The organism is Duganella guangzhouensis (assembly GCF_009674535.1).
Classification (GTDB): Bacteria; Pseudomonadota; Gammaproteobacteria; order Burkholderiales; family Burkholderiaceae_D; genus Rugamonas; species Rugamonas guangzhouensis.
Window position 1 is genome coordinate 57,235 of sequence record NZ_WKJK01000002.1, and the last position, 54,676, is coordinate 111,910.

Consider the following 54,676-nt stretch of genomic DNA (forward strand, 5'->3'; position numbering starts at 1 on the left):
GCTGGAATCCGGGCGCCACTTATCTGTACACCAAAGGCGGCGACGGCGCCTCGCTGCACATCGGCGATCAGGCATGGTCGCAGCCGGCGGCCAAGGTCGCGGTGGTGGATACCGTGGGCGCCGGCGATGCCAGCATCGCGGCGCTGGCCTGGAGCATGATGCATCGCGCCGACGCGGCGCCGCTGCAGCATCTGCAGTTCTCGGTGGCTGCCGGTGCGGCGGCCTGTCTGGGCGCGGGCGCTTCGCCACCGTCACTGGCCGAGATCCAGCGGCTGGTGTAAATTGATGTAAATCGTTTAGAACCTGAGGCGGACGGCCTCCACGTCATACGGGTGTCATATACGCCCTTTAGGATGGCGGGCTTTGATACGTCCACTCTTCGGGTTCTCATGTACACACCTTTCGTTCCATCTCGCCTGCACCTGGCACTGGCCGCCGCCGGCCTGTGCGCCCTCCACTTCTCCGCTGTCGCCGCTGAAGCAGCAGCGGAAGCCGAGGATGTCGGCGCCGCGCTGTCCACGGTGGAAGTCAAAGCCATGGTGGAAAAGAAGAAGCTCAGCGACTCGGTCTGCAGTGGCACGCTGGGCTGCAAATCCGAACTGAATACGCCCTTCTCCACCAAGGCTGTCTCCAGCGAAGAAATCGAAGACCGTTTGGCCACCAGCATTTCCGAAGTGCTGAAGTACGACGCCTCGGTGACGGCGATTTCGCCACCGATCTCCACCCACCCGGCCACGATTCAGATGCGCGGCCTGCGCCTGGATGACCTGAACGGTTACAAGGTTAACGGCCTGGCCAATATCAACCGCGGCACCGAGATGCCGCTGGAGATGTTCGAGCAAGTCGAGGTGCTGAAAGGCCTGACCGGTTATATGTACGGCTTCGGTTCGCCGGGCGGCATCGTCAACTACGTCAGCAAGCGTCCGACCACCAGCAAGACCTTCAGCGCGGCCATGGGCTATCAGGAAGGTGGCGCCATCAAGGAACACATCGACATGGGCGGCCGCGTTGGCGACAACGAGGAATTCGGCTACCGCATCAACCTGCTGCATGAAGACGGCGATGTGAAGGAAGAAAGCGGCTCGATCAAGCGCAATGCCGCCGGCGCCAACTTCGACTGGCACGTCACCAAGGATCTGACGCTGACCTACGACGCCATCTACCAGCGTCGCCGCAGCGTGGGTGGCACCGACATCGTGATTTCGCCAAGCTACAAAATCCCGGCGCCTATCGCCGGTGACAGTGAGCTGAATAGCGTTGGCGCCGGCAGCGATGTGGAATACACGCTGTCGACCGTGGGCGCGGAATACCGCCTGTCGCCTGACTGGGCGGCCAACGTCTCGTACCGTACTTCGGACTCGACCCGCGTCTACAAGAAGGATCAGTACTACATCACCAACAACAACTTCGATTACAAAGACCGTGTAACGTCGGAGCTGCACGGCTACCACTTCGACCAGGTGCAGGCTTCGGTCAACGGCAGCTTCAACACCGCCGGCATCGGCCACGAGGTGGTGCTGGGCCTGATGTCGCAGAACCTAGAATCGACGTCGTCGGTCACCACGCCGAAGACCTATCTGGGCACCGGCAATCTGTACTCGCCGACCATCATCAACGTCTGGACCATCAACTACAGCGGCGGCACTTACCGCGACGAAGCCACGCGCCAGGAAGCGGTGTTTGCCAGCGATACGGTCAAGCTGAACGACAACTGGTCGGTGCTGGCCGGCCTGCGCTACAACCAGTTTGTGGATGCGGCCTTCTCGACCAAGGGCGTGAACACCGCCACCTATACCGCCAACAAAACCACGCCGACCGTGGCGCTGATGTACAAGCCAGCCGCCGACACCACGCTGTACGCCAGCTATGTGGAAGCGCTGGAGCAAGCGGCCAGCGCGCCGACGTCCACCGTTAACGCCAACCAGACCTTCGCGCCGATCAAGAGCAAACAGTCGGAAGTGGGCGTGAAGACCGAGCAAAGCTGGTGGAATGCCAGCGCCTCGCTGTTCCACATCGAACGCGGCGCGCAGTACACCAACGCCGCCAACGTCTATGTGATGGATGGCGAGACCAAGTACCAGGGCGTGGAGCTCAACTCGGTGGTGCAGGCGGCGAAGAACGTGTCGATCGAAGGCGGCGTGATGTTCCTGGACGCGACGCTGGAAAACGCGGCGGCCGGCTATAGCGGCAAGCGCGCGGTTGGCGCGCCACGCCGTCAGGCATCGGTGCAAGCCACCTGGCGCGAAGTGCTGCCTGGCCTGGCGCTGCACGTTGGCACCCAGTACCTGGGCCAACTGGCGATGGACGCGGCCAACGTGAACACGCTGCCGGCCTACACGCTGTTCGACGCGGGCTTCAACTATCGTCACCGCTACTTCGGCAAAATGGTCAGCGTGCGCGCGAATATCTCGAATCTGGCCAACCGCAAGTACTGGACCTACTACCAGGAGAATTACCTGAACATCGGCTCGCCGCGTACCGCGAGTGTGAATGTTCGCGTAGACTTCTAAGGTATGAAACCTCTACGCCTTGCGGCTGGCGCCGCGTTGTCCCTGCTGTTGTCGCATGCTTATGGCGAGCAGTTTTATCAAACCAAAACGCCGTACGCACCACAGCAGGACAGCGCCAGCTACGAGGCACCGCCGTCCGGCTACCGGGCGGTGTACACCCAACTACTGGCCCGCCACGGTTCGCGTGGGCTAAGCAGTTTCAAGACCGATCTGGCGCTGTATAACCTGTGGCAGCTGGCGGCCAAAGAGAATGCCCTGACGCCGCTGGGCCGCGCGCTGGGGCCGGACATCGAGCAGATGATGCAGGCGAATGCGCTGCTCGGCTACGGTGTGGCCGGCATCAGCAAACCGGGTTACGGCAACGAGAGCATGCAGGGCGTGCAGGAGCACATCCAACTCGCCCAGCGTCTCCACGCCCGCCTGCCGGAGCTGTTCCGCGACACGAAGACCAACGCGCGCATCGCCGTGGTCACCTCGGGCAAAGACCGCGCGGTGGACAGCGGCTACTTCTTCGCGCAATCGCTGGTGCAGCAGCAGCCATCGCTGCAACCGCTGGTCGACAGTAGCACCGACCGCTTCCTGCTCTACTTCCACAAGCTGAACGCCAAGGACGACCAACAGGTCACCGAAGCCAGCCTGGCCTACCAGCGCTGGGTCAAGAGCGACGAGCTGCAAGCCCGCGAGGCAGCCATCCACGCGCAGCCGCAGTTGAAGGCTGCCGCCCAGGCCACGCTGGCGCAGCTGTTTACACCCGCATTCATCGCCGCGCTGGATGCCGGCCAACGCAGCGCCAGCAACAGCGGCGCGCGCAGCTACACCAGCGCCGACGGCAAGTTCAACAACACCCTCACCGGCGACGGCAAAACGCACATCGCAAACGTCACCGACGCCGCGCTGGCGCTGTACGAGCTGTATGCCGCCGCCGCCGACCTGCAGGCCGAGTTGAAGGCCGACTTCACCCGTTACATCCAGCCGGAGCAGGCCCGCGTCTACGCCGAAGCCGAAGACGCCGTCGCCTTTTACGAGAAAGGTCCGGGCAGCGCGGAAAACGGCGACACCAACTGGCGCATGGCCGCCCCGCTGCTGAACGACTTCTTTGCCGAAGCCGATGCGGCCGCCGCCGGCAAGCAGACGCGCGTGGCCAAGCTGCGCTTCGCGCACGCCGAAATCGTGATCCCGTTTGCCGCCGCGCTGGGCCTGCAGGGCATGTCCGAACAACTGCCGCGCGCAGCGACTTACAGTTACCAGAGCAGCGCCTGGCGCGGCGCCGCCGTGGCGCCGATGGCCGCCAATATTCAGTGGGATCTGTACCGCAACGGCGCCGGCCGCACGCTGGTCCGCATGCTGTACAACGAACGCGAAAGCGACTTCAAACCGGCCTGCGAGCGCGCCAAAATCGCGCCCAACAGCCACTACTACGACTACCAACAGCTGAAACGTTGTTACAAATAAAATAAAGATTGTCAGATGGTCTATACCAAAAGGCGTTTCTGTTCGATTAGCAACAATTAATACAAAACTGCGCTCGTGTATGCCTTGAGGCAAATGGTAAACTGGGAAGGTCATTAGACGACTAGAGAGGTATTTCCCATGAACCAGATGTCGAGACGCCAGTTCCTTCGGGTGACTGGTGCGACCATCGCGGGTTCGAGTATTGCGCTGCTCGGTTTTGCGCCGGCTACAGCCTTGGCTGAAGTCCGGCAATACAAACTGGCGCGCAGCACTGAAACCCGCAACACTTGCCCGTACTGCTCCGTCGGTTGCGGCATTCTGATGTACGGCCTGGGCGACGGCGCCAAAAACGCCACCGCCAGCATCATCCACATTGAAGGCGACGCCGACCACCCGGTCAACCGCGGCACGCTGTGCCCGAAAGGCGCTTCGCTGATCGACTTCATCCACTCGCCTAACCGCTTGCTGGCGCCGCAGTACCGCGCCCCAGGTGCGAGCGACTGGAGCCCGATCTCGTGGGATGACGCGCTGAACCGCATCGCCAAACTGATGAAGGCTGACCGTGACGCCAACTTCGTCGAAAAAACCGAAGACGGCAAAACCGTCAACCGCTGGACCACCACCGGCATGCTGTGCGCTTCGGCGGCCAGCAATGAAGTCGGCTACTTAACCCATAAAACGATGCGTGCCACCGGCATGCTCCCATTCGACAACCAAGCACGTGTTTGACACGGTCCAACGGTGGCAGGTCTTGCCTCGACATTTGGACGTGGTGCGATGACGAATCACTGGGTAGACATCAAGAATGCTGATGTTATCCTGGTCATGGGCGGCAACGCAGCAGAAGCACACCCTTGCGGGTTTAAATGGGTCACGGAAGCCAAGGCGCATCGCGGCGCCAAGCTGATCGTGGTCGATCCACGCTTTACCCGAACGGCCTCGGTGGCGGACCATTACGTCCCTACCCGTACCGGCGCGGATATCGTGTTCCTGGGCGGCATCATCAACTACCTGCTCACCAACGACAAAATTCAGCACGAGTACGTCCGCAATTACACGGACATGCCTTTCATCGTCCGTGAAGACTTCGCCTTCAACGACGGCCTGTATTCCGGCTGGGACGACGAAAAGAACAAGTACACCGACAAGAGCAGCTGGAACTACGAGATGGGCGACGACGGCTATGCCAAGGTCGATCCGACACTCGAACACCCGCGCTGCGTGTACCAGCTGATGAAGAAGCACTATTCGCGCTACACGACGGAAATGGTGGAGAAAACCTGCGGCGTGCCGCCGGAGAAATTCCATCTGGTGGCGGAGGCATTGGCCTCGACCGCCGTGCCGGGCCGTGCCGCGACCATCCTGTACGCCCTGGGCTGGACCCAGCACTCGACCGGCGCGGAAACGCTGCGTACCGGCGCCATGGTGCAGCTGCTGCTCGGTAATATGGGCATCGCCGGCGGCGGCATGAACGCGCTGCGCGGCCACTCCAACATCCAGGGTCTGACCGACCTGGGCCTGCTGACCAATATGCTGCCGGGTTATCTGACCCTGCCAAGCGAGGCCGAGCAGGATTGGGATGCCTATGTCGCCAAGCGCGCGCTGAAACCGCTGCGTCCGAACCAGCTGAGCTACTACAGCAACTCGAAGAAATTCCTGGTCTCCTTCATGAAGGCCTGGTGGGGCGACGCCGCCACCGAGGAAAACAACTACGCCTTCGACTACCTGCCGAAGCTGGATAAACCTTACGACATGATGCAGGCTTTCGAGCTGATGAATCAGGGTAAGATGACCGGCTACATCTGCCAGGGCTTCAACATCCTGGCCTCCGGCCCGGACAAGCAGAAGATCACCGACTCGTTGTCCAAGCTGAAGTGGCTGGCCATCATGGACCCGCTGCAGACCGAGACTTCCGAGTTCTGGAAACCGCACGGCGACTTCCACAAGGTCGATCCGACGCAAATCCAGACCGAGGTGTTCAGCCTGCCGACCTCCTGCTTCGCCGAAGAGCGCGGTTCGCTGGTGTCGTCGTCGCGCGTGCTGCAATGGCACTGGCAAGGCGCCGAGCCGCCGGGTCAGGCGCGCAGCGATCTGGAGATCATGTCCGCGCTGTTCCTGCGCCTCAAAAAGGCATACCAGACCGAAGGCGGCAAGTTCCCCGATCCGATCCTGAATCTGACCTGGAACTACGCCCAGCCGCACTCGCCGACGCCGGAAGAGATCGCGATGGAATTCAACGGTAAAGCGCTGAAGGAAATCACCGATCCGAAAGATCCGACCAAGGTCATTCTGAAGAAGAATGAGCAGCTGGCCGGCTTCGCGCAACTGAAGGACGATGGCAGCACCGCCTGCGGTTGCTGGATCTTCGCCGGTTCGTGGACCGCGCAGGGCAACCAGATGGGCCGTCGCGACAACAGCGACCCGACCGGCATCGGCAACACGCTGAACTGGGCCTGGGCCTGGCCGGCCAACCGCCGCGTGCTGTACAACCGCGCCTCCTGCGACACCAAGGGCAAGCCATTCGATCCGACCCGCAAGCTGATCGCCTGGAACGGCACTTCGTGGGCCGGCGCCGACATCCCCGATTACAAGGTGGATGAACCACCGGAAAACGGCATGGGTCCCTTCATCATGCTGGCCGAGGGTGTGGCGCGCTTCTTCGCGCGTGACGCCATGGCCGAGGGTCCGTTCCCGGAACACTACGAGCCGTTCGAGTCGCCGGTGGGCCACAACCCGCTGCACCCGAACAACCCGAAAGCGTTCAACAACCCGGCCGGCCGCATGTTCCCGAATGACCGCAAAAAGCTGGGCAAGAAGGACGAGTATCCACACGCGGCCACCAGCTACCGCTTGACGGAGCACTTCCACTTCTGGACCAAGCACGCGCGCCTGAACGCCATTGTGCAGCCGGAGCAGTTCGTCGAAATCGGCGAAGCGCTGGCCAAGGAAGTGGGCGTGGTGCATGGCGACCGGGTCAAGGTGTCGTCCAAGCGTGGCTACATCATCGCGAAAGCGGTGGTGACCAAGCGTATCAAGCAACTGACCATCGACGGCAAACCGATGCATCACGTCGGCCTGCCGATCAACTTCGGCTTCAAGGGGCTCACCAAACCGGGCTACCTGGTCAACACGCTGACGCCTACCGTAGGCGATGGCAATTCACAGACACCGGAATCGAAATCGTTCCTGGTGAAAGTGGAAAAAGCATAAGCCCGAAGGAGAATCGATATGTCATTACAATCACTTGATATCAAACGCATGTCGGCCACCACGGTCACGCCTCCCCAGGCGCGCACCCCGGTGACCGGCACGGTGGCCAAGCTGATCGACGTCTCCAAATGCATCGGTTGCAAGGCATGCCAGACCGCCTGCATGGAGTGGAACGATCTGCGCGACGAGGTGGGTGAAACCACCGGCGTCTACGACAACCCGATCGACATGACGGCCCAGTCCTGGACCGTGATGCGCTTCTCGGAATACGAGAACACCAAGGGCGATCTGGAGTGGCTGATCCGCAAGGACGGCTGCATGCACTGCGAAGATCCGGGCTGTCTGAAAGCCTGTCCTTCGCCGGGCGCGATCGTTCAGTACACCAACGGCATTGTGGATTTCCATCAGGAGAACTGCATCGGCTGCGGTTACTGTGTGGCCGGCTGCCCGTTCGACGTGCCGCGCATTTCCAAGCAGGACAGCCGCGCCTACAAGTGCACGCTGTGCTCGGACCGCGTGGCGGTTGGCCAGGAACCAGCCTGCGTCAAAACCTGCCCTACCGGCGCCATCACCTTTGGCACCAAGGAGGACATGAAGACGCACGCCGAAGAGCGCATCGAAGACCTGAAGTCGCGCGGCTACGCCAACGCCGGCCTGTATGACCCGGCCGGTGTCGGCGGCACGCACGTGATGTATGTGCTGCACCACGCCGATCAGCCAACGCTGTACCATGGCTTGAAGAAGGACCCGAGCATCAGCGCCACGGTCGGTCTGTGGAAGGGTCTGACCAAGCCACTGGCATTGGCGGGCATCGCGATGACGGCGCTGGCGGGCTTCTTCCACTACTCGCGCATCGGCCCGAACGAGGTGTCGAAGGAAGAAGAAGCCGAAGCACTGGAAGAAGCTAAACGTATCAGGGAGGAAGCACCATGAGTTCGCCCAACCACGATAAAGACGGCAATCCGCTGATTCAGCGTTACACGCCCAACGAGCGTAGCAACCACTGGATCACGGCCATCTGCTTCATTCTGCTGGCGGTGTCCGGCCTCGCCATGTTCCATCCGGCGATGGCGTGGATGGCGATGTTCCTCGGCGGCGGTCAGTGGACCCGCATCCTGCACCCGTTCATCGGGCTGGTGATGTTTGCGTCCTTTGCCGGCCTGGTGTTCCGCTTCTGGCATCACAACCACATCGACGCCGCCGACAAGCAGTGGATGAAGCAAATCGGCGATGTGCTCAACAACCGCGAAGACAAGCTTCCGAAGATCGGCATGTACAACGCCGGCCAGAAGATGCTGTTCTTCGTGCTGATCGCCAGCATGTGCGGTCTGCTGTTGTCGGGCATTGTGATCTGGCGCGCCTACTTCGCGTTCTACTTCCCGATCGAAGTGGTGCGCTTTGCGGCGCTGCTACATGCGTTCAGCGCGTTTGTGCTGATCTGCTCCATCATCGTCCACATCTACGCGGCGTTCTGGGTCAAGGGCTCGATCGGCGCCATGGTGCGCGGCACGGTGACCTATGGCTGGGCGCGCAAGCACCATCCACGCTGGTTTGAGGAAGTCGTCAAGAAGCAACGCGATTAATTCAACCAGTTTCATAGCGACCCGGCGTACCATCAAAAGTGCCCGGGTCGCTTCTCTCTCTAAAGTAAGTCATTACCTGTTTGTAACTAGCCGTTCCGTTGAAAAAGGCGTAGCCTCCGCTTCATTGTTCAACAATGAAGCAAAAGAGGCCACCCATGCACATGTCCAGGCGCCAATTTCTTCGGGTTACCGGCACTGCCATCGCCGGATCGAGCATCGCCGCGCTCGGTTTCATGCCCGCCACCGCGCTCGCGGAAGTCCGTCAATACAAACTCAGCCGCACCACCGAAATCCGCAATACCTGTCCCTACTGCTCGGTAGGCTGCGGGCTGCTGATGTACGGCCTGGGTGACCACGCCAAGAACGCCATCTCCAGCATCATCCATATCGAGGGCGATCCGGACCACCCGGTCAATCGCGGCACGCTGTGCCCGAAAGGCGCCTCGCTGATCGACTTCATCCACTCGCCGCACCGGTTGAAGGAACCGGAATACCGCGCACCCGGCTCCAGCGAATGGCAGAAGATCTCGTGGGACGATGCAATGGACCGCATCAGCAAATTGATGAAGGCCGACCGCGACGCCAACTTCGTCCACCAGACCGCTGATGGCAAGACCGTCAACCGATGGCTGACCACCGGCATGCTAGCCGCGTCGGCCGCCAGCAATGAAGCCGGTTACCTGACCCACAAGGTGATGCGCAGCATGGGCATGCTGCCGTTCGATAACCAGGCGCGCGTCTGTCACGGCCCGACCGTGTCGGCGCTGTTGCCGACTTTCGGCCGTGGCGCCATGACCAATCACTGGGTCGACATCCGCAACGCCGACGTTATCCTGTGCATGGGCGGCAATGCGGCCGAGGCCCATCCCTGCGGCTTCAAATGGGTGGTCGAGGCCAAGGCGCACAACAAGGCCAAGCTGATCGTGGTCGATCCGCGTTTCACCCGCACCGCCTCGGTGGCCGACCATTACGTCGCCACCCGCACTGGCAGCGACATCGTGTTCCTCGGCGCGATCATCAACTATTTGCTGAGCACCGACCAGATCAACCATGATTATGTGAAGGCCAATACCGACATGGCCTTCCTGGTGCGCGACGACTTTTCGTTTGAGGACGGCCTGTATTCCGGCTACGACGAAAAAGCCGGCAATTACACCGACAAGGCCAGCTGGGATTACGAGATCGGCGCCGACGGTTACGCCAAGGTCGATCCGACGCTGCAGCATCCGCGCTGCGTCTACCAGCAGATGAAGAAGCACTACTCGCGCTACACCATCGAGCTGGTGGAGCGCAGCTGCGGCGTGCCGCGCGAGAAATTCCTGCTGGTGGCCGACGCGCTGGCCTCCACTGCCAAGCCGGGCCGCGCCGGCACCATTCTGTTCGCGCTGGGCTGGACCCACCATTCGAACGGCGCGCAGACCATCCGCACCGCCTGCATGGTGCAGCTGTTGTTGGGGAATATCGGCATTTCGGGCGGCGGCATGAACGCGCTGCGCGGCCACTCCAACATTCAGGGTCTGACCGACCTGGGCCTGCTGTCGAGCGCCCTGCCCGGTTATCTGACGCTGCCTTTCGAGTACGAGCAGGAGTACAGCAAGTACATGGAAGTGCGCACGCTGAAGCCATTGCGGCCAAATCAGCTGAGCTACTGGAGCAATTACCCGAAATTCCACGTCAGCTTCATGAAGGCATGGTGGGGCGACGCGGCGACCGCCGAGAATAACTGGGCCTACGATTACCTGCCCAAGCTGGACAAGCTGTACGACATGGTGCAGGCGATTGAGCTGATGCACAACGGTCAGATGAACGGCTATATCGCGCAGGGCTTCAACATCCTCGGCTCGGCGCCGGACAAGCACAAGACCAGCGAAGCCTTGTCCAAGCTGAAGTTCCTGGTGGTGATGGACCCGCTGAATGTCGAGACCTCCGAATTCTGGAAGCCGTCCGGCGAATTCAATGTGGTCGATTCGAGCAAGATCCAGACCGAAGTGTTCCGCCTGCCGACCACCTGCTTTGCAGAGGAAAACGGTTCGCTGGTCAGCTCTTCGCGCGTGCTGCAATGGCACTGGCAAGGCGCCGAGCCGCCGGGGAACACCCGCACCGACATCGACATCATGGCCGAGCTGCACCTGCGCATGAAGGCGCTGTATCAGGCGCAGCCTGGCGCTTACGCCGATCCTATCGTCAACCTGGCGTGGAACTACGCGCGGCCACACGCGCCGACGCCGGAAGAACTGGCGATGGAGTTCAATGGCCGCGTGCTGTCCACCGTGCAGGACCCGAAAGACCCGACCAAAACGCTGCTGAAAAAAGGCGAGCAGGTTTCCGGCTTCGCGCAGCTGCGCGACGACGGCAGCACCGCCAGCGGTTGCTGGATCTTCGCCGGCTGCTGGACCCAGGCCGGTAACCAGATGGCGCGCCGCGACAATAGCGATCCATCCGGCAGCGGCAACACGCTGAACTGGGCCTGGGCCTGGCCGGCCAATCGCCGCATTCTGTACAACCGCGCCTCGTGCGATGTGCATGGCAAGCCGACCGACCCGAAACGGCCGGTCATCAGCTGGAACGGCGCGGCGTGGAGCGGCATGGATACGCCGGACTTCAAGATCGACGAGCCGCCGGAAAACGGCATGGGCGCCTTCATCATGCTGGCGGAGGGCGTGGCGCGCTTCTTCGCGCGCGGCGCCTACAACGAGGGGCCATTCCCCGAGCATTACGAGCCGTTTGAAACGCCGATCGGCTACAACCCGCTGCATCCGAAGAATCCGCGCGCCACCAGCAATCCCGGCGCCCGCGTGTTCCCGAACGACCGCGCGCGGCTGGGCGTGGTGGCGGATTATCCGCATGTGGCGACCACTTATCGCCTGACCGAGCACTTCGGCTTCTGGACCAAGCATGCGCGCCTGAACGCGATTATTCAACCGGAGCAGTTCGTGGAAATCGGCGAGGACCTGGGCAAGGAAATCGGCGTGGTGCATGGCGACCGCGTGAAGGTGTCGTCCAAGCGCGGCCACATCGTGGCCAAGGCGGTGGTGACCAAGCGTATCAAGGCGCTCAAGATCGAGGGCAAGCCGGTGCACACGGTCGGCCTGCCGACTTCCTTCGGTTACACCGGCTCCACCAAGCCTGGTTATCTGGTCAACACGCTGTCGCCGGTGACGGCCGACGCCAACTCGCAAACACCGGAATACAAGTCGTTCCTGGTGAAAGTGGAAAAGGTATAAATCATGTCGATGCAATCTCTCGATATCAAACGCCTGTCGGCCACCACGGTGACGCCGGTGCAGGCACGCACCCCGGTCACCGGCACCGTCGCCAAACTGATCGACGTCTCCAAATGCATCGGCTGCAAGGCTTGTCAGACCGCCTGCATGGAGTGGAACGATCTGCGCGACGAGGTGGGGGAAACCACCGGCGTCTACGACAATCCTTTGGACCTGACGCCGCAGTCGTGGACTGTGATGCGCTTCTCGGAATACGAGAACACCAAGGGCGATCTGGAATGGCTGATCCGCAAGGACGGGTGCATGCACTGCGAAGATCCGGGCTGCCTGAAAGCCTGCCCTTCGCCGGGCGCGATCGTACAGTACACCAACGGCATTGTGGATTTCCACCAGGAGAACTGCATTGGTTGCGGCTACTGTGTGGCCGGCTGTCCGTTCGACGTGCCGCGCATCTCCAAACATGATAGCCGCGCCTACAAATGCACGCTGTGTTCGGACCGCGTGGCGGTAGGCCAGGAACCGGCCTGCGTGAAAACCTGCCCGACCGGCGCCATCACCTTCGGCACCAAGGAGGACATGAAGCTGCACGCCGAAGAACGGATCGAAGACCTGAAGTCGCGCGGCTTCGCGCAGGCGGGCCTGTACGACCCGGCCGGTGTCGGCGGCACCCACGTGATGTACGTGCTGCACCACGCCGACCAGCCGACGCTGTACCACGGCTTGCGCAAGGACCCGAGCATCAGCGCCACGGTCGGTTTGTGGAAAGGCTTGACCAAGCCGCTGGCCCTGGCCGGCATCGCCATGACGGCGCTGGCGGGCTTCTTCCACTACACGCGCATCGGGCCTAACGAGGTGTCGAAGGAAGAGGAAGCCGAGGCGCTGGCCGAGGCCAAACGCTTACAGGAGGAGTCGAAATGAGTTCGCCCCATCGTGATAAAGACGGCAATCCACTGATCCAGCGCTACACGCCGAATGAACGCAGCAACCACTGGGTGACGGCGATCTGCTTCGTGCTGCTGGCGGTGTCCGGCCTCGCCATGTTCCATCCGGCGATGTCGTGGATGGCGATGTTCCTTGGTGGCGGTCAGTGGACGCGCATCCTGCATCCCTTCCTCGGCGTGACCATGTTCGTGTCGTTCGCGATGCTGGCGCTGCGTTTTTGGCATCATAACCACATTGACAAGGCCGACCAGCAGTGGCTGCGCCAGATGGGCGATGTGCTCAACAACCGCGAGGACAAGCTGCCCAAGATCGGCATGTACAACGCCGGCCAGAAGCTGCTGTTCTTCGCGCTGATCGGCTTCATGTGCGGGCTGCTGTTGTCGGGCATCGTGATCTGGCGCGCCTACTTCGCGTTCTACTTCCCGATCGAGGTGATACGCGCGGCCGCGCTGCTGCACGCGTTTTGCGGTTTTGGCATTATTTGCGCCATCATCGTGCACATTTATGCGGCCTTCTGGGTCAAGGGTTCGATCGGCGCCATGGTGCGCGGCACGGTCAGCTACGGGTGGGCGCGCAAGCACCACCCGCGCTGGTTCGAAGAAGTTGTGCGCAAGCGCCACGACTAGACGACAAACACGCGCTGGGACTGCGGAAATGCTGGTTTGGGATTAAAATACGCCCTTTAGCCGGCAGCCATCCGCCACCGGCGATACGGGAGATATTTTGGTACAACGCTTGCTAGAACCTGGCGAAATCGAGTCGCTCGATCACACTGCCATACCACGCCTGCTGCTCCCGGATGCACGCAGTCTGTTCACCGCGCGCGCAGCCCGTCTGCGCCAGTTGGCGGACAATCAAATCAAGGGCATTCCGGTCGGCGCAACCATGCAGGGTTATCTGCTGATGATGGCCGCGCTGGTCGACGCTCAGGCGGCGGTGATCAAGTCACTGCCGGCCGACACCTTCGCCTTGCCGGATGCCGCCGGCATTCAGATGGCGATCGATCACCACATGCCGCCGCTGCCGGTCAGCGGCACGCGTCCGGCCACCTGGCGCCGTGTGTTCGCCGCGCTGCTCGATGAGCTGGACCCGCTGGCGGCCAGCCAGCCGCAATTGGCCGGCGTGCTGGCCGAGCTGCGTGCACTCGACAGCGCGCAACTGGAAGGCTGCGCCGACGCGGTGCTGGCCGAGCTGACCGAAGGCGTGCATCCGCTGCACGCGCCGTTCGTGGCCGCCGCCTTGCAAGTCATCTGGACCATGCGCGCCAGCCAGCTGGATGCACCGCATGTGCAGCCGCTGGTCACCAATACTTTGTGCCCGGTGTGCGGCTCGCATCCGGTGGCCAGCGTGATCCGCATCGGCGGACAGTCGCAGGGCTATCGCTATCTGCAATGCGCGTGCTGCGCCAGCGAATGGCATATGGTGCGGGTGAAATGCTCGTGCTGCGAGAGCAATTCGAGCATCGCTTATCAAAGCATCGAACCGGAAGGCGGCATGCCGGCGCCGACGGAGCCGATCAACAAAGCCAACGATCCAAGCAAGGTGGCGCGCGCCGAGACCTGCGACGAATGCCATACCTACCGCAAGATCTTCAACCAGGAGCACGACTACCACGTCGAGCCGCTGGCAGACGATCTGGCCAGCCTGGCGCTGGACCTGCTGGTCGGCGAAGCCGGCTACTCGCGCGCCAGCGGCAATCCACTGCTGTGGTTTAACGCGGAATGAGCGAGTCGTCCGCCGCCACCGCGTCGGGCGCGATTCGCCTCCCCGCCGTGCATCTGATCCTGTCGGACGCCGGCTGCGAGGCGTTGATCGCGCAGTACGGCCGCGTGCAGACGCTGGAGGCCGCGCGCGCATTGTTGGCCGAGCTGCGCGCGATGCTGCTGGCCGCCCGCGAAGGCGGCACCACAGGCGCAGTGGCGGCCGCGCCGGACACCAGCATTCCCGCCCTGCTGGCTATGCTGTCCGAGCGTCTGCGCGAACAAAACGCTTCGCCACTGAAACCGGTCTTCAATCTGACTGGCACCGTCCTGCACACCAATCTTGGCCGCGCCCTGCTGCCCGACGACGCCGTGCAAGCAGTGGTGGACGCGATGCGCTGGCCGATGAACCTGGAATGGGACATCGACACCGGCAAGCGCGGCGACCGCGATAACCTGATCGAAGACCTGCTGCTGGAACTGACCGGCGCCGAAGCCGCCACCATCGTCAACAACAACGCTGCCGCCGTGCTGCTGATGTTGAACACCGTGGCGCTGGGCAAAGAGGTAATCGTCTCGCGCGGCGAGCTGGTGGAAATTGGTGGTGCCTTCCGCATTCCCGATGTGATGACGCGCGCCGGCGCCGTGCTGCGCGAAGTCGGCGCCACCAACCGCACGCATTTGAAGGACTATGACGAAGCCGCCGGTCCACAAACCGCGCTGATGATGAAGGTCCATACCAGCAATTACGCCATCACCGGTTTCACCAAGAGCATCGAACTGGACGAACTGGCGCCACTGGCGAAGAAGCACAACATCCCGCTGGCGGTGGACCTGGGCAGCGGCACCCTGGTCGATCTTGAACAATATGGCCTGCCGCACGAAACCACGGTGCGCGAAACCATCGAAGGCGGCGCCGACCTGGTTACCTTCAGCGGCGACAAGCTGCTGGGTGGACCGCAGTGCGGCATCATCGTCGGCCGCAAGGACTTGATCGCGCAGATCAAAAAGAACCCGCTGAAGCGCGCCCTGCGCGTCGGCAAACTGACGCTGGCCGCGCTGGAGCCGGTACTGGCGCTGTACCGCGCCCCCGACCTGCTGCCCGAACGCCTGACCACACTCAAGCTGCTGACCCGCCACGCCGCCGACATGCGCGCGCAAGCGCAAGCCATTCTGCCGGCGCTGCAAGCCGCGCTGGGCGCCGGCTATGAAGTCAGCGACGAAGCGATGATGAGCCAGATCGGCAGCGGCGCGCTGCCGGTCGATCAACTGCCCAGCCACGGCCTGGTAGTGCGTCCCGCCGCGCAAGGCCGCATCAGCAACGCGCTAGGCGTGCTGGAACAGCGCCTGCGCGCGCTGCCGCTGCCAGTGATCGGCCGCGTCGCACAAGACGCGCTGTGGCTCGACCTGCGCTGCCTGCAAGACTACCAGCAGCAACGCTTCATCGACCAACTGACGCAACTGACAGCATGATCGTCGGCACCGCAGGCCACATCGACCACGGCAAGACCACGCTGACGCGCGCGCTGACCGGGGTCGATACCGATCGCCTCAAGGAAGAAAAGGCGCGCGGCATTTCAATCGAACTCGGTTACGCCTATACGCCGCTGCGCGCCGACGATCCGCACGGCGAAGTGCTGGGCGTGATCGACGTGCCGGGCCACGAAAAATTCATCCGCACCATGGCGGCCGGCGTCACCGGCATCGACGCCGCGCTGCTGGTGATCGCGGCCGACGACGGCATCATGCCGCAGACACTGGAACACTTGGCTATCCTGCGCCTGCTGGGCGTCAAGCGCGGCGCGGTGGCGTTGACCAAAATCGACCGCGCCGACAGCGAGCGGCTGCTGCAACTGGAACAGGATATTCAGGCTTTGCTGGCATCCACCGATTTCGCCAGCGCACGGATTTTCCGCACCAACGCCACCGCACCAGACGACGCCGGCGTGCGCGCCCTGCTGCATCATCTTGGCGAGCTGGCGGCCACGCTGCCGGCCAGCGACGAACGGCGTTTGTTCCGGCTGGGCGTGGACCGCGTGTTCACGCTGTCCGGGCAAGGCACCATCGTCACCGGCACCGCGCTGGCGGGCAGCGTGCGGGTGGGCGATACGCTGCAGCTGGCGCCTGGCGGGCAGCAGGTGCGCGTGCGCAGCATTCATGCGCAGAACCGTGCCGCCGAGGTGGGACGCACCGGCCAGCGGCTGGCGCTGAACCTGAGTGGCGCCGGCAAGGACGATATCGCGCGCGGCAGCTGGGTGGTGGCGCCTGCGCTGGCCGAGTGCTCGGAGCGCATCGACGTCGAGCTGACCTTGACGCCGGACTGCGGGCTGACGCTGAAACCGTGGTCGCCAGTACATGTGCATCTGGGCGCGTCGCACCACACCGCCAACGTGGTGCCGCTCGATGGCGAGCAGCTGACACCCGGCCACACCGCGCGCGTGCAACTGGTGCTGGACGCGCCGGTGCACGCGGTACCGGGTGACCGCTTCGTGATCCGCAACGCGCAGGCCACCGCCACGGTCGGCGGCGGCATGGTACTCGATCCCTTTGGGCCGGCGCGCAAGCGGCGTAGCCCGGCGCGACTGGCGTGGCTGGACGCGCTGGCCGATTACATCGCCACCGGCGACATCACCGCGCTGTTGGCGCGTGGGCCGCTGGGCTTGCGCGCCTCGACACTGGTGCGCTTGTCGCAGCTGCCCGCAAGCGAAATCGCGATGCCGGCGGGGACGGTCGAAGTGCCGCTGCACGGCGGCGACACGCTGCTGATCGCGGCGGCCGAGGTGCAATCGCTACAGGCCCGCGTGTTGGTCGCGCTGGCTGACTTCCACGAGCGCGCGCCGGACGATGCGGGACCGGAGCTGTGGCGCCTCAAGCGCATCGTCTCGCCGGAGATGGAAGACCGTTTGTGGAGCCGTCTGGTCGAGACACTATTGGCCGACGGCGCCATCCAGCAGCGCGGCCGCAGCCTGCACCTGCCCGGCCACAGCGTCGAACTGAGCGCCGAAGAACAGGCGGCCGCCACGCCGCTGCTGGCCTCACTGCTGGCCGGCGGCTTCGATCCGCCCTGGGTGCGCGACCTGATGCGCGAACACCATCTGCCCGAGGCCGAGGTGCGGCGCTTGCTGCTCAAAATGTCCAAAACGGGAGAGCTGAGCCAGGTGGTGAAGGATTTGTTTTATCATCCGCAGCAGCTGGATGAGCTGGCGCGGCTGGTGGCCACGCTGCCCGAGGTGCAGGCGGCCTCGTTCCGCGACGCCACCGGGCTGGGGCGCAAGCGCGCGATCCAGATCTTGGAATTCTTTGACCGGGTCGGCTATACTCGCCGGATTGGCAACATCCACCTGATACGACCGAACACCGTGTGGTCGTACAGCGCGCACTAACCACGGAAGGCATACTCATCCGGTGATGGGGCCGGGCTTCAAACCCGGTGGGGGGCGTCAGCCGCTCCCTCGTAAGTTCGACTCCTACTGCCTTCCGCCATTTCTCTTCATGCGCTGCTCATAGTCAGCTTGCAAGTTCTCCCAGAATGCGACACTCATCTGGAAGTGTGCCGCCAGTGCCTGTGCCAAGGCGGTGGTGACTGGTCCCTGTTCAGCGAGCAAAGCGATGATCTCATCATGTGGCACGTCTAATGCGGTGATCAGCTCTCGTTCAGACAAGCCTAACGGCACCATAAACTCTTCGCGCAACATCTCACCCGGGTGGATTTCTTGAAGTACGGTTCTCATCCGAGCCTCCTAATGATAATCAACTATCTCAACTTCGTAAGCGTCCCGGCCACGCCACCGGAAGCAAATCCGCCATTGGCCGTTAATCCGGATGCTGTGCTGTCCCACACGACTACCGTACAGGCGCTCAAGGTGATTGCCAGGTGGTTGGCGCAATTCGTTCAGACTACCGACAAGATGACGATAGGCCAGCCTGGCTGCGCGCACTTTGATCTTACGTAATCGCTTCCACCACTAAATCAATCGCCGCCTCGAAGCAGGCGGATTGTTCTTGCAGCAGTGACCACAGGCGGTTGTGCTCAGCGCCGCGCACGATGTGCAGTTGGCGTGAGGCGGCGTTGCGGGCGGACTCGACCAGGCGTTCGGAGATTTCCAGCGGGATTACAGCGTCGTGCTCGGCGTGGATGACCAGCAGTCGGCCTTCGAAGCGCGACAGGATGTCCCAGGCGTCGCTGTCGGCCCAGCTGCGCTCGCGGCGGATGATGGCGGAGAAATCCGGTCCGAACGGCACTTCGTACGCCGCCGGGGTGTACACGCCCGGCACCATCAGCACCAGCGCGTCGACCTGATGGCTCTGGGTGACGCGGATGGCGTTGTAGGCGCCCATGCTGGCGCCGATCACCGCCAGCGGCTGCGGCAGCGAGCGCGCAGCAGCCACCGCCTGCGCCTGCCGCGTACGGCTGGCCACCGACGATTGCGCCAGCGTGCCGCCGGTTTCGCCATGACCGATGGCGTCGAAGCAGACGCTACCCAGTCCGCGTTGCTGCAATGCGTCACGCAACAGGTGATGTCCACGGCGCGTGCTGGCGCCGGCGCCGTGCAAATAAAGGATGCGGTTGCTATCGCTGCCGACGTAGTGGTCGGCCTTCAGGCTGTGGCCGTCGAACGGCACATCAAAGTTGATAATTGCGCTCATGCCGCAGCGTAAACAAGCCGGTGCATTTTGTAAATACGGGCGGTTTTTGCACTTTTTTGGCAAACCAGTTGACGTTAAATTCACGCCAACCGATGCCATCTTCGCTCATCTTGCATTCAGCACCACACTCACACCTTAGTAGTTTCCACACGGCACATATTTTCAAACGGTGTTAAAATTACCCATCCGCAATAGATATTGCCATGAAATTAATCATACTCACCCCCATTTAATTATCCGAGGAACCATATGAATTTTGCCAAGATGAGAGTGGGTAGCCGCCTGGCCGTCGGCTTTGGCGCCTGTCTGCTACTGTTACTGGTGATTGCGGTCAGCAGCTCGCTGACGCTGCGCAGCATCACCCAAGACACCGATAATCTGCTGGAACAGCAGCTGCAGACCGAGCGGCTGGTGACGGAATGGCACGCCAGCATCCAGAGCAACGTCCAGCGCGCCCAGGCGTCCGCGCGCCTGAGCAATGTGGAAGACCGTAAATATTTCGATGACGGCATCACACAAGCCATCAAGCGCAATACCGAAGTGCAAAGACTGTTGACCGAACGCCTGGTCGATCCGGAAGCGAAGCAACTGTACGCCACGGCCCTGGCCAACCGCGACATCTACCAGGCCGCGCGCAAGCGCGTGCTGGATACGCGCGACAGCGGCGACGCCGAACTGACCGCCAAGCTGATCCGCGAAGTGTTCGTGCCGGCCTGCGAAACCTATCTGAACAGCATCGCCGCCGTCGCCAAGCGCCAGCGCACCGCCATCGACGAGATCGGCGCGGGCGTACACGAGCGCAGCATCGGCGGCATTTCGCTGGCCGCCGTGCTGGCAGTGATTTCGCTGGTCGCGGCCGTGCTGCTGGGCTGGCTGATTACGCGCTCGGTGCTGAAACAACTGGGCGGCGAGCCGAGCTACGCTGCCGGCATCACCGACCGCATCGCGGCCGGCGACCTGACCGTGCGGGTGGAACTGGCGGCCGGTGACCGCTCCAGCCTGCTGTACAGCATCGCCGCCATGCGCGACCGCCTGGCGTCCATCGTCGGCGAAGTGCGCGGCGCCACCGAGGCGGTGGCTACCGCTTCGGACGAAATCGCCAGCGGCAATCAGGATCTGTCCTCGCGCACCGAGCAACAAGCAGGCTCGCTGGAAGAGACTGCGTCGTCGATGGAAGAACTGACCGCCACCGTCAAGCAAAATACCGACTTCGCGCGCCAGGCCAATCAACTGGCCGCCAACGCCGCCGGCGTGGCCGAGCGCGGCGGTCAGGTAGTAGGCGGCGTGGTGACCACCATGGAAGCCATCAGCGCCTCCTCGCGCCAGATCGTCGACATCATCGGCGTGATTGACGGCATCGCCTTCCAGACCAACATTCTGGCCTTGAACGCTGCGGTGGAAGCGGCACGTGCAGGCGAACAGGGCCGTGGTTTCGCGGTGGTGGCGCAGGAAGTGCGCACGCTGGCGCAACGCTCGGCCAGCGCCGCCAAGGACATCAAGCAGTTGATCGGTGAATCGGTGGACCGCATCGCCAACGGCAGCATGCTGGTGGACGAGGCCGGCAAGACCATGGAAGAAGTGGTTGGCAGCATCCGCAATGTCAGCGAGATCATGGAACAGATCACCGCCGCCAGCGGCGAGCAGGAAGCCGGCATCGAGCAGATCAACCGCGCCATCATGGAAATGGATGGCGTGACGCAGCAGAATGCCGCGCTGGTCGAGCAAGCCGCCGCTGCGGCCGAATCGCTGCAGGGCCAGTCCAACCATCTGGCCGAGCTGGTCAGCGTGTTCACAGTGGATGGCACCGCGTCCGCCAGCGTGACGTCGATTGCGACCGGCCAGCGCCGCCCTGCCGCTGCCCGCGTTCCGGCGTTGACCAACGCCCGCCGCACCGGCTCGCACGGCTGATACCTCCCACGCGGCGCGCTCGTGCCGCGTGACTCCCCTGCCGCCCGACTGGCAAATCGCCCGGTCGCGGCGCGCACCAGCGCCAGCTGCCCGGCGCCCGCACGGGCCGCCGGCGCGGTGTTCCCCTCCCTGCTGCTGAATGTACAATGGCGAAAAAACCATTACTCACCAGGGAAAAACCGATAATGCACAAGATCGCTTTGCAAGCCGCCGCCATCGGCATTGCGTTCAGTTCACTCACCGCCACAGCCGCGCCGGCTCAGACCGCCGAGCAGCTGTATCAAGCCAACTGCGCAGTCTGCCATGGCGCCAAGCTGGAAGGCGCCATCGGACCGACGCTGGGCGAGCACGCCTGGCTGCACGGCGCGCCGACCAAGGCCAACCTCATCAAGATCATCAGCAAGGGCGTGCCGGAGAAGGACATGCCGGCCTGGTCGCCAGCACTGAGCGCGCCACAGATTGCGCTGCTGGCCGATTACATCGCCGCCAATGCCAACAAGAAGCTGGCGGCGGCGCCCGCCCCTGCCACCGCCGCCAAGCCGGCGAATACCGATTTGCTCAGCGGCTTCACGCTGCCCAAGGGCTTCCGCATCAGCGTGTACGCCGAAGGCGCGGCCACCGCGCGCAGCCTGGCGGTGTCGGACAGCGGCATCGTCTACGTCGGCTCGCGCAAAGCCGGCAAGATCTACGCGCTGGTGCCGCGCACCGACAAGCAGTCGGCCGAGGTGGTGACCGTGGCCGAGGGACTGGAAAATCCGATCGGCGTCACGCTGCTGAATGGCGCGCTGTACGTGGGTGAAATCAGCCGCGTGATCCGCTTCGACAATATCGACAAGCGCTATGCGCAAAAGCCTTCCTACGAAGTGGTGAAGGTCAGCCTGCCCAATGACAAATGGCACGGCGAGAAAGTCATCAAGGCCGGGCCGGAGGGCAAGCTGTACATCCCGGTCGGCGCGCCGTGTAATATCTGCGATACCGACGACACCAAGAGCGCCAAGATCTACCGCATGAATGCCGATGGCAGCCAGTTGGAAGAAATCGCGCGCGGCGTGCGCAACACGGTGGGTTTCTCCTTCCATCCATCGACCAAACAACTGTGGTTCACCGACAATGGCCGCGACGAGCTGGGCGACAACACGCCATCCTGCGAGCTGAACGTGCTGACCAAGTTCGGCCAGCACTTCGGCTTCCCTTACTGTCACGGTGGCGTGGTGCCGGACCCGCAGTTTGGCAAGGGTCGCTCGTGCGATGAGTTTGTCGAACCGGTGGCCAAGCTGGGGCCGCACGTGGCGCCGCTGGGGTTGAGCTTCTACACCGGCAAGCAGTTCCCTGAAACGTATCGCAACAATATCTTCGTGGCCGAGCATGGCTCGTGGAACCGATCGACCAAGATCGGCTACACGGTGCGCTTCATTACGCTGTACGGCAACAAGCTGGTCAGCGATACCGCCTTTATCGACGGCTTCCTGCGCGGCGACGAAGTGGTCGGCCGGCCGGTCGACGTGGCCACGCTGGCCGATGGCTCGCTGCTGGTGTCCGACGACTACGGCGGCCGTATCTATCGCGTGACTTACGACGGCAAGTAATCGTCGGCCAGTACCTGCTCAAAGCTCCATAGGCGAGTTTTGGGCAGGTCGGTCAACCCGGCCTCGCGGCCGGCGATGTCGACCGCATCCGCCCATATCTCTTCGTCGAGCTCAAGATCGTTCAGCACTCCCCGCAAGCTCGGCAAAGCCCACCGGCCTGAGCGCAGCAGCGCCACCTGCTCTAGCGCCCAAGCGGCCACGTCGTCTTCGTATGCGACAGTCACGGCAAAAAGCCCTCTCGCAGCGCCTGCTCCAGCGGCCATGGACACTCGTCGGGCAGCGCGAAGCAGCCCAAGTCTCCAGTGGTCCTCACCAAGGCTTCCAGCCAGGCATCCTCCAGAAAATCCTCGTCATCGACCAGATGACGCAAGCTGGGCACCGACTTCAGCATGTTGTTAGTCTTCTCGCGTTGCAACTCGATCCCACGCTGAGCGAATTCGGTTCGGTGATCCTTAAGCACATGCCAACGCGCCAGTTGCGCCAGCAAGATGCCGCAGCGTTCATTCAATTCGTACTCAAACCAGAAGCCAACGCTCTCGATCTCCGTCGCCAGATTCTCGGTATCCAGTTGAGAAAGCTCACCAGCTCGCAGCCTGGATGCCTGCTCGTTCGCCCATGCGGCAACGTCCTGCTCATATTTGGTCATCATCATCCCCGTTTGGTAAAAACCCCGTTGTTAAAACCAACTCCAGCGACCACGGACTGCAATCCGGCAGCCCCTGGCATTCAGCCTCCCTGACGGCCAGGATCACCGCATCGCGCCACACGGCATCGGCCAATTCGCTATCCAGCGTTGCACGCAAGCTGGGGACCTTCAGCAACAATTTCTCTATATCGATGCGTTGGATGCGGATCGTGGTCAGCCAGCTGGAACCACGGTGCGTCGGTTGCCACTGCCATTTGATCAGGTGCTCCACCAGAATCGCCAAGCGGTGGCGTAGTTCCCGTTTTTCGCTCTTGGCCACATCCTGGATCTCCTCCGCAATGTTTTCCACATCGAGCAGCGACCACTGGCCCGCGCGCAGCAAGCGTGCTTGCTGCGCCGCCCAGACCATGACGTCATCGTCGTAGAGATTGCCCATAGCGTCCTCCTCCGCGATTAGACCGAGGAACGGCTGAGGAAGTTCACTTCAAGTGAAAAAGAACGGTCGCGATGCGCTCAGCGACGGAGCCGGTGAGCAGAACGGCGGCGGTCCAGTAGGCTTGCGCGGCCATCTGCTCCAGCGCCGGAGCGGCACGGCCGAACATCTCGCGCGAATAAAACAATGCGATCAGCGCGGACTATCCGGTTGCGTATTCGGAATACTCACTGGCCCGATGAGCGCTGATGCCGTGCTCCTGCTCCAGGAACAAAGTATGCGCTGCAGGATGCAGCTGGAATTCCGGCCGCGTGTCCGGGCCGGTCAGATGGAGATTTCCAGCCAGGCCAGAAGTCGATGCATGGAATGGCAGCGCGTTGGCCAGCGTGGCAGGGAACGCCGGCTCTTGCGTCTGATCCGGCTCACTCCACAGCTGACGAATCCGATCAAACGTCGGCCGCGACACTTCCAGCCAGACCCCGACCGAGTACGACTCGCCCCACTCTTCCACAGACAGCGGCAGCAAGCCCCTCACGAAATAGCGATGGCTGGCGTCATCGTCGCCCCAGATCGCGCACAGATCATTGTTGGCCTGCGTCCGCTGCTCGCGCTCTTCTCGCGGCACCAGCAAAAAATCATCCGGACGCTTAAAGCTCAGCTCAATATCGCTGATCGAATGCTGCTCACCGCAGCTGGAACATATCGCAAGTTCTGTCATAAATTCAATTTAGTTTGCCTGCCCGATCCAGAGGCGATTGCCATCTGGATCTTCAATGCGGAACTCCGTCATGCCGTAAAAGGTTATTTCCAGCTCCGGCAGGGGCAAGCCGTTATCGCGTGCGCGGCGGTGGAACTCCTGCAGGTTTTCCGGGTACAGGTACAGCACCGCAATCCGGGGTATGCCCGGATGATGGTTGATAGACTGGTCCAGCATGAGCTGCACCTCGCCACAGCGCAGCATCGCCCAGCCCCATTCATCGTTGCGGCTCTCCACCACGAAACCGAGCTTTTCGTAAAACACCACACTGGCCGGCATGCTGGCAACCGGCTGCATGGGAACCAGACGACTGAGACTCATGTCACCTCCTCAGGACTGCGGATCGAACTGGAACTCGCGCAGCTCCTGCTCGCAGCGACAGGCTTGCGCGATGCGCGCAGCCCATGCGATGGCATCGTCACGCGTCGGCAGCTCAAGCACGGTGAAACCGCCATTCAGCGGCGGCGCCCACGGATAGCCGCCTTCAGCGAACGCGCCGTCAGCAGCGACCAGCACTGGCGCCACACTTTCGTTGATGCCGCCGGCGAACACATACACGCCCGCCGCCTTCGCCTCCTCGATCACGGCGTGGGCGTCGCGCCCCGCCGCCAGCAACTCGTCACCAGTAACGAGCATTGCCGCGCTGGGGAAGGAAATCAGATACTTGGCCATGTCGCTCCTTTTGGCTTAACCTGCGGTCCGCTCTAGCTTGAGTGCATCATAAGCTTTGCCGTCGATGATATCACCGTCCTCCGGAACGCCGCGTTGCCAATCCGCTTGGGTGAAGGCCGGCGCAATCAGCTCCGGCTCCAGCACTTGGCCGGCGCAATGAATATCGATCACGTAACCGCGATCTTTGTGTCTGAGTACTTCGAATTCCGTACAAGGGAATCGCCGAGACTGGTTTAACTCGGGATCGTCGGAGATGGGTTCGAAGTCATACAGATACTGCCCGCTGAGATACAGCACCCGGCCATCCGCTAGCTCGATGAAGTAGTGCGAGCCTTCGTCTTCAAACTCCTCCACGCCGAACGCGCGTGTTGCGCGATATGTTTCCCGCACGAGCTGGCCCTGGCTCTCCAGATCCGCAATGTGTTCGGCCATCGTCTGCACGCGCCGGCGTGGCTTGGCGCCGCGCCGATTAAAGAGAGATAGCCCGGCAACCAAGGCACACAACATCACCGCCGCCGGCGCAAACTTGCCCCACCAAGGCCAAGGCCCGTGCGCGAAGGCGGAATCAATTGCTCCGACAGTGAGCAGCATAGAACCAAATACGAACAAAGCGGCAAGCAGAACCCTCATTGCGCGAGTCCTCGATTCATTAGGATGTTGTTCTCAACGGTTAGCATGCTCGCCAAAGGGGAGTTTTTCCAGCTGTGAGGCCAGCGCCAGGAGATCAGGAAGCTGCGCGCCCAGCACGCGTCGACGTGCGCTGCCGTACTCGCCACATGGCACAACGTCCTCTCCTCCCAAGGACTTACATTTCGCCCCCAATCAGCAGCACTCATTGGCAAGATCAGCGACCATGCCCAAGTTCGCTCCGATTTCACCTGGCGTATTTCCCTGCACGGCGACCAGCAGGTAGTTCACCTTCTCGCTTCGGAACTGATTCAAAGGCAGAATGGTCCCGGGCTTCTGTATCGCCGCCAGCAATTCGGGGCGGACGAACTCCGAGAACCTGTTCTGGAGCGCGTTGGTCTTTTTAAGCCATCCAAACATTTCAGATACTCGCATTTAAAGTGAGATATTTGCGCGTAGCACCACCGACAATCCCAGGCTAAGCACAAACGCTACGCAAACGAAGAAACACTGCAATGCCCAACCTTCGGGGACTTTCGCAAGGGGTCGACTCGGCACGCTCAAGAATGACGCAACCAAACTCACAATCGGCTTCACGGGGCGATCATCTTTGACGCCTAGATTGGCGATGAAGCCGAAGATCAATGTCGCCAAGATCGCGGCGAGAAACGCAGGTATAAACCAAGCATCGGGCAATAAAAACACCCAGCTCATTCCAGCGGCAATCGCACTGAGAATCCAGAGTACCAAGCCGTTCATTTCATAGCCCAACGTGGTTGTTCGGCGACGACTGCATAATACGCGAGCTTCTTCATAGTTCTACCTTTCACACTTAGGCATACCAAGCCCCTGATTTAAAACGGTGTGGGATTTCTTGACCAAAAGGATCATCAAAACCTAGAGCTTCAAGTTCAACAAACCAGCGCTCACGAAGGGACTCGGGAAGCTCAGAGCCGCACCAAGGGCAAAATGCAATACTGATCGAGCTAGACCCGCCATCATGAATCCATAGCCCATACTCTCGGAACTTCTCCGAGTAGGAAACGAGCGCGTCAGGGCACGCCTCGGGTTCCGAATGAACTTCGCATGAGAAGCTCGCATGGTAATCCATCGAAGTACAGCAATGCTTCATTGTGTGGTCTCACTTGATTGCTCAGCGGTGCGCGCGAGCGTGCGAAGCCTGCTGTGGCGCATCCACTGAAGCTGAAGATTAGGGCTGCGTTTGTATGGCAACGACTGTGAATTCACTATCACCAACCTCAATACATTTGCGCCAAACGTGTTTGATGTTTTCCACCGCGATGAAATCACCTCGATATGCCTTCGATACCAATTCTTTGTAAAGCGGAGGCGTAAGCCCTGGCAGCGCCCCTACAGGAATATTTGAGCACCACGATGAAATGAAACCCTTGAAATTGCTGTGAGTTCCTTGTGTCACGCGGCTAGCCCCTTTGTAAGAAACGATGTATGTGTAGAGCGGCACCATTCCCTCCTAATATGAAAAGTGGCGGACTGCAAGGTTAGAGATCAGAGCCATTCTCCTGTTAACGCCATGCTACCAATGAAAACCGTTTGAACCATACAAAATAGGCTTACGATCTGCAAAAGATGCCAACGTTTCGGACCAGGGAAGTAAACGAAAGCATAGGCGATCGAAGCAAGCGAAATGATGTGCAGAAGAAGATAAGGCGTAGCAGCCCAAGCGTGGGATGCTTGCGTCATCTGCCAATAGGCTAAAGCTCCGATGTAGAGCAACGCTGCGAACATCCCATGCAACGAGAAGAGCAGGCGAACCCAAAGTCGAGACTCATCATCTCCTTTGGAAAAATACACAATACTAACTGCCAACATAATGAGTGGAGAAAGGAAAAGTCCCATACCATGCTCTGGCTTCTGCGATCAGACGGATGCGTTTCGCACATCGTGTGCAGCACTTGGTTGAGCGTTCGGACGCTCGGCAAAAATAGCGACAGCAATTGTGATGAAGGTAGCCAATCTCAGAACGTATAAGGCAGAGAAAATCCAGAACAGATCAGTCCTATCTCTTGCGGAATTACTGTCAATGGCAAACGTATACTGCTGCACTACCGAGAGGACTATCTCAAGAAGTAAGCAAGCGAAACCTACGGTTGCCCAACGGGCGGCACGCGGATACAACGCCCTCCGCGAAAACGATAGCACCAATCCGGCAATAGCCACGGCCAGGAACGGCAAATTTGGTATTGCCAAGCCGAGTAACAGTGGTGCGCTGCTGTTCATTTCTTATCCTTGTTAAAAATTTTTCTTGGCAAAGTGATCCGATACACACCGTACGTGTTGATGACTTGGTAGGCAACTGAGGCGACGCCTTACTACTCCGATCTGTACACATACCGCGATACCAACTTACCCTCTCGTGAATAACCGAACGCGAACGCATGCAAGAAGAAGTTGTAACGCACCCATTTCTTGCACTCACCGTTATTCTTCGGAGGATTGGCTTGGTCACCGTTCCACCAAAGATGTTCACCACACTCCAGCACCTCGTCCGGCAGTCCGAGTTTTTCTAAAACAATTTGTTCGCTCTGCCCTAATTCAGCATTATCGTACGTAGACTGAGCGCGGGCTTCGCGCAACATGTACTGCCCACAACTACCGAGGGCAAGTACAAGAACACAAACGAGCAGAGCTTTGACGATTCGCATTGGCTTGCCTAGTGACGTTGGGCCGCAGATCGAGGCTTGCCGAGGGCTGCTGGATTGAACGACCGGTTATACACTAAGGGCACCGTTGGTGTACATGCGCAGATTGTCGGCGTCTATTTCACGCACAGTATCCGTGATCAGCTTCTCGATCCCCGCCGCTCCATCTGATGATGTCGGCAAAACCGAGTGATCTAACTCTGGATCGAGCACCCAAGTGACGAATGCGCGATCAAGGAACACATACGAACGATACTGCTTCGTAGCCACCAAATAACAAACGTGAATAATGTACTGTTGGCCGTGAGCGAAGTGCGATTCTTGCTTCAAGTGGGCAAACATCACGCCAGGCTCCGTCTCCTCAATTATTTTTTCGATCTCAACCAGCACGGTCGCTCCTAAATACTAATTCGGTTGCGTCGAAAGCATCCGTTGAGATGCCTGGTTAGCCTTCGCCGCAGCACGGCACTTAGCCAGGTTGGCTTCAAATTTTGGGAAGAATGTCTCAGGCTCACAGAGCGAGCCAGGCGGCGAAATTCGACATTGGCCCACGATGAGAAAATCGGAGACCGCTTCAGTACAAGATGGGAACTTATCCAAATCAGCCCAATGACCATTCAAGAAGGTCTTGACCCGCTCGATCCCGGAAGCGAAGTAAGCGCGATCTTTTGTAGCCACGGCAGCTTCCATCTTCGGTAGTTCAGTGGAGAGAAATTCGTCTGAGGCGATGACGAAGTCGCTCGGTCCAGCGTAAGCGTTGGCACTGAGTGAAGTCAAAGCAAGTAACAGTAGGAGCAATTTCATGGTTAGCGATGGGTTAAGCAGCGTCGTCAGGCGTCGTCTTGAATTCTTGGTGAGATTGCATTTGGCGATAGTAAGCAGAGTTCCTGAACAATCCTGTATAGAGTTCCGTTTTTCGCTTACCGGCTCCGATGTGAATTTCCTTACCATCGATCTCGACAACGACGCCCGATGCTGTTTCCTATTCATCCCAGTCGCTGTCGTACGTCACTGACGTAATTTCACGGCCTGTGACGACGTAATATGGCACCCCAAAGATACGGCGAACGAACCGAACCTGAGTCGTCCCCACAATTATTTTGCAGCTAAGGCCTAAACCAACGACGAAGTAAGCAATGAGCGCAATGATGAAGAATTTCATGCTCAGAAACGGCGGCCCAAGCATGAAGCCGCCCGGGAAGAACACAATCAGCAGTATCCAGAACATCGCTACCCCATCCCGAGCAGTATGGCTAAATAAAGTGGACTCGGACATAAATCTAACGGGCACCATAACCAACGGCTGGAGCGCTCAGCGCGTAAGCCGTCCGGTTGATTAGTTTGTTTGAGCTTACCATCGCGGCTGCTCCGGCTTGGCCTGCATGCATGCGGCAGGAAGCTCTTTCTCGATTTGCGCTAGTCTCTCCTCGTACCGAGGGCCCAAAACGCGAAGTTCGCCGTTTGTTCGCTCAATGAGGATCGGGACATTCCCAACGAGCGCCGCTGAGAGGTTTGTCGCATCGGCGATGAACTCTTTTGAGTTATAGAAGAACACCCACCCATATGGGAGCGCTTGCGTTTTCTCTGGCCAGATCGAAGCCTCATCATCCGATACGGCTCGGACCCAGGCTTCAGCAACTTGTCGTGCCATCGCAAAATTCATCGAAGATCTCTGCGTTCAAGGTGACTGGCTGCCGGAACGCGCAGCGTGGAGGCAGTCCAGTTCACCGCTAGGTTGAGCTGCTTACCGCTTTTGTTTAATTGGACCGACATAGTCTATATAGCGGCTACCTGGGCCATCGCGAAAGAATAGGTTGCAACCCTTATCGTACGTAATTTCAAGCACGACCCGAACCGAGCCAGTCTTAGTTTCAACAGCCTTCTTGATTGCGAAGAAGACCGCTTGCTTGGCCTTGATATCGGCAGTCTTCTCTTTTTCGATAGTCATGGGCATGCGCACAATATAATTACTTTTGCAGCCAAGCCCAATGTCCAAATCCCTCGCGGGGATGAACACCTCAAACTGCCCATAATTAAAGTTCTTCGAGTTTTCATCTAGCCGTTCGCGGCGGATCTCCAGTGCATTAGGTAGAAGAGTGTTTTCAGAGGAAAGCGCTACCTCAAAGTGACGAAACTTCGTTCCGTTTCTCGTTATCGTGTGAATCTCCGACGCGCTAGCAACAGCAAGCAGCGGCGCCATAATCGCAGCAAGGGCAACATATTTGAGTAGTCGCATAGTGATGGCCCAACGTACCAAATTAACCAGCGCACTTTGGCGCGTCTGGGTTGAATGCTTGGTTGGGCGAATTAATAGCCGCAAATTCCTTAGCAGCACCCAACACCTTTACCAATGCCTGTCGATTCTTCGGCGACTTTAACTCACCAGGCAAACGGCTTAGCCAATGCTGGTTCGGGCCGGTCTTTAGGCCACTGGCCTCCGAAAGTTGCCGGGAGGTGGGCAGAGCAGTTTGCGACAAGACTTCGATGTAATGCTCAAGTTGGGCTCCGGAGCTAAACAAAAGTTCGAAACTTTCAAACTCAACGTGCAGCACAGGAAAGCCTTTGTGCGGGACCGCCAACGGTGCTGGCGGTGTGTACACTCCAGGACTTCCTGCGACTGGCAGGTGCACCCAAAATGCACCGGGAACATTATGCCAATCAGCTCTATAGGTGAAGTGAAATTTAGCTCTCATTTCTCAAACGGCCCAACTTTGACAGTCAGCGGCGCCGTCGGGCGTCCGCTGGACTGGTAGGCTCGTGAGCGCGATGTTCTGCATTTGTAGAGCCTCAATATTCAAGTGGCCATTCACAGAGGTCTGCATATTTAAACACCTCATCAACGAAATTGGCTCTAACAAACTGGAATGGCGGAACTGTCTGCAGCCAATTGACGTCATTCAACTCCCTGTCAAGGGCGTATCCGAACCGAGTCCAAACAAACGCGCCTTCGACACAGTGCTGTTCAGCCAGCAAAACTGTACAGTTAAGGTCCATATCGTCGGGACATATCAGGAGCGGGACAGTGACAAGTTGTTCAATATTAAAGGATAAGAGACGCTCCCATGCAAGGGAAAGTTCTGCTTTGTTATGAAGCCATGAGTGTGCCGGTGCTAGCCCCGCAATATCCGGATCATTCGCGAATTCTGAAATTACAATTTCAAGCGACCGCCCACCAATCCTTAATTCTGGATGCTCCGCCAACGCATATTTGCACTTTCCCATCTCAGCCGAAATTATCATGAACTCAGCCCCCCCAATGTGAATGCGCAGCGGCAGCCAAAGGCTGTCCGCTGGAGCTGTAAGTTCGCAAATATAACGAGTTCAAGATCACTTTAGTCCGTATGCACATCGAGACGTTCAATTTCGAAATCCACCACTTCACAGTAGAGCATGTCGTTGAAATTGATTATGAAACCGCATGCTTGAACTAATCCTTCTTCGGAATCAATTACGCGGCCTCGGCCACGATAGGCATAGGGACCAGTCCGTTCGATGCTTTCGACAGACAGCTCTTCCTTCAATTCTTCCGGCCAATCCGACAAGAAAGCAGCGCGAACATTTCCATTTAAAATCGACAACCGATTGGAAATACGGTCACCTTCCTTTGCATTGAACATGTGCCCGAACACGATAATCTCACCGAGCGAGCTACGCAGAGTGACCTCGGCTGACTCGTCGCCATACCAATGTACTTTTGCAACCAATATCGTATTAGTCCAGTTGACAGCAGTGTTAGGAAAAATTGTATTCATACGCTTTTGATTCAAGCCGCGCAGTTCTTTGTACTTTCGATTACTACTGCCGATGATATCGAACGATCTTCGGCAATCTCGTGCACAAAAGGAAGAAGCCATTCGCCGCCGGCGTTCGAGAAAGCGCCGTAATCTGCACTACCAATGTGTCTTGAAATTGTCAGTCAAAGCGTTTAGTCGGAGCCAAGCCAAGACCCCAATTGAAAACATTGCAATCAAAAGCAGTGGTGGAACATAGTATTTGCTTGTTGGCAGCAGAAAATTGACAGCAGCAGCGATAAGGAAGTTTAGATAAACGCCTCGAGCAATTTTCTCCCTGCTGGAAAGTTGTAGCAAGTAACGGGCAGCCTCGTCTGGTGATTGTTTTAGGATTTTTGCCGTGCGCTCATAAGACTTACCATTTTTACTAGATAAATGTGCTCCAAATATTTTGGATCGCCAAGTCGAACCATAAGCATCAAGAGCCCGTTTAATAAACGAGGAAAGCAATGATGCAAAAACATCAACATACATGCCGACAACGTAAGCCACCGGCAAACCAATAGCGATAAGAACCTCTTTATGATCTGCTATCTTGACGTCTGGGATGAGCGTAAGTTGATTGGCAATGGGAAGAAGCCATAAGAGGGCCACCAAGCCAACGACAAGGTGTTCAATAAGAGCGGCGATGAATTGCATAGGTTTCCTGTGAAAGGCCTAATGTAATGATTAACCGGCGCGCGTCAGCGCGTCCGGGCTGAATGCTTGGTTGGGCTCAATACGGCCCTTGCTCAAACAACGTCTTGCCACTTATCTTCCTCAATTTCCCAATAATTACATGCCATGCGCTTAGCTTGGGACAGCGTTTCATGCCATGAGTCTTGACTCAGAGTTCGGTCACCGACTTTGCTACACAAGCAGTATCGAGATCCGTCAAATTTTACGCAAAGTTCGATGTAGAAGTAATGCTGCTTCTCTTCGAAGGGGTGTGGTCGTATGCCAAAAACGGACAGCCAATTGTTCCGATAAGTGCGCGTCACCTTTTCAAGGGCTGTGATTTCAGCACGGGAAACCGTTACGAGATTGTCATTCATACCGCCCAACGTTTAAAAATAACCGGTGTGCTTTAGCGCGTCCGGGTTGATTGCGATGTTAGCCCAATAGACCACCGGCAAATGAAGCGAGAACGCCGACAATAAGAATCAAGACCAAATAGCCGAACAAAGAGGCTGTGACCCTAATGCGGGTGCCCGAAGGGCTCCTACGCAAGACATAAATCGAAATGGCCACGGGCGCCAGCGCGACTACTCCGATATTTAGCCACTTGCTTCTAACAAAAGATCGATCAGATGAGTCGCGGTAATACCACATAAAAATGGTGACATTGAGGAGTATCGTCGATGTCCAAAACCACCAGGCAGGCTCGACAACGTCGCGAGCTTCAAAGTAGCCGCTGACGCCACTTATCAAGATGAGCATTAAAAAGAACACATATTTAAGAAAATTTGCTGACATAGATGGCTAAAGTTTCAAAATAACCGGTGCGCTTTAGCGCATCCGAGTTGATTGCATGGTTGGGCCAGAAAAGCGCCCTGACCAAAGTTCTTCTCATCGTCTTCCTGGTCATTTTCGATGAATTGACGCGTGATATTCAGCTCGAAAAATTTCCCAGCTCCTCAATCGTACGCCCCCATTGAAACAGAAGCTTGTCGCTTTCGGAATCGCCACAGCCCTCCGCTTTAACTCGATCGTAGAAGGCAAAGAACAGTTCGAATCCTTCGCGGGGAGTGCACTGTTTGATCGAAACGCCAAATAAAACAGCGAACGCGGCAAGGCCTTCAACAGAGTCAGCAGGTTTCATGATTAGTCTAACGCCGTTGAATTAACCGGCGCGCTGAATGAATGGTTGGGCAAAAGAGATTGTTCGGGTAACTGACAGGATTTACCTCAGGGCTGCTTCGGTGGGAGTGACCTCCCCATGACAAATGCCAGCAGCACAATTGGAGCTAGTATGGGAAGGAGATGAAACACAATAGGCACTCTTCCTAGAATGGAGAGAATCACAGGCCTAAGCATGATGATGTAAGTAGAACACCAGATCAGAAACACCACAAACAGGACAGCGGCCATTTTTCCTTCAGCCTTCCGATATGCCTCGGACTTTTGTTCCATTCTTCCTCCTTAATAAATTTGCGACGCGTGGACGTCGGAACCAACAAAAATTAGGTACCCGATCTGTCGCAATCTCTCACACCAAAAGCTTGACGTTTCGCAGAGAGGAAGAACGCGAGCGCCAATATTGTCAATACATTATGGCAATTTAGCACACCATAATGATTCATGGCAACCCCACCGCCGGGGTAAGCATGAGCAGACTGAAACCAAAGTTACTTGACGACCTACGCAACCGCATTCGACTCAAGCACTACAGCATACGTCCTAAACAGAGTTAAATCGGCTGAGTCCGCCGCTTTATCATCTTCCATGGGCGCCACTGAAGTAACGCAGTTTCTGACCCATCTGGCAGTGGCGGCAGGCGTGGCACCATCACCCCAGAACCAGGCGAAAGCCACCCTGCTTTTTCTCTACAAGGAAGTGCTGGATACCGAGCTGCCTAGGCTGGATGAGATCACAACCGCGAAGTCGTCACAACGCTTGGCCTGCCGTGCTGAACAAAGATGAGGTACAGCGTCTACTGGACACTACAAGCGGCACCAATGGCCTTTGCAGCTCCTTCCCTAGGGGACAGGGATGCGCATCATGGAGTGCCTGCGTTTGCGCGTGAAGGACCTGGAATTCTCACGCAACAAGATCATCATCCGGGAAGGGAAAGACACCAAGGACAGCAGCGCAGACACAACGCACGATGATGTCAGCCTGACCTACGTCAAATCGCTCCCCAGCCTCGCTTGATGTAAGCGGTGTGACTGAATTATGCGCTTGATGTGCGTGATAGGATATCCACAAACATCGGCGAGGTACAAAACATGAGCACGAACATTCGAGTGGACGACAAGCTGATGCAGGATGCCTTGAGGGCTACCGGCGTTAAAACCAAGCGTGAAGCGGTTGAGCTCGGCTTGAGGACGTTGATTCAACTTCATGCCCAAGAGGAAGCCAGAAAACTCAAGGGAGCAATCAACTGGGATGGCGACCTTGATAGCATGAGGAGTGACTGATGATACTGGTCGACTCCAGCGTCTGGATTGACTACTTCCGTTCCGCAGAAACACCACAGGTCGCCCTTCTCGATTCTTTGTTTGGGTGCGTCCCATTGGTGGTCGGTGATCTGATTGCTGTCGAGGTGTTACAGGGCATTCGGAGCGAACGAGAATTCCGCCACGTGACAAGAATCTTCGCGTCTTTTCGTCACATTGACATTGTCGACTATGAATTGGCGGTCAAGGCAGCACAACACTATCGAGTCTTGCGAACGATCGGAATCACTGTTCGCAAGACAATCGATGTTCTCATCGCTGCACGTTGTATTGAAGATGGGCTGACACTGCTGCATGCTGATCGAGACTTTCTGCCTTTTACGAAGCATTTCGGTTTGCAGGTGGCGTACTCAGAGCCCTGATACATAAAAAAAGCCGCCGGGGCTTACGCGCCCGGCGGCTCTTGACTGAGGCTAGCTCAGATTACTGCGCGTTGGCAGCAGCGGCAGCGGCTTCTTCAGCAGCGGCTTTCATCGACAGCTTCAGACGGCCGCGGTCGTCGGTTTCCAGAACCTTGACGCGCACTTGCTGGCCTTCTTTCAGGTAGTCGGCCACGGCGTTCACGCGCTCGTTGGCGATCTGCGAGATGTGCAGCAGGCCATCTTTACCTGGCATCACTTGCACGATGGCGCCGAAGTCCAGCAGCTTCAGCACGGTGCCGTCGTAGGTTTTGCCCACTTCGACCGATGCGGTCAGCTCTTCGATGCGACGTTTGGCTTCCTGGCCGGCGGCAGCGTCCACGGAGGCGATGGTGACCACGCCTTCGTCGCTGATGTCGATCTGGGTGCCGGTCTCTTCGGTCAGGGCGCGGATCACGGCGCCGCCTTTACCGATCACGTCACGGATTTTCTCCGGATTGATCTTGATGGTGATCAGGCGTGGTGCGAAGTCCGACAGTTCGGTCTTCACGCTCGGCACGGCTTTTTGCATTTCGCCCAGGATGTGCTCGCGGCCTTCTTTGGCTTGCGCCAGTGCCACTTGCATGATTTCCTTGGTGATGCCCTGGATCTTGATGTCCATCTGCAGCGCGGTGATACCGTTGCGGGTACCGGCTACTTTGAAGTCCATGTCGCCCAGGTGATCTTCGTCACCCAGAATGTCGGACAGCACGGCGAACTTGCCGCCTTCTTTGATCAGGCCCATGGCGATACCGGCCACGTGCTCTTTCATCGGTACGCCGGCATCCATCAGCGCCAGGCAGCCGCCGCAGACCGAAGCCATCGACGACGAACCGTTCGATTCGGTGATTTCCGAGACCAGACGCACCGAGTAGCTGAACTCTTCCGGCGATGGCAGCGCGGCGATCAGCGCGCGCTTGGCCAGACGGCCGTGGCCGATTTCGCGACGCTTCGGCGTGCCAACACGGCCGGTTTCGCCGGTGGCAAATGGTGGCATGTTGTAGTGCAGCATGAAGTCATCGGTGTACTCGCCCATCAGCGCGTCGATCTTCTGCGAATCACGGGCGGTGCCCAGGGTCGCGACGACCAGTGCCTGGGTTTCGCCACGGGTGAACAGGGCCGAACCGTGGGTACGTGGCAGCACCGAGGTGCGGATCGAAATTGGACGCACGGTGCGGGTGTCGCGGCCGTCGATACGTGGCTCGCCGTCCAGAATCTGCGAACGGACGATTTTCGATTCCATCTCGAACAGGATGTTACCAACTTCAACGCCGTCCGGAGCAGCGGCGCCGGCGGCGGCAGCTTCCGCACCCAGCTCAGCTACGATCTCCGCCGAGGCGGCGCGCAGTTTGTCGGTACGGGCTTGTTTGTCGCGGGTCTGGTAAGCGTCGCGCAGTTTGGCTTCGCCGAAGTGGGCCACGCGGCCGATCAGCGCTTCGTTCTTGGCAGGAGCGGTCCAGACTTGCTCTGGCTTGCCGCCGTCGCGCACCAGGTCGTGGATGGCGTCGATGACTGCTTTCATCTCGGTGTGGCCGAACACTACTGCGCCCAGCATGATTTCTTCCGACAGCTGTTGGGCTTCCGATTCCACCATCAGCACGGCGCTTTCGGTACCGGCCACCACCAGATCCATCTGCGAGGTTTTCAGTTGTTCAACGGTAGGATTCAGGATGTACTGGCCGTTGGCGTAACCCACGCGGGCGGCGCCGATCGGACCATTGAACGGCACGCCCGACACGCACAGCGCGGCCGAAGCACCGATCATCGACGCGATGTCTGGATCGATTTCTGGATTGACCGACAGCACGTGGATGACCACTTGCACTTCGTTCAGGTAGCCCTCTGGGAACAGTGGACGGATCGGACGGTCGATCAGACGGGAGGTCAGGGTTTCTTTTTCCGAAGGACGGCCTTCGCGTTTGAAGAAACCGCCAGGGATTTTACCCGCAGCATAGGTTTTTTCCAGGTAGTCAACGGTCAGTGGGAAGAAGTCCTGGCCAGGTTTCGCGTCTTTGCGCGCCACCACGGTAGCCAGCACCACGGTGTCTTCAATCGACACCAGCACTGCGCCGGATGCCTGACGAGCGATCTCGCCAGTTTCCAGCGTGACGGTGTGTTGACCGTACTGGAAGGTTTTCGTAACTTTATTAAACATGGGTACTCCCTTTGTATTTGCCGACAGATTTTCAGGAGCTGTCGTTCACCTCACCACAGGCAGCCTTGCGGCTACCTTTACAGCATACTGCTTAGCATTTTTTTAACGCATTAAAAGACAAAATGCCCGCGACAGTAATCTGGCGCAGGCATTTTGACTTAGGCTGGACGACGCAAGAATTACTTACGCAGACCCAGTTTAGCGATCAGGTCGCGGTAACGGGTGGCATCGGTGTCCTTCAGGTAGGACAGCAGGCTCTTACGACGGTTCACCATCTTGATCAGGCCACGGCGGGAGTGATGGTCCTTGGTGTGCTCTTTGAAGTGGGTGTTCAGTTCGTTGATACGGGCGGTCAGCAGTGCAACTTGCACTTCTGGCGAACCGGTATCTTTTTGGCCACGGGCGTTATCAGCGATGATCGCTGCTTTGTTGATGTTTTCTACGGTCATGATATTTACCTTTAACATGCGGTGCGCGGAGTCGTAACCCTGCCCACCGTGATTTACAATAAAACCTGGCCAGAAAGCCAGACCCGCAAGTATAACGGAAAACCCGCCGCGTGTATGGTTTTTTCATGCGTGAAAGCAGGGAAAGCCTGTTCATTTAGGCAATATTGACGCAGGGTAGGAACAGTCCCACGGCCACACCCGCCGTGCGCCGACGTGAATGGCAGGCCTCGGTTGCTATGATTTTCTCATCATCACTGCAACCTGGAGGAGTTCTCATGTTCTTACGCCATCGCCCTGCCCTTGCCACTCTGTTCACATTGAGCGCCGTCAGCTCCCTCGCCTGGGCCGATCCCTCGCCTGCGCTGGACCGCGCCAGCGTCTCGCTGGGCGCGTTCTACACCGAGCCGCGCATCGATTATCAAGGCGATACCAACTACGGCCGCATCGATACCGGCACCTACCAGACCGACCATGTGACGCTGCCGCGCGTGAAAGCGCAAGTGCTGCTGGGCGACTCGCAGGGCTTGGACTTCGATTACTACCGCTACGACAAAACCTACAGCCCAACGCTGAGCGGCAGCACCAACTACAACGGCCTGCCGCTGACCGGCAATGGCAAGCTGGACGCCAAGCTGAAGCTGGAGCTGGCCAACTTCGCCTACAAATGGTGGCTGGGCAGCGGCGCGGATACGTTTGGTGTCGGCGTCGGTGCGGCCTATTACAAGGCCAGCCTGAAAGGCACGGCCAGCGGCATTCTGAACGGCGTGGCCGGCAACGCTGATTACGACGAGAGTGAAAGTGCGTGGGCGCCGCTGCTGGAACTGGGCTGGCGGCATGCGATCTCGGAAAATCTGCGCGTCTACGCCGACGCTTCCGGCATCAAGAAAAACGGCGGCAACGTTCACGGCCATATTTACGGTGGCGCCATCGGCGTGGAGTGGTATCCGACCAAGGCGGTGGGCCTGGTGGCCGAGTACACCGCCAACAAGATCGCGCTGAACCGCGATAGCAGCAGTGCCGACCTCAACATCCGTCTGCACGGCCCGGCGGCGTATGTAAAGTTCCGTTTCTAAATCGGAAAAAGTGCTAAATTGGCACTTTCGTTCCGAAGGTGCCAATGATGCAAAAATATGTCGCTGCGGTGGTTGCTCTCACCACCGTGCTCAGTCTGCCCGCGCTGGCCAAAACACCGGAGCTGCCGGCCGCTGTCATCACTACAGAAGGTGGTTGCGTTGCCGCCTGGCCGACGCAGGCCGACAGCAACGCAGCCGGTTCGGTGCATCTGGCCTTGCTGGTCAAGGAGGATGGTCGCGCTTCCGACGTCAAAGTACTCGAGAGCAGCAAATCCCGCGAATTGGACAAGGCAGCTATGTATGCCGTCGCCAAGTGCCGCTACGTGCCGGACACTTTCAATGGTGCCCCGCGGATGCATTGGTTCCAGCTGAAGTTCGATTGGGTGCCGGGCCAGGCGGCGACTGCGCATGATTAAGCGGCTATCGGCATTCGCGCTCGCACTGGCGGGCATCGGCCTGAGCGCGCAGGCGGCCACCGTGGTGCAACCATCGTTCAGCCGTTGCGAGAAGCCGGTGTGGCCGGCCGAGGCGCTGCGCAATGAATACCAGGGGATGGTTGGGCTGGCGTTGATGATCGACGTCGATGGCGATGTGCAGGAGACGCGCGTGGAGCAATCGAGCGGCTATCCGGTGCTGGATCAGGCGGCGGCTCAAGCCATCGGCAGCTGCAAATTCAATCCGCGCAAGGTCAATGGCCGGCCCGCGCCGTCGGTGCTGAAAATGCAGTACCAATGGACGTTGCCGGACTGGACGCCAGCCGATGCCGCCAAAGCCGCCGCTGCGGCGCGTGTCAGCGCTGAGCGTGGCGAGGCTGCCGGACAGTACCGCCTGGCGCAGATGTACTTGCGCGGCGATGGTGTCACCCGTGATCGCGCCGAGGCGGAGAAATGGCTGCGGTTGGCCGCCGCTCAGGGCCACGCCGGCGCGCAAGATCAATTGGGCGTGTTGCTGGTACCAGACGATGATTATGCGGGCAATGCGGAGGAGGCGGTGGCTTGGTTCCGCAAGGCGGCCGAGCAAGGGCGGGCGCGCAGCCAGTATTATCTGGGCGTGGTGCTGCTGAAGCAGGGACAGACCGACGTGGCGCTGGATTGGCTGAAGAAATCGGCCGCGCAGAATTATCCCGCCGCGCAGCATAAGCTGGCCGCTCTGGATAAATAGGTGGGCGCGGCTGCGGCTGAGGGCTGGCTCAAGTTCTGGCCAGCCACGCGGGCAATTCGCTGCCGCCGATGCTGGTCAGCTGCAGCTCGCGGGTGTCGGCACTGCGGCGCAGCCAACCGCGTTCAATGAAATTATCGAGCAGTGCCACCGCCAGCGGGCCGGCAAAGTGATCGCGGCGCTCGGACCAGTCGACGCAGGCGTATAGCTGACGTGTCTGGCGCGGCTCCGCATCGACCGCGTTGGCCGCGTAGGCTGCGCTGACGTTGATGCCTAGCGCGCCCACGCGCTGCTGGCCTTCCGCCGTCAGCGCGTAGGCTTGCGCGTCGCCCTCGACCCAGCCGTTATCCATGAAGCAGCGGCACAGGTCCACGCCCAACACGCCGGCCAGATGGCCGTAGCAGCTGCGCGCGTGACGCAGGCCGCGCATGGCGGGCGCTTGCCAGCGGGTGGATTCGGGCAGCGCGCCATCCGCCACCCGCAGCAGCGCCTCCAGCGCATGGGCGACATTGCCGTCAGCGAGCATGTAGTAGCGATGACGGCCTTGCGCGCGCACGCGAACCAGGCCTTCGTCGAGCAGCAGTTTCAGATGCTGCGAGGCGGTCGGTGCGGACACGCCGGCATGCTGCGCCAGTTCAGTAGCGGTGTAGAAGCGGCCATCGAGAAGACGCGACAACATCAACGCCCGCGTCGGATCGCCGATCGCCGCTGCCACACGCGCAAAGCGCGGCTGCGCCGGGGAATTCATAGCGCGCCAGCCGGCGCTTGGGCGCGGTCGTTCATGCCGTAGTCGCGGATGACGGCGGCGACCCGCAGGCGGTAGTCGTCGAACACGCCGCCACGACCTGCCTGCTGCGCGGCGCGATGCTGTTCCTGCTGACGCCACACGCGCACCGCCTCCTCATCGCGCCAAAAGGACAACGACAACATCTTGCCCGGCGTCGTAATGCTGGTGAAGCGTTCCACCGAAATGAAGCCATCCACGCCCGCCAGCAACGGCGCCAACTGCGCCGCGCGTTCCAGATATTCGGCACGCCCATCGGCGCTGGGCGTCACTTCAAAAATCACCGCGATCATGACACGGCCTCCGTAAATGTCCGCTCCTCGCGCAGGATGCAGCGCTCGCGCTGAGCGTAGGCGAAATTCTCGACTGCCTCGTCGTCCGCACGCAGGCGGGCACGATAGGCTTCGTAAGCGGCCAACGTATCGAAGCCCACCAATCCCCACGCTTCGTAATTAGTGCCCTCGCAGGGCATGAAGTAGCCGAGCAGTCGGCCCCCAAGGCGCGGAATGATGCGGCCCCAATTTTCGGCATAACGCCGGAAAGCCTCGCGCTGGAAGGGATCGATCTCGTAACGGATAAAGCAAGTGATGGCCATGTTAGCTCCTGTGTGAAAACACCAGCATAGCGATCACGGTCCGCGAATGCTTAGGCGTAGGCCGAAGTATCAGCCCAGCGCCGCCCTCACCTGCTGCGCGGTTGGAATTGGCGCCACCGCACCATGGCCCAGTGTCGACAGGCCGGCGGCGGCGTTGGCGTAACGTACTGCGTCGGCCAGCGCATCGCCGGCCGCGAGGCGCGCCAGCAGCGAGCCGTCGAAGCAGTCGCCGGCGCCGGTGGCATCCACCGCCTGCACCGCGCGCGACGCGGCCAGACGCGGCTCCTGGCCTGGCTCCGCATACCAGGCGCCGGACGGACCTGCCTTCAGCACGATGGTATGCGCGCCGTGTGCACGCGCCCAGGCGAAGATCGCCGGCACATCGTCGGTGCCGGCCAATGCCACCGCTTCGTCAAGACTGGGCAGGAACAGATCGGTCATTGCAATCGTCGCGCAGATGGTGGCGCGGGCGCGCGCCAATGGCCACAGCGACAGGCGCAGATTTGGGTCGTAGCTCACGCGGCCACCCGCCGCGCGAGCGGTCTCGATGGCGGCAAACACGGTGTCGCAAGCGCCGGCGGAGATGGCCTGTGAAATGCCGGAGACATGCAGCCAGCGCGTGTCGCAGGCCGCGCTCAGGTTCATGGATTGTGGTGTCATGCGGCTGGCCGCCGAACCGGCGCGCAGATAGCTGAAGCTATGCCCCTCCGGTCCGTGGTTGACGAAGTAAAGCCCGGTCGGCGCCTGCGCATCGCGCGCCACCGTGCTCACGTCCACGCCTTCGGTCTGCCACAAATCCAGCAGCATGCGGCCGAAATGGTCTTCGCCGACGCGGCTCAGATACGCCACGCGTGCACCCTGGCGGCTGGCCGCGATCACCGCGTTTGAGGTATCGCCGCCAAAGCCCTGGCGGTACAAAGGCTCGCTGGATTTGGCCTGATTGAACTCCACCATGGCCTCGCCCAACGCAACGACATCGTATCGACTCATGGCTGCGGATTCACTCGCTCAATCTTCGAGTGCAGCTTGTTCAGCGCCGACAGATAAGCCTTGGCCGAGGCGACGATGATGTCCGGATCGGCGCCCACGCCATTGACGATGCGGCCCTCTTTCGACAAACGCATCGTCACCTCGCCCTGCGACTGGGTGCCGGTGCTGATCGCGTTCACCGAGAACAGCACCAGCTCGGCGCCGCTGCCTACCTCGCCTTCGATGGCATTGACGGTGGCGTCGACCGGGCCATCGCCCTTGCCCTCGCTGACGTGCTCCTCGCCGTCGATGTAGAACGCCACTTTCGCGGTCGGCGTCTCGCCGCTGGCAGAACGCTGTTCCAGCGAGACGAAACGGTAATACTCGCTTTCCTGCGACTGCTGCTCGTCCGACACCAGCGCCAGAATGTCCTCGTCAAAAATCTCCGCCTTGCGGTCGGCCAGTTCCTTGAAGCGGGCGAAGGCCGCATTCACTTCAGCCTCCGATTCCAGATCGATACCCAGCTCCTGCAAGCGCTGCTTGAAGGCGTTACGGCCGGACAGCTTGCCCAGCACGATCTTGGTCGCGGCCCAGCCCACGTCTTCGGCACGCATGATCTCGTAGGTCTCGCGCGACTTCAGCATGCCGTCCTGGTGGATGCCCGACGCGTGCGCAAACGCGTTCGCGCCCACCACCGCCTTATTCGGCTGCACCGCAAAGCCGGTAATCTGCGACACCATCTTGGACGCCGCCACGATCTGCGTGGTGTCGATGCCGCATTCGAGGTTGTAGTAACCGCCACGCGTGCGCAGCGCCATCACTACTTCTTCCAGCGCGGTGTTACCGGCGCGTTCTCCCAGGCCATTGATGGTGCACTCGATCTGGCGCGCGCCGCCGATCATCACGCCGGCCAACGAGTTGGCCACCGCCAGACCGAGGTCGTTATGGCAGTGCACCGACCATACGGCTTTATCCGAATTCGGAATGCGCTCGCGCAGGCGGCGGATGGTTTCGCCAAACATCTCCGGCACCGCATAGCCCACCGTATCCGGGAAGTTGATGGTGGTCGCGCCTTCGGCGATCACGCCTTCCAGCACGCGGCACAGGAAGTCCTCGTCCGAGCGGCTGCCGTCTTCCGGGCTGAATTCGATATCGTCGGTATGCTGGCGGGCGAAGCGCACCGCGTTGCGGGCCTGCTCCAGCACCTGCTCCGGCAGCATGCGCAGCTTGGCTTCCATGTGCAGCTTGGAGGTGGCAATGAAAGTGTGAATGCGTTTGCGCTCGGCCGGCAGCAGCGCTTCGGCGGCACGCGCGATGTCGCGGTCATTGGCGCGCGACAGCGAACAGATGGTGGACTCACGCACCACCGTGGCAATCGCCTTGATGGATTCGAAATCGCCCGGCGAGGCGGCCGCGAAGCCGGCTTCAATCACATCCACCCGCAAGCGCTCCAGCTGTTTGGCGATGCGGACTTTTTCGTCTCGCGTCATCGAAGCGCCCGGCGATTGCTCGCCGTCGCGCAGCGTGGTATCAAAAATGATCAGGCGGTTGGATGCGTTGCTCATGATAGCTCCGTGGCTGGTTGCGCTTCGTTGCTTGATTAATGCCTTTCGCTGGGGTCGTCGCTGTCCATTTCGGTCTGGATCAGGCTAACCTTCTTGCCCTTGGCGGCGCGCCATGCGGCCACCACGTAACCGGACAAGCCATACACCGCAAACAGTGGCCACAAGGTCACCGCCGGTTTAATGGCGATCAGCGCCAGTCCCAGCGCGATCAGGAACACGCCGATGAAGGGCACCGGCTTGCGGAAGTTGACGTCCTTGAAGCTGTAGAACGGCACATTGCTCACCATCGTCAAGCCGGCAAACACCGCGATGCCCCACGACACCCAGACCATCTCCAGGCCCGACACTTCCAGCTCCAGCATCATCAGGATGATACCGGCCATCAGCGCCGCCGCCGATGGCGATGGCAAGCCCTGGAAGTAGCGCTTGTCCACCACTTCTATATTGGTATTGAAACGCGCCAGACGCAAGGCCGCGCCGGCACAGTAGACGAAGGCGGCGATCCATCCCAGCTTGCCGAGACCGCGCAGCGACCACTCATACATCACCAGCGCCGGCGCGGCGCCGAACGATACCATGTCCGACAGCGAGTCGTATTGGGCGCCGAATTCACTTTGGGTGTTGGTCAGGCGGGCGACGCGGCCATCCAGGCCATCCAGGATCATGGCCACGAAGATGGCCCAGGCGGCGTGTTCGAACTTCTGGTTCATCGCCATGACGATGGCATAGAAGCCGCAGAACAGCGCCGCCGTGGTGAAGGCGTTGGGCAGCAGGTAAATGCCGCGATGACGCGGCCGGTCCAGATCCTCGCCACGGGCGCGGCGCGCAAAACGGCTGAAACGTGACGTTTTGGGCAGCTTGGCTTGGGCCGCGCTGTTTTTCGCGCGGCGGCGGGGGAAATTGGGCATAGTGGTCCGTTCTTTTTAATCAGGGTTGTTGCGCCATCATTATAGAGGAGCCGACAAGCCATTCTGCCCAAATTTGATTATTTGAAGCGCACTTTGCCGACCAGCCGCATGCTTAAGGTGGTTTCACCTGGCTCAAAGCTGGGTTCCACCACTTGCCCCGGCGCTGGCGGCGCTGCCGGTGCCGCGGCAAACACGCGGGCACCGCTCACTTCCACGTGATTGGTGTAATTGCCGGAGCCCTCAAAGTCTACCGTATCGAGTACGGCGTCTTCCACGCGACGCCCCATGGCGCGGGCGATTGAGGCGGTACGCTCGTTGAGGTTTTGGTAAGTGGCGGCGATGCGCTGGTCGTCCAGCTTGCGCGTGGTCGCGGGTGCCAGGCCAAAGTAGATTCGGTTCAGCGCCAGTACCCCCTGCGCCGCCGCCACCGTGCGCGGCAGGCCGTCAAGATTGGTGGTGATTATCTGCAGCGACTGGCCAACGCGCCAGGCGGTCGGCACGCGCAGCTTGCGTGGCTGGGCCGGTTGACCTGCCACCAGCGGAGGCTCTTCCGGATAGACCGGATAGGTGTAATAGCCCTGGGTTTTCAGGCTGGCTTGCGGATCGGCCTTGCGCACGATCTCCAGTCCCTGCTTCATCTTCTGATTGACGCGCGAGGCGGCCGCCGCCTTGTCCTTGTCGACTTCTTCGACCGATAGCGCCAGTGTGGCCTGGTCATTGACGTGGGTGACTTCGCCGTAGGCCGGCACCACCACCAGCGCGCCGGCGGTGGGCAGGGATTGAGCGTGGGCGGCCAGCGCAAACAGGCTGGCGGCGACGGCGGCGAGGTATTTCATCAGGATCTCCTTGTTAAAATAAAAACAAGGATGACTTTACCTTAAACGCCGTCGCGTGTGGTCTTACTTGAAGCGCACTTTGCCAACCACGTTCATTTGCAGCGTGGTCTCGCCGGGTTCGAAGCTCGGCTCGGAGACCTCGGCCGCGTCAGCCGACTTCATACGCATCATCATTGGCGCCGCATTGGCGACCGGGCGCGACTCGGCGTAATTGCCGGAGCCTTCAAAATCAACCGTATCCAGCACCGCATCGCCGACCTTGCGGCCCATGGCATTGGCGATGGAGGCGATACGCTCGTTCAGATTTTTGTAGGTGGCGGCGATGCGCTGATCATCCAGCTTGCGGGTGGTGTCGGGCGTCAGGCCGAAGTTGATGGCGTTCAGCGTCAACACCTTCTGCGCGGCGGCCACGGTTTTAGGCAGCTTGTCCAGATTGGTGGTGGTCACTTGCAGATACTGGCCAACGCGCCACGCGGTCGGCACGCGCGGCTTGGCCTGCTGGCCATTCGGCAGTGGACGTTCTTCCGGATAGACTGGATAGGTGTAATAGCCCTGGGTTTTCAGGCTGGCCTGCGGGTCGGCCTGACGCACGATATCGGCGCCCTGCTTCATCTTCTGATTGACGCGCGAGGCGGCGGCGGCTTTGTCCTTGTCCTGCTCTTCGATGGCCAGCACCACGGTGGCTTCGTCGTTGGCGTGTTTGACTTCGCCATAAGCAGGCACCACCACCAGCGTGCCGGCGGTTTGCGGCGATTCGGTCGGAGCGGCGTGCGCAGCCAGCGCGATCGAGGTGATGGCGACAACGGCGGCGAAATTCTTCATGATGGTCATACGGGCTCCTGGATTAAGATTACGACAAGCCGGACTTTACATGAATTTACAATCCACACCTGTAAGACATAGTGACTGTTTGTAACTTAAGCCATTCCTAATGCGCTGCCCGCTATGATGGCAAAATTAATAAGGAGACGTCGCCATGGCTATCATCGCTGAATTCGCGTTTTACCTGTTCATGGAAGTACTGATGTATGGGCTGGGGCGTATCGTCATTCCGATCCTGACATTCGGCCGCGCGCGGGCGATGAACATCAAGGAAATCGCCACCCTGTTCCCGCGCATGCAAGTCGAAGAAGGTGAAGGTGAAGGCAAGCTGCTGGTGCCGGAATGGATGACCGCCATGATCGGCGTGCTGACCTTGACCGGGCTGGTGATGCTGTACTTGGCCCTGCGCTGACTATCTGCGCTTGCTCAGCGCCGTGAAGCCATGCATCACAACGCCGAGCGCCGACAGATAGATCGCCGCGCGTGAAAATGGCCGCGCCAATTCCTGCATCTCTGGCTCGTAAAAAAAATCCCGCACATAGCAGTATCGGACCGGCCATGATTATCCCGCTGCCAAAGCGCTGCAGCCAGACCAGATGAGCGTGCGGTGTTTTCACCATATAGCAGCCCAGCACCGCGTTCAGCAGCGAAGACCACAGCAGATAAATGTGCGCCGAGCGATACAGCAGGCGCGGTGCGGCCGGCATGTCGTGCAGATGGCCCAGCGCGAAATGCATGTATTGTCCGGTGAGCAGAAACAGCAGCAGGCCAGACACGCCGACCAGCAGGTGAGTTTTCTTCATCTGGCGACCGTCACCATTTTTGCAAGTCGTTGGCCATCTCTGGTTCGCTGTCGACAGGAGTCGCGCTGCGGACCAGTGGCTGCAAGACTTTCATGCCCAAGCCTGTATTAGCGCGTGGTGGAATAGCTGATTCAGCTCTGGTAGCACATTGCCGCGCTGGATGCGGTCGGGGGCGGAGGTTTCCAGCCGCAACAGCTCGGCATCGATGAAGGCATCGATGCTGGCGACTGGCCGGTCCAGCCCCATCTCCGGGGCGGCGCGTTTCTTCGCCAGCAGTGCGTCGATGTCGGCCAGTAGCGCTGGCTGGTCCTCGATCAGGTGCAGCAATTTGGCGAATTCAATCGGGGCGGCGGTGCCGTAGCGTTCCAGCCAGCGCACCGACAGCAGTGGACGCAGCACGTAGAAGTACTTCTTCAGCGGCACCATTTCCGCCTTCAGATAGCCGCGATAATTGGTCTTGGCCATGCTGCGGTAGTGGTAGATGCCGCTCTCGCAGGAATACACCGTCGACAGCAGTGTGCGCGCCGCCTCGGCAAAGCCGCCCTGCTCCACGTAGATGATGGGCGACTGTATCCACTCCACAAACGCGGGGTTCGATTTCCAGAACAGCCGCAGCGCCTTGCGCAGATCCCAGCCGTTGATGTCGATGTCATCCACAATCGGATATTCGATCACATCGCGCTGCTCCTCCAGCCCAACCGACACATACCAATCCTTGGGATGCACGTAGATGAAACGCGCGTCGTAATCGCTATTGGGCGAGGCGAAGCCCCACGCGCGGCTGCCGGACTCCACGGCCAGCAGCACGCGTACGCCATGCTCGGCTTCCGCAGCGCGGATGCGTTGCAGGATATCAGCCCTTATCTCATCAGGAATCACTACGGTGCCCTTCTTTCAACAGAAGCCAGCCCAGCGCGGCGCTGATGGTGAGGACAATCAGGCCGGTCGGGATGCTGCCAAAGATCATGGTGGTCTCCGGCGGAAACAGGCGGCGCACGTCGTCGCTGAAGTACATGCAGGCGAACGAAAACGCGACAAAGGCGGTATAGCCCGCCACCGACAACAATACGATGCCGGTATAGCGCTTCCATTGCCGAAAGCCGGCCAGCGCCAGACCAATAGCATGCGGCACCAGCGCCACCACGGTAAAGCCCACCATCATCGCCACTTTGCCAGCTGGCGGGATGCCGCCAAAGAACGCACACAAGGTGACGATACTGAACACAAACCCCGCCAGCACCATGAAGACAACGCCCGCCGCCTTACGCATCAACGGCAACTTTCTGCGGCACGAACCAGGCATTGGCCTGCGGACGGAACAGGAAATACGCAAACAGCGCCAGGATCAGTGCGCCGGGAATCAGCACCAGCTTCATCGGCGACGTGAACAGGCCGATCAGCAGGCCAAACACACTCCAGCCGACATACACCTTGCGCGACCAGTCGAAGCCTTTCAGCATGCCGATGCCACACGCCAGCGACATCGCCAGCCCGGCATACGCCAGCGCGATCTGCACCGACACCGGCAGCACGCTGCGCGACAGCAGTTCGTAAGCGATCGGGTCACTCAGGCTGCGATGCTGGAACGGCAGCGCAATCACCGAAGTCACAATCAAAAACCACGCGATGACGCTGATGGAAGTAGGACGCTTCATGATCTCAACCAGTTGTAAATTGAAACCCACATCATACGCGCCTACAACATTGCGAAATACACACATTCTCACCAATAAAAAAAGCCGGCGCGAGGCCGGCTTTCTGAATAGACGAGGAACTGATTAGTTCTTCGACTGGTCAACCATCTTGTTTTTAGCGATCCAAGGCATCATGGCGCGCAGTTTGGCGCCGACTTCTTCGATTGGATGCTCAGCGGTCAGACGACGACGCGAGATCAGGGTCGGTGCGCCGGCTTTGTTTTCCAGGATGAACGATTTTGCGTATTCACCGGTCTGGATGTCTTTCAGGCACTGACGCATGGCGTTTTTGGTGTCTTCGGTCACAACACGTGGGCCGGTCACGTACTCGCCGTATTCGGCGTTGTTCGAGATCGAGTAGTTCATGTTGGCGATGCCGCCTTCGTAGATCAGGTCGACGATCAGTTTCAGTTCGTGCAGGCACTCGAAGTACGCCATTTCCGGCGCGTAGCCCGCTTCGGTCAGGGTTTCGAAGCCGGCTTTGATCAGCTCGACCGCGCCACCGCACAGCACCGCTTGTTCGCCGAACAGGTCGGTTTCGGTTTCTTCGCGGAAGTTGGTTTCGATGATGCCGGCTTTGCCGCCACCGTTGGCCGATGCGTACGACAGGGCGATGTCACGGGCCGAACCCGATTTGTCCTGGTACACAGCGATCAGGTGAGGCACGCCGCCGCCCTGGGTGTAGGTGGCGCGCACGGTGTGGCCTGGTGCTTTAGGGGCAACCATGATCACGTCCAGGTCGGCGCGTGGCACAACTTGACCGTAGTGCACGTTGAAGCCGTGGGCGAAGGCCAGCACCGCGCCTTGCTTGGCGTGAGGCGCGACGTTTTCGTTGTACACCTGGGCGATGTTCTCGTCCGGCAGCAGGATCATGATGACGTCGGCAGCTTTGACCGCGTCGTTCACTTCCGCCACTTTCAGGCCGGCTTTTTCCACTTTGTTCCACGAAGCGCCGCCTTTGCGCAGGCCGACGGTGACGTTAACGCCGGAGTCGGTCAGATTTTGCGCGTGGGCGTGGCCTTGCGAACCGTAACCGATGATGGCAACGTTTTTGCCTTTGATCAGGGAGAGGTCAGCGTCTTTGTCGTAGAAAACTTTCATGATAATTCCTAAATAAATTCGTTAAGTGACTTGCTTATACTTTGAGGATGCGTTCGCCGCGTCCAATGCCGGAACCGCCGGTACGGACCGTCTCCAGAATGGAGGCACGGTCGATCGAGTCGATAAACGCATCGAGCTTGCTCTTGGCGCCGGTCAGTTCAATCGTGTAGCTCTTTTCGGTGACGTCGATGATACGGCCGCGGAAGATGTCGGCGGTACGCTTCATTTCCTCACGCTCCTTGCCCACCGCGCGCACTTTAATCAGCATCAGTTCGCGTTCGATGTGCTGGCCCTCGGTCAGGTCCACCACCTTCACCACCTCGATCAGGCGGTTCAAGTGCTTGGTGATCTGCTCGATGATGTCATCCGAACCGGTGGTGACGATGGTCATCCGCGACAGCGTCGCGTCTTCGGTCGGCGCCACGGTCAGCGTTTCGATGTTATAGCCACGGGCCGAGAACAGACCGACCACACGGGACAGCGCGCCGGCTTCGTTTTCCAGCAATACAGAAATAATGTGTCGCATGTTAGAGATCCTCCGAACCCAGCAGCATTTCGGACAGACCCTTGCCTGCCTTAACCATCGGCCAGACGTTTTCCGATTGATCGGTAATGAAGTTCATGAACACCAGCTTGTCCTTCATGGCGAAGGCATCGCGCAGTGCGCCGTCAACGTCGCCCGGTTTCTCGATGCGCATGCCAACGTGGCCATAGGCCTCGGCCAGCTTCTCGAAGTTCGGCAGCGAATCCATGTAGGACTCGGAGTAGCGCGAACCGTAGTCGATCTGCTGCCACTGGCGAACCATGCCCAGGAAGCGGTTGTTCAGCATGATGATCTTCGGCGTCAGGTGATACTGCTTGCAGGTCGCCAGCTCCTGGATGTTCATCTGGATCGAACCTTCGCCGGTGATGCAGGCGACGGTGGCATCAGGGTTGGCCATCTGCACGCCCATGGCGTACGGCAGGCCCACGCCCATGGTGCCCAGGCCACCGGAATTGATCCAGCGACGTGGCTTGTCGAAGCCGTAGTACTGCGCGGCCCACATCTGGTGCTGACCAACGTCGGAGGTGATGAAGGCGTCGCCTTTGGTCACTTCCCACAGTTTTTCAACCACCGATTGTGGCTTGATGACCAGATCCGACGTCGCGAACTTCAGGCAGTCCTTGCCACGCCATTCGTTGATCTGCTTCCACCAGTTGCTCAGTGCAGGCGCGTTGGGCTTGGCGTCGCTGGCGTCCAGCTGGGCCAGGAACTCGACCAGCACGTCCTTGACGTTGCCGACGATAGGAATGTCCACTTTCACGCGTTTCGAGATCGACGATGGGTCGATGTCGACGTGAATGATCTTGCGCGGGTTGGCGGCAAAGTGTTTCGGGTTGCCGATCACGCGGTCGTCGAAGCGGGCGCCGATGGCGATCAGCACGTCGCAGTTCTGCATCGCCATATTGGCTTCGTAGGTACCGTGCATGCCAGGCATGCCGACGAATTTCTCGTCGGAAGAGCGATACGCGCCCAAGCCCATCAGCGTGTTGGTGACCGGGAAGCCCAGCTTGTCGACCAGTTTATTCAGTTCCGGTGCCGCACTGGCCAGGATCACGCCGCCGCCGGTGTAAATCATCGGACGTTCGGCTTGCAGCAGCAGTTGGACTGCCTTGCGGATCTGGCCGGAGTGGCCTTTGTCTACCGGTTTGTACGAACGCATCTCGACCTCTTTCGGGTACGAGAAGGTCGTTTTGTGCATCGAGATATCCTTCGGAATATCGACCAGCACAGGGCCGGGACGGCCGGTACGGGCGATGAAGAAGGCTTTCTTGACGGTCTCGGCCAAGTCCTTGACGTCCTTGACCAGGAAATTGTGTTTGACCACCGGACGGGTAATACCGACCGTGTCGCATTCCTGGAACGCATCCTGTCCGATCACGGCGCTCGGCACCTGGCCGGAGATCACCACCATCGGCACCGAATCCATATACGCGGTGGACAGACCGGTGACTGCATTGGTAACACCCGGACCGGACGTGACCAGCGCAACACCAACCTTGTTCGACGAGCGCGAATAGGCATCGGCAGCGTGCACGGCGGCCTGCTCGTGGCGTACCAGAATGTGTTGGAATTTGTCTTGCTTGAAGATGGCGTCGTAGATGTACAGGACGGCACCGCCAGGGTAACCAAAGACGTGCTCAACGCCCTCTTCGGCCAGGCAGCGCACCAGTATTTCGGCGCCAGTAAGTTGTGAAGATGCTTCGGTATTCATGAAACATTCCTTTCAAGGTCCATTGGAGATTGATCGGATGCTCTGTCCTGACGAAATACCAATACCGCTACAGCTCTGCCCAGCGGCCCTTTATTTATGCGGTCGCACTGCCTTTTCCGCCAACCGTAGTGACGTGCAAAGCGATGCTAGCGCAAACTCTCGTTTGGCCGGGTTTTCCGTAGGGGTGTCGTGTATCTCTCGTACTTGTGGCACGGGCGAGAGCAAACTGCCTACTAAATGAAAGCGCGTCGAGTCGATTGCGGCGTTGTGTGCCTGCGGCGACCAGACCATAGAGCTTAGTGGTTGTTCAAAGCGTCCCATACGGTAACACCGGCGCCCTGTCAGATCAAGGAATAATTCGGAAAACCGACGTTTTTGCGGTAAAACCATGCAAATAGTGGCGTTTTTTGCTAGGATGCGCCTCAGTTCAAAAACACCCGGCAGCCCCCTCCCGACGCATGGCCACAGACAAAGAATTATCCGACTTCCTCGAAAACGTCGAACGCCGGGCCTTCAAGCAAGCAGTTTACGCCGTCCGCAAGGACGAATCGGCGCTGGACATCGTCCAGGACGCCATGATCAAGCTGGCCGAAAAATACGGCGACAAGCCGGCGGCCGAGTTGCCCATGCTGTTCCAGCGCATCTTGCAGACCACCATCCTCGACTATTTCCGGCGCGAAAAAGTTCGCAATACCTGGGTCAGCCTGTTTTCCGGCATGGGCCCGTCGTCGGACGAGCATGAGGACTTTGATATACTCGAATCGTATGCGGCCGAAGCGGGCACCGAGGCCGCCGAATCCAGCGCCGACAAGATCGAGCGCCAGCAAACACTGGCACTGATCGATGCCGAAGTACAAAAGCTTCCGGCACGTCAACGCGAAGCCTTCCTCATGCGTTATTGGCAGGATATGGATGTGGCCGAAACGGCCGCGGCTATGGGCTGCTCAGAAGGCAGCGTCAAAACGCATTGCTCACGAGCAACACATGCGCTGGCCGAGGCGCTGGCAGCCAAGGGAATAAAATTATGAACACCGACGATCTGAACTTCGCTTACAAAGTGCGCCACGCGCTCAACGAACACCTGGACGAGCTGCCCGCCTCGACCACCGACCGGCTGGCGCAAGCGCGCAAGGCGGCGCTGGCCCGCAAGAAGGCTGACGCGCCGCAGACCGTGCGCGTCACCGCGACCGAACTGGCCACGGCCGGCGGCGGCTTGCTGTCCGGCTTCAACTTCCAGTGGCTGACCCGGGTCAGCATGGTGGTGCCGGCGCTGGCTCTGGTGGTCGGCATGATCGGCATCTACCAGTACGAACAGCAGGAACGCATTGCCGACCTGGCCGAAATCGACGCCGCCGTGCTGTCCGACGAACTGCCGCTGGATGCCTACCTCGACCACGGCTTCAACACCTATCTGTCGCAAAGCGAGTAACGTATGGCATGGAGCGGTCGCGCCGAGTTGGGCGCAGCAGTGGCGGTGGTGGCGGTAGCGGCGGCGGCAACGACCTGGGTGTCGCAGCGCCAGGACGCGCCGGTGGCGCCCGTGGTCGCCGCGCTGGTGGGCAAGGCCACCGCCCAGGCGCCGGA

68 protein-coding genes and 1 tRNA gene (2 of these 69 running past the window's edge) are annotated in these 54,676 nt (G+C 59.7%); 26 read left to right on the top strand and 43 right to left on the bottom strand.

The genetic code is table 11. From position 1 onward, the window contains the following. From GJ699_RS03270 to GJ699_RS03330, 13 genes are all read left to right on the top strand, one after another. Positions 1-281 carry the 3' end of a carbohydrate kinase family protein gene (locus GJ699_RS03270; RefSeq protein ID WP_154373089.1) on the top strand. 622 nt of this gene lie to the left of the window's left edge, so the window shows 281 of its 903 coding nt (coding positions 623-903); its start codon lies beyond the left edge, outside the window; the stop codon is at positions 279-281. Between the two features lie 108 nt (positions 282-389). Beyond that, positions 390-2,510: a TonB-dependent receptor gene (locus GJ699_RS03275; RefSeq protein WP_154373091.1), complete on the top strand. Its 2,121-nt coding sequence runs from the start codon at positions 390-392 to the stop codon at positions 2,508-2,510. A 3-nt stretch (positions 2,511-2,513) separates the two neighbouring features. Continuing rightward, positions 2,514-3,962 carry a histidine-type phosphatase gene (locus tag GJ699_RS03280; protein ID WP_154373092.1) on the top strand — a complete coding sequence of 483 codons (1,449 nt, stop codon included), beginning with the start codon at positions 2,514-2,516 and terminating at the stop codon, positions 3,960-3,962. 138 nt (positions 3,963-4,100) lie between these two features. Continuing rightward, the gene (gene fdnG / locus GJ699_RS03285; RefSeq protein WP_154373094.1) at positions 4,101-7,172 is read left to right on the top strand and encodes a formate dehydrogenase-N subunit alpha; all 3,072 of its coding nucleotides are present in this window, start codon (positions 4,101-4,103) and stop codon (positions 7,170-7,172) included. 18 nt (positions 7,173-7,190) lie between these two features. Beyond that, positions 7,191-8,105, top strand: coding sequence for a formate dehydrogenase subunit beta (gene fdxH / locus GJ699_RS03290; protein WP_154373096.1), 915 nt, complete (start codon positions 7,191-7,193; stop codon positions 8,103-8,105). Next, a complete protein-coding gene (locus GJ699_RS03295; RefSeq protein ID WP_154373098.1) occupies positions 8,102-8,755 on the top strand; it encodes a formate dehydrogenase subunit gamma in 654 nt (217 codons plus the stop codon). Before fdxH (GJ699_RS03290) ends, GJ699_RS03295 begins: the two co-directional genes overlap by 4 nt. Positions 8,756-8,910: 155 nt before the next feature. Next, a complete protein-coding gene (gene fdnG / locus GJ699_RS03300; protein WP_154373100.1) occupies positions 8,911-11,979 on the top strand; it encodes a formate dehydrogenase-N subunit alpha in 3,069 nt (1,022 codons plus the stop codon). 3 nt (positions 11,980-11,982) lie between these two features. Then, positions 11,983-12,897 (top strand): formate dehydrogenase subunit beta, encoded by a 915-nt coding sequence (gene fdxH, locus GJ699_RS03305; protein ID WP_154373102.1) that lies wholly within the window; start codon positions 11,983-11,985, stop codon positions 12,895-12,897. Further along, positions 12,894-13,547 carry a formate dehydrogenase subunit gamma gene (locus GJ699_RS03310; protein ID WP_154373104.1) on the top strand — a complete coding sequence of 218 codons (654 nt, stop codon included), beginning with the start codon at positions 12,894-12,896 and terminating at the stop codon, positions 13,545-13,547. The genes fdxH (GJ699_RS03305) and GJ699_RS03310 overlap by 4 nt, the downstream gene beginning before the upstream one ends. A gap of 97 nt (positions 13,548-13,644) precedes the next feature. Then, positions 13,645-14,646, top strand: coding sequence for a formate dehydrogenase accessory protein FdhE (fdhE, locus tag GJ699_RS03315; RefSeq protein WP_154373106.1), 1,002 nt, complete (start codon positions 13,645-13,647; stop codon positions 14,644-14,646). Then, positions 14,643-16,094 carry an L-seryl-tRNA(Sec) selenium transferase gene (gene selA, locus GJ699_RS03320; RefSeq protein ID WP_154373108.1) on the top strand — a complete coding sequence of 484 codons (1,452 nt, stop codon included), beginning with the start codon at positions 14,643-14,645 and terminating at the stop codon, positions 16,092-16,094. Before fdhE ends, selA begins: the two co-directional genes overlap by 4 nt. Further along, positions 16,091-18,004: a selenocysteine-specific translation elongation factor gene (selB, locus tag GJ699_RS03325; protein ID WP_154373110.1), complete on the top strand. Its 1,914-nt coding sequence runs from the start codon at positions 16,091-16,093 to the stop codon at positions 18,002-18,004. Before selA ends, selB begins: the two co-directional genes overlap by 4 nt. 4 nt (positions 18,005-18,008) lie before the next feature. Beyond that, positions 18,009-18,104 (top strand) — tRNA-Sec (locus GJ699_RS03330). Here the strand turns inward: GJ699_RS03330 and GJ699_RS03335 are convergent. From GJ699_RS03335 to GJ699_RS03345, 3 genes are read right to left on the bottom strand one after another with little or no spacing between them, the layout of a single operon-like run. Continuing rightward, positions 18,089-18,352, bottom strand: coding sequence for a HigA family addiction module antitoxin (locus tag GJ699_RS03335; RefSeq protein WP_154373112.1), 264 nt, complete (start codon positions 18,350-18,352; stop codon positions 18,089-18,091). The genes GJ699_RS03330 and GJ699_RS03335 overlap by 16 nt on opposite strands. A gap of 9 nt (positions 18,353-18,361) precedes the next feature. Next, entirely contained in the window at positions 18,362-18,559 is a 198-nt protein-coding gene (locus GJ699_RS03340) for a type II toxin-antitoxin system RelE/ParE family toxin (protein WP_371867447.1), read from the bottom strand. Positions 18,560-18,566: 7 nt separating this feature from the next. Next, entirely contained in the window at positions 18,567-19,268 is a 702-nt protein-coding gene (locus tag GJ699_RS03345) for an alpha/beta hydrolase (protein ID WP_154373114.1), read from the bottom strand. Between the two features lie 249 nt (positions 19,269-19,517). Here GJ699_RS03345 and GJ699_RS35110 point away from each other — a divergent pair, with 249 nt between their 5' ends. Further along, positions 19,518-21,176 carry a methyl-accepting chemotaxis protein gene (locus GJ699_RS35110; protein WP_154373115.1) on the top strand — a complete coding sequence of 553 codons (1,659 nt, stop codon included), beginning with the start codon at positions 19,518-19,520 and terminating at the stop codon, positions 21,174-21,176. Positions 21,177-21,361: 185 nt separating this feature from the next. Beyond that, a complete protein-coding gene (locus tag GJ699_RS03355; RefSeq protein WP_154373118.1) occupies positions 21,362-22,762 on the top strand; it encodes a c-type cytochrome in 1,401 nt (466 codons plus the stop codon). Here GJ699_RS03355 and GJ699_RS03360 read toward each other — a convergent pair. The 24 genes from GJ699_RS03360 to GJ699_RS03470 form a co-directional block, all read right to left on the bottom strand. Next, positions 22,747-22,986 carry a hypothetical protein gene (locus GJ699_RS03360; RefSeq protein ID WP_371867448.1) on the bottom strand — a complete coding sequence of 80 codons (240 nt, stop codon included), beginning with the start codon at positions 22,984-22,986 and terminating at the stop codon, positions 22,747-22,749. The two genes, GJ699_RS03355 and GJ699_RS03360, sit on opposite strands and share 16 nt — an antisense overlap. Next, on the bottom strand, positions 22,983-23,414 hold the full coding sequence (locus tag GJ699_RS03365) for a DUF29 domain-containing protein (protein ID WP_154373122.1): 432 nt from the start codon (positions 23,412-23,414) through the stop codon (positions 22,983-22,985). Before GJ699_RS03365 ends, GJ699_RS03360 begins: the two co-directional genes overlap by 4 nt. Then, a complete protein-coding gene (locus tag GJ699_RS03370) occupies positions 23,395-23,844 on the bottom strand; it encodes a DUF29 domain-containing protein (protein WP_154373123.1) in 450 nt (149 codons plus the stop codon). Before GJ699_RS03370 ends, GJ699_RS03365 begins: the two co-directional genes overlap by 20 nt. 43 nt (positions 23,845-23,887) lie before the next feature. Further along, positions 23,888-24,028 (bottom strand): hypothetical protein, encoded by a 141-nt coding sequence (locus GJ699_RS03375; protein ID WP_154373125.1) that lies wholly within the window; start codon positions 24,026-24,028, stop codon positions 23,888-23,890. A gap of 15 nt (positions 24,029-24,043) precedes the next feature. Continuing rightward, positions 24,044-24,559, bottom strand: coding sequence for a DUF2199 domain-containing protein (locus GJ699_RS03380; protein ID WP_154373127.1), 516 nt, complete (start codon positions 24,557-24,559; stop codon positions 24,044-24,046). Positions 24,560-24,568: 9 nt separating this feature from the next. Next, positions 24,569-24,919 (bottom strand): VOC family protein, encoded by a 351-nt coding sequence (locus GJ699_RS03385; RefSeq protein ID WP_154373128.1) that lies wholly within the window; start codon positions 24,917-24,919, stop codon positions 24,569-24,571. Positions 24,920-24,928: 9 nt separating this feature from the next. Next, the gene (locus tag GJ699_RS03390) at positions 24,929-25,270 is read right to left on the bottom strand and encodes a YciI family protein (protein ID WP_154373130.1); all 342 of its coding nucleotides are present in this window, start codon (positions 25,268-25,270) and stop codon (positions 24,929-24,931) included. 15 nt (positions 25,271-25,285) lie between these two features. Then, the gene (locus tag GJ699_RS03395; RefSeq protein WP_154373132.1) at positions 25,286-25,900 is read right to left on the bottom strand and encodes a hypothetical protein; all 615 of its coding nucleotides are present in this window, start codon (positions 25,898-25,900) and stop codon (positions 25,286-25,288) included. 192 nt (positions 25,901-26,092) lie between these two features. After that, the gene (locus GJ699_RS03400) at positions 26,093-26,317 is read right to left on the bottom strand and encodes a hypothetical protein (protein ID WP_154373134.1); all 225 of its coding nucleotides are present in this window, start codon (positions 26,315-26,317) and stop codon (positions 26,093-26,095) included. A gap of 15 nt (positions 26,318-26,332) precedes the next feature. After that, complete coding sequence (locus GJ699_RS03405) at positions 26,333-26,656, bottom strand: hypothetical protein (RefSeq protein WP_154373136.1); 324 nt, start codon at positions 26,654-26,656, stop codon at positions 26,333-26,335. Between the two features lie 73 nt (positions 26,657-26,729). Further along, positions 26,730-27,029, bottom strand: a complete 300-nt coding sequence (locus GJ699_RS35255; protein WP_371867449.1) for a DUF6980 family protein — start codon at positions 27,027-27,029, stop codon at positions 26,730-26,732. 78 nt (positions 27,030-27,107) lie between these two features. Next, the gene (locus tag GJ699_RS03410) at positions 27,108-27,383 is read right to left on the bottom strand and encodes a hypothetical protein (RefSeq protein WP_154373138.1); all 276 of its coding nucleotides are present in this window, start codon (positions 27,381-27,383) and stop codon (positions 27,108-27,110) included. A gap of 41 nt (positions 27,384-27,424) precedes the next feature. Then, a complete protein-coding gene (locus GJ699_RS03415) occupies positions 27,425-27,775 on the bottom strand; it encodes a hypothetical protein (protein WP_154373140.1) in 351 nt (116 codons plus the stop codon). A gap of 21 nt (positions 27,776-27,796) precedes the next feature. Beyond that, positions 27,797-28,156: a hypothetical protein gene (locus GJ699_RS03420; protein WP_154373142.1), complete on the bottom strand. Its 360-nt coding sequence runs from the start codon at positions 28,154-28,156 to the stop codon at positions 27,797-27,799. 92 nt (positions 28,157-28,248) lie between these two features. Then, on the bottom strand, positions 28,249-28,581 hold the full coding sequence (locus tag GJ699_RS03425; RefSeq protein WP_154373144.1) for a hypothetical protein: 333 nt from the start codon (positions 28,579-28,581) through the stop codon (positions 28,249-28,251). A 66-nt stretch (positions 28,582-28,647) separates the two neighbouring features. Then, a complete protein-coding gene (locus GJ699_RS03430) occupies positions 28,648-28,968 on the bottom strand; it encodes a hypothetical protein (protein WP_154373146.1) in 321 nt (106 codons plus the stop codon). A 15-nt stretch (positions 28,969-28,983) separates the two neighbouring features. Further along, positions 28,984-29,382 carry a hypothetical protein gene (locus tag GJ699_RS03435; protein WP_154373148.1) on the bottom strand — a complete coding sequence of 133 codons (399 nt, stop codon included), beginning with the start codon at positions 29,380-29,382 and terminating at the stop codon, positions 28,984-28,986. A 178-nt stretch (positions 29,383-29,560) separates the two neighbouring features. Beyond that, positions 29,561-29,806 (bottom strand): hypothetical protein, encoded by a 246-nt coding sequence (locus GJ699_RS03440; RefSeq protein WP_154373150.1) that lies wholly within the window; start codon positions 29,804-29,806, stop codon positions 29,561-29,563. A gap of 123 nt (positions 29,807-29,929) precedes the next feature. Next, positions 29,930-30,241: a YrhB domain-containing protein gene (locus tag GJ699_RS03445; RefSeq protein WP_154373152.1), complete on the bottom strand. Its 312-nt coding sequence runs from the start codon at positions 30,239-30,241 to the stop codon at positions 29,930-29,932. Positions 30,242-30,322: 81 nt separating this feature from the next. Further along, positions 30,323-30,814: a hypothetical protein gene (locus GJ699_RS03450; protein ID WP_154373154.1), complete on the bottom strand. Its 492-nt coding sequence runs from the start codon at positions 30,812-30,814 to the stop codon at positions 30,323-30,325. A 551-nt stretch (positions 30,815-31,365) separates the two neighbouring features. Beyond that, entirely contained in the window at positions 31,366-31,818 is a 453-nt protein-coding gene (locus GJ699_RS03455) for a hypothetical protein (RefSeq protein ID WP_154373156.1), read from the bottom strand. A gap of 92 nt (positions 31,819-31,910) precedes the next feature. Continuing rightward, on the bottom strand, positions 31,911-32,432 hold the full coding sequence (locus GJ699_RS03460) for a hypothetical protein (RefSeq protein ID WP_154373158.1): 522 nt from the start codon (positions 32,430-32,432) through the stop codon (positions 31,911-31,913). Between the two features lie 36 nt (positions 32,433-32,468). Next, positions 32,469-33,008, bottom strand: a complete 540-nt coding sequence (locus GJ699_RS03465; RefSeq protein WP_154373160.1) for a hypothetical protein — start codon at positions 33,006-33,008, stop codon at positions 32,469-32,471. A 952-nt stretch (positions 33,009-33,960) separates the two neighbouring features. Beyond that, complete coding sequence (locus GJ699_RS03470) at positions 33,961-34,170, bottom strand: hypothetical protein (protein WP_154373162.1); 210 nt, start codon at positions 34,168-34,170, stop codon at positions 33,961-33,963. 623 nt (positions 34,171-34,793) lie between these two features. On the opposite strand from GJ699_RS03470, the gene GJ699_RS34415 reads away from it, so the two are divergent. From GJ699_RS34415 to vapC, 4 genes are all read left to right on the top strand, one after another. Next, positions 34,794-34,991, top strand: a complete 198-nt coding sequence (locus GJ699_RS34415; RefSeq protein ID WP_154373164.1) for a phage integrase N-terminal SAM-like domain-containing protein — start codon at positions 34,794-34,796, stop codon at positions 34,989-34,991. A 69-nt stretch (positions 34,992-35,060) separates the two neighbouring features. Beyond that, positions 35,061-35,222 carry a tyrosine-type recombinase/integrase gene (locus tag GJ699_RS34420; RefSeq protein WP_154373166.1) on the top strand — a complete coding sequence of 54 codons (162 nt, stop codon included), beginning with the start codon at positions 35,061-35,063 and terminating at the stop codon, positions 35,220-35,222. A 74-nt stretch (positions 35,223-35,296) separates the two neighbouring features. Continuing rightward, on the top strand, positions 35,297-35,488 hold the full coding sequence (locus GJ699_RS03485; protein WP_154373168.1) for a type II toxin-antitoxin system VapB family antitoxin: 192 nt from the start codon (positions 35,297-35,299) through the stop codon (positions 35,486-35,488). Continuing rightward, the gene (gene vapC, locus GJ699_RS03490) at positions 35,488-35,889 is read left to right on the top strand and encodes a type II toxin-antitoxin system VapC family toxin (protein WP_154373170.1); all 402 of its coding nucleotides are present in this window, start codon (positions 35,488-35,490) and stop codon (positions 35,887-35,889) included. Before GJ699_RS03485 ends, vapC begins: the two co-directional genes overlap by 1 nt. Before the next feature lie 61 nt (positions 35,890-35,950). On the opposite strand, the gene pnp is transcribed toward vapC, so the two are convergent. Continuing rightward, on the bottom strand, positions 35,951-38,080 hold the full coding sequence (gene pnp, locus GJ699_RS03495; protein WP_154373172.1) for a polyribonucleotide nucleotidyltransferase: 2,130 nt from the start codon (positions 38,078-38,080) through the stop codon (positions 35,951-35,953). Positions 38,081-38,259: 179 nt separating this feature from the next. Next, a complete protein-coding gene (gene rpsO, locus GJ699_RS03500; RefSeq protein WP_154373174.1) occupies positions 38,260-38,529 on the bottom strand; it encodes a 30S ribosomal protein S15 in 270 nt (89 codons plus the stop codon). A 275-nt stretch (positions 38,530-38,804) separates the two neighbouring features. On the opposite strand from rpsO, the gene GJ699_RS03505 reads away from it, so the two are divergent. The 3 genes from GJ699_RS03505 to GJ699_RS03515 are packed head-to-tail and all read left to right on the top strand — an operon-like array spanning position 38,805 to position 40,763. Further along, the gene (locus GJ699_RS03505; RefSeq protein ID WP_154373176.1) at positions 38,805-39,602 is read left to right on the top strand and encodes a hypothetical protein; all 798 of its coding nucleotides are present in this window, start codon (positions 38,805-38,807) and stop codon (positions 39,600-39,602) included. 44 nt (positions 39,603-39,646) lie between these two features. Then, a complete protein-coding gene (locus GJ699_RS03510) occupies positions 39,647-40,018 on the top strand; it encodes an energy transducer TonB (protein ID WP_154373178.1) in 372 nt (123 codons plus the stop codon). After that, positions 40,011-40,763 carry a TonB family protein gene (locus GJ699_RS03515; protein ID WP_154373180.1) on the top strand — a complete coding sequence of 251 codons (753 nt, stop codon included), beginning with the start codon at positions 40,011-40,013 and terminating at the stop codon, positions 40,761-40,763. The genes GJ699_RS03510 and GJ699_RS03515 overlap by 8 nt, the downstream gene beginning before the upstream one ends. Before the next feature lie 28 nt (positions 40,764-40,791). Here GJ699_RS03515 and GJ699_RS03520 read toward each other — a convergent pair whose 3' ends face one another. From GJ699_RS03520 to GJ699_RS03555, 8 genes are all read right to left on the bottom strand, one after another. Beyond that, entirely contained in the window at positions 40,792-41,508 is a 717-nt protein-coding gene (locus GJ699_RS03520; protein WP_154373182.1) for an ArsR/SmtB family transcription factor, read from the bottom strand. Beyond that, positions 41,505-41,837 (bottom strand): antibiotic biosynthesis monooxygenase family protein, encoded by a 333-nt coding sequence (locus GJ699_RS03525; protein WP_154373184.1) that lies wholly within the window; start codon positions 41,835-41,837, stop codon positions 41,505-41,507. The genes GJ699_RS03520 and GJ699_RS03525 overlap by 4 nt, the downstream gene beginning before the upstream one ends. Further along, on the bottom strand, positions 41,834-42,139 hold the full coding sequence (locus GJ699_RS03530; protein ID WP_154373186.1) for an NIPSNAP family protein: 306 nt from the start codon (positions 42,137-42,139) through the stop codon (positions 41,834-41,836). Before GJ699_RS03530 ends, GJ699_RS03525 begins: the two co-directional genes overlap by 4 nt. Positions 42,140-42,208: 69 nt before the next feature. Next, positions 42,209-43,129, bottom strand: coding sequence for a sugar kinase (locus tag GJ699_RS03535; RefSeq protein ID WP_154373188.1), 921 nt, complete (start codon positions 43,127-43,129; stop codon positions 42,209-42,211). After that, positions 43,126-44,673 carry a 2-isopropylmalate synthase gene (locus GJ699_RS03540; RefSeq protein WP_154373190.1) on the bottom strand — a complete coding sequence of 516 codons (1,548 nt, stop codon included), beginning with the start codon at positions 44,671-44,673 and terminating at the stop codon, positions 43,126-43,128. Before GJ699_RS03540 ends, GJ699_RS03535 begins: the two co-directional genes overlap by 4 nt. Before the next feature lie 35 nt (positions 44,674-44,708). Continuing rightward, a complete protein-coding gene (gene pssA, locus GJ699_RS03545) occupies positions 44,709-45,581 on the bottom strand; it encodes a CDP-diacylglycerol--serine O-phosphatidyltransferase (RefSeq protein ID WP_154373192.1) in 873 nt (290 codons plus the stop codon). A 77-nt stretch (positions 45,582-45,658) separates the two neighbouring features. Further along, complete coding sequence (locus tag GJ699_RS03550) at positions 45,659-46,417, bottom strand: SIMPL domain-containing protein (protein WP_154373194.1); 759 nt, start codon at positions 46,415-46,417, stop codon at positions 45,659-45,661. A 63-nt stretch (positions 46,418-46,480) separates the two neighbouring features. Further along, positions 46,481-47,248: an SIMPL domain-containing protein gene (locus GJ699_RS03555; protein WP_154373196.1), complete on the bottom strand. Its 768-nt coding sequence runs from the start codon at positions 47,246-47,248 to the stop codon at positions 46,481-46,483. A 145-nt stretch (positions 47,249-47,393) separates the two neighbouring features. Here GJ699_RS03555 and GJ699_RS03560 point away from each other — a divergent pair, with 145 nt between their 5' ends. Further along, the gene (locus GJ699_RS03560) at positions 47,394-47,651 is read left to right on the top strand and encodes a hypothetical protein (RefSeq protein ID WP_154373198.1); all 258 of its coding nucleotides are present in this window, start codon (positions 47,394-47,396) and stop codon (positions 47,649-47,651) included. A gap of 481 nt (positions 47,652-48,132) precedes the next feature. On the opposite strand, the gene GJ699_RS03565 is transcribed toward GJ699_RS03560, so the two are convergent. The 6 genes from GJ699_RS03565 to GJ699_RS03590 form a co-directional block, all read right to left on the bottom strand. Then, positions 48,133-48,921, bottom strand: a complete 789-nt coding sequence (locus GJ699_RS03565) for a nucleotidyltransferase domain-containing protein (RefSeq protein WP_371867450.1) — start codon at positions 48,919-48,921, stop codon at positions 48,133-48,135. After that, complete coding sequence (locus tag GJ699_RS03570; protein WP_154373200.1) at positions 48,911-49,312, bottom strand: hypothetical protein; 402 nt, start codon at positions 49,310-49,312, stop codon at positions 48,911-48,913. Before GJ699_RS03570 ends, GJ699_RS03565 begins: the two co-directional genes overlap by 11 nt. After that, on the bottom strand, positions 49,305-49,697 hold the full coding sequence (locus tag GJ699_RS03575) for a hypothetical protein (RefSeq protein WP_154373202.1): 393 nt from the start codon (positions 49,695-49,697) through the stop codon (positions 49,305-49,307). Before GJ699_RS03575 ends, GJ699_RS03570 begins: the two co-directional genes overlap by 8 nt. A gap of 123 nt (positions 49,698-49,820) precedes the next feature. Beyond that, positions 49,821-50,837, bottom strand: a complete 1,017-nt coding sequence (ilvC, locus tag GJ699_RS03580) for a ketol-acid reductoisomerase (RefSeq protein ID WP_154373204.1) — start codon at positions 50,835-50,837, stop codon at positions 49,821-49,823. 34 nt (positions 50,838-50,871) lie between these two features. Then, positions 50,872-51,363 carry an acetolactate synthase small subunit gene (gene ilvN / locus GJ699_RS03585; RefSeq protein ID WP_092273446.1) on the bottom strand — a complete coding sequence of 164 codons (492 nt, stop codon included), beginning with the start codon at positions 51,361-51,363 and terminating at the stop codon, positions 50,872-50,874. A 1-nt stretch (position 51,364) separates the two neighbouring features. After that, positions 51,365-53,092, bottom strand: coding sequence for an acetolactate synthase 3 catalytic subunit (locus tag GJ699_RS03590; protein WP_154373206.1), 1,728 nt, complete (start codon positions 53,090-53,092; stop codon positions 51,365-51,367). 458 nt (positions 53,093-53,550) lie between these two features. On the opposite strand from GJ699_RS03590, the gene GJ699_RS03595 reads away from it, so the two are divergent. The 3 genes in view from GJ699_RS03595 to GJ699_RS03605 are tightly spaced (at most 3 nt apart) and all read left to right on the top strand, a layout consistent with a single transcriptional unit that may run on beyond the window. After that, positions 53,551-54,120, top strand: a complete 570-nt coding sequence (locus GJ699_RS03595) for an RNA polymerase sigma factor (RefSeq protein WP_154373208.1) — start codon at positions 53,551-53,553, stop codon at positions 54,118-54,120. Further along, positions 54,117-54,521 carry a DUF3619 family protein gene (locus GJ699_RS03600; protein ID WP_154373210.1) on the top strand — a complete coding sequence of 135 codons (405 nt, stop codon included), beginning with the start codon at positions 54,117-54,119 and terminating at the stop codon, positions 54,519-54,521. Before GJ699_RS03595 ends, GJ699_RS03600 begins: the two co-directional genes overlap by 4 nt. Before the next feature lie 3 nt (positions 54,522-54,524). After that, positions 54,525-54,676, top strand: partial view of a DUF3106 domain-containing protein gene (locus tag GJ699_RS03605; RefSeq protein WP_154373212.1) — the start only. It continues 574 nt past the right edge of the window; the window shows 152 of its 726 coding nt (coding positions 1-152); the start codon lies at positions 54,525-54,527; the stop codon falls past the right edge of the window.

Coding starts and splice junctions, on each gene's coding strand:
- GJ699_RS03275 (WP_154373091.1), top strand. CDS start 390: ATGTACACACCTTTCGTTCCATCTCGCCTGCACCTGGCACTGGCCGCC.
- GJ699_RS03280 (WP_154373092.1), top strand. CDS start 2,514: ATGAAACCTCTACGCCTTGCGGCTGGCGCCGCGTTGTCCCTGCTGTTG.
- fdxH (WP_154373096.1), top strand. CDS start 7,191: ATGTCATTACAATCACTTGATATCAAACGCATGTCGGCCACCACGGTC.
- GJ699_RS03295 (WP_154373098.1), top strand. CDS start 8,102: ATGAGTTCGCCCAACCACGATAAAGACGGCAATCCGCTGATTCAGCGT.
- fdnG (WP_154373100.1), top strand. CDS start 8,911: ATGCACATGTCCAGGCGCCAATTTCTTCGGGTTACCGGCACTGCCATC.
- fdxH (WP_154373102.1), top strand. CDS start 11,983: ATGTCGATGCAATCTCTCGATATCAAACGCCTGTCGGCCACCACGGTG.
- GJ699_RS03310 (WP_154373104.1), top strand. CDS start 12,894: ATGAGTTCGCCCCATCGTGATAAAGACGGCAATCCACTGATCCAGCGC.
- selA (WP_154373108.1), top strand. CDS start 14,643: ATGAGCGAGTCGTCCGCCGCCACCGCGTCGGGCGCGATTCGCCTCCCC.
- selB (WP_154373110.1), top strand. CDS start 16,091: ATGATCGTCGGCACCGCAGGCCACATCGACCACGGCAAGACCACGCTG.
- GJ699_RS03335 (WP_154373112.1), bottom strand. CDS start 18,352: ATGAGAACCGTACTTCAAGAAATCCACCCGGGTGAGATGTTGCGCGAA.
- GJ699_RS03345 (WP_154373114.1), bottom strand. CDS start 19,268: ATGAGCGCAATTATCAACTTTGATGTGCCGTTCGACGGCCACAGCCTG.
- GJ699_RS35110 (WP_154373115.1), top strand. CDS start 19,518: ATGAATTTTGCCAAGATGAGAGTGGGTAGCCGCCTGGCCGTCGGCTTT.
- GJ699_RS03355 (WP_154373118.1), top strand. CDS start 21,362: ATGCACAAGATCGCTTTGCAAGCCGCCGCCATCGGCATTGCGTTCAGT.
- GJ699_RS03365 (WP_154373122.1), bottom strand. CDS start 23,414: ATGATGATGACCAAATATGAGCAGGACGTTGCCGCATGGGCGAACGAG.
- GJ699_RS03370 (WP_154373123.1), bottom strand. CDS start 23,844: ATGGGCAATCTCTACGACGATGACGTCATGGTCTGGGCGGCGCAGCAA.
- GJ699_RS03380 (WP_154373127.1), bottom strand. CDS start 24,559: ATGACAGAACTTGCGATATGTTCCAGCTGCGGTGAGCAGCATTCGATC.
- GJ699_RS03385 (WP_154373128.1), bottom strand. CDS start 24,919: ATGAGTCTCAGTCGTCTGGTTCCCATGCAGCCGGTTGCCAGCATGCCG.
- GJ699_RS03390 (WP_154373130.1), bottom strand. CDS start 25,270: ATGGCCAAGTATCTGATTTCCTTCCCCAGCGCGGCAATGCTCGTTACT.
- GJ699_RS03395 (WP_154373132.1), bottom strand. CDS start 25,900: ATGAGGGTTCTGCTTGCCGCTTTGTTCGTATTTGGTTCTATGCTGCTC.
- GJ699_RS03400 (WP_154373134.1), bottom strand. CDS start 26,317: ATGTTTGGATGGCTTAAAAAGACCAACGCGCTCCAGAACAGGTTCTCG.
- GJ699_RS03405 (WP_154373136.1), bottom strand. CDS start 26,656: ATGAACGGCTTGGTACTCTGGATTCTCAGTGCGATTGCCGCTGGAATG.
- GJ699_RS35255 (WP_371867449.1), bottom strand. CDS start 27,029: ATGAAGCATTGCTGTACTTCGATGGATTACCATGCGAGCTTCTCATGC.
- GJ699_RS03410 (WP_154373138.1), bottom strand. CDS start 27,383: ATGGTGCCGCTCTACACATACATCGTTTCTTACAAAGGGGCTAGCCGC.
- GJ699_RS03415 (WP_154373140.1), bottom strand. CDS start 27,775: ATGGGACTTTTCCTTTCTCCACTCATTATGTTGGCAGTTAGTATTGTG.
- GJ699_RS03420 (WP_154373142.1), bottom strand. CDS start 28,156: ATGAACAGCAGCGCACCACTGTTACTCGGCTTGGCAATACCAAATTTG.
- GJ699_RS03425 (WP_154373144.1), bottom strand. CDS start 28,581: ATGCGAATCGTCAAAGCTCTGCTCGTTTGTGTTCTTGTACTTGCCCTC.
- GJ699_RS03435 (WP_154373148.1), bottom strand. CDS start 29,382: ATGAAATTGCTCCTACTGTTACTTGCTTTGACTTCACTCAGTGCCAAC.
- GJ699_RS03440 (WP_154373150.1), bottom strand. CDS start 29,806: ATGTTCTGGATACTGCTGATTGTGTTCTTCCCGGGCGGCTTCATGCTT.
- GJ699_RS03445 (WP_154373152.1), bottom strand. CDS start 30,241: ATGAATTTTGCGATGGCACGACAAGTTGCTGAAGCCTGGGTCCGAGCC.
- GJ699_RS03450 (WP_154373154.1), bottom strand. CDS start 30,814: ATGCGACTACTCAAATATGTTGCCCTTGCTGCGATTATGGCGCCGCTG.
- GJ699_RS03455 (WP_154373156.1), bottom strand. CDS start 31,818: ATGATAATTTCGGCTGAGATGGGAAAGTGCAAATATGCGTTGGCGGAG.
- GJ699_RS03460 (WP_154373158.1), bottom strand. CDS start 32,432: ATGGCTTCTTCCTTTTGTGCACGAGATTGCCGAAGATCGTTCGATATC.
- GJ699_RS03465 (WP_154373160.1), bottom strand. CDS start 33,008: ATGCAATTCATCGCCGCTCTTATTGAACACCTTGTCGTTGGCTTGGTG.
- GJ699_RS03470 (WP_154373162.1), bottom strand. CDS start 34,170: ATGAAACCTGCTGACTCTGTTGAAGGCCTTGCCGCGTTCGCTGTTTTA.
- GJ699_RS34415 (WP_154373164.1), top strand. CDS start 34,794: ATGGGCGCCACTGAAGTAACGCAGTTTCTGACCCATCTGGCAGTGGCG.
- GJ699_RS34420 (WP_154373166.1), top strand. CDS start 35,061: ATGCGCATCATGGAGTGCCTGCGTTTGCGCGTGAAGGACCTGGAATTC.
- GJ699_RS03485 (WP_154373168.1), top strand. CDS start 35,297: ATGAGCACGAACATTCGAGTGGACGACAAGCTGATGCAGGATGCCTTG.
- vapC (WP_154373170.1), top strand. CDS start 35,488: ATGATACTGGTCGACTCCAGCGTCTGGATTGACTACTTCCGTTCCGCA.
- pnp (WP_154373172.1), bottom strand. CDS start 38,080: ATGTTTAATAAAGTTACGAAAACCTTCCAGTACGGTCAACACACCGTC.
- rpsO (WP_154373174.1), bottom strand. CDS start 38,529: ATGACCGTAGAAAACATCAACAAAGCAGCGATCATCGCTGATAACGCC.
- GJ699_RS03505 (WP_154373176.1), top strand. CDS start 38,805: ATGTTCTTACGCCATCGCCCTGCCCTTGCCACTCTGTTCACATTGAGC.
- GJ699_RS03510 (WP_154373178.1), top strand. CDS start 39,647: ATGATGCAAAAATATGTCGCTGCGGTGGTTGCTCTCACCACCGTGCTC.
- GJ699_RS03515 (WP_154373180.1), top strand. CDS start 40,011: ATGATTAAGCGGCTATCGGCATTCGCGCTCGCACTGGCGGGCATCGGC.
- GJ699_RS03520 (WP_154373182.1), bottom strand. CDS start 41,508: ATGAATTCCCCGGCGCAGCCGCGCTTTGCGCGTGTGGCAGCGGCGATC.
- GJ699_RS03525 (WP_154373184.1), bottom strand. CDS start 41,837: ATGATCGCGGTGATTTTTGAAGTGACGCCCAGCGCCGATGGGCGTGCC.
- GJ699_RS03530 (WP_154373186.1), bottom strand. CDS start 42,139: ATGGCCATCACTTGCTTTATCCGTTACGAGATCGATCCCTTCCAGCGC.
- GJ699_RS03535 (WP_154373188.1), bottom strand. CDS start 43,129: ATGAGTCGATACGATGTCGTTGCGTTGGGCGAGGCCATGGTGGAGTTC.
- GJ699_RS03540 (WP_154373190.1), bottom strand. CDS start 44,673: ATGAGCAACGCATCCAACCGCCTGATCATTTTTGATACCACGCTGCGC.
- pssA (WP_154373192.1), bottom strand. CDS start 45,581: ATGCCCAATTTCCCCCGCCGCCGCGCGAAAAACAGCGCGGCCCAAGCC.
- GJ699_RS03550 (WP_154373194.1), bottom strand. CDS start 46,417: ATGAAATACCTCGCCGCCGTCGCCGCCAGCCTGTTTGCGCTGGCCGCC.
- GJ699_RS03555 (WP_154373196.1), bottom strand. CDS start 47,248: ATGACCATCATGAAGAATTTCGCCGCCGTTGTCGCCATCACCTCGATC.
- GJ699_RS03560 (WP_154373198.1), top strand. CDS start 47,394: ATGGCTATCATCGCTGAATTCGCGTTTTACCTGTTCATGGAAGTACTG.
- GJ699_RS03570 (WP_154373200.1), bottom strand. CDS start 49,312: ATGCGTAAGGCGGCGGGCGTTGTCTTCATGGTGCTGGCGGGGTTTGTG.
- GJ699_RS03575 (WP_154373202.1), bottom strand. CDS start 49,697: ATGAAGCGTCCTACTTCCATCAGCGTCATCGCGTGGTTTTTGATTGTG.
- ilvC (WP_154373204.1), bottom strand. CDS start 50,837: ATGAAAGTTTTCTACGACAAAGACGCTGACCTCTCCCTGATCAAAGGC.
- ilvN (WP_092273446.1), bottom strand. CDS start 51,363: ATGCGACACATTATTTCTGTATTGCTGGAAAACGAAGCCGGCGCGCTG.
- GJ699_RS03590 (WP_154373206.1), bottom strand. CDS start 53,092: ATGAATACCGAAGCATCTTCACAACTTACTGGCGCCGAAATACTGGTG.
- GJ699_RS03595 (WP_154373208.1), top strand. CDS start 53,551: ATGGCCACAGACAAAGAATTATCCGACTTCCTCGAAAACGTCGAACGC.
- GJ699_RS03600 (WP_154373210.1), top strand. CDS start 54,117: ATGAACACCGACGATCTGAACTTCGCTTACAAAGTGCGCCACGCGCTC.